Source organism: Haloferax elongans ATCC BAA-1513, from assembly GCF_000336755.1.
Taxonomy (GTDB): domain Archaea; phylum Halobacteriota; class Halobacteria; order Halobacteriales; family Haloferacaceae; genus Haloferax; species Haloferax elongans.
Map to the genome: position 1 here is coordinate 393,079 of NZ_AOLK01000015.1, position 53,274 is coordinate 446,352.

Sequence of the window (53,274 nt, forward strand, 5' to 3'; positions counted from 1 at the left end):
TTCGCAAGCGACGGAGTGCCGTGGCGTTGTCTCCGAGACGCGCCCAGTACGCTCGCTCGGGGAGCGAGACGACCGTCACCTCGTCACCCGCCTCGCGGAACCGACGGACGAGTTCGAGGTCGTAGCGGTAGCCACCGGAGCGGTCGTCGAGCGGGCCGTAGACGACGAATCCGAGATGCACGTTAGAGGTCCGTCTCGTAGGTCGCGCTCGCGACGTCGTCTTCCCAGATTCGGACCGAGAGATGTGTCGGCTGTGTCAACTCCGCGGCATCGACGAACCGTCCGCACACCTCACGAGCGAATCGCTCGATACTCGGATTCTTCCCTTCGAACTCGGGGAGGTCGTTCATCGTCTCGTCGCGGTAGCGAGCGAGGGTCGCATCCAGCGCCGATTTCACGTCGTCGATGTCGACGAGATAGCCGTATTCGTCGAGTTCTGGACCGGTGAGTTCCACTTCGACAGTAAAGGCGTGTGAATGGCGCTCACCTTCTGGCCCAGGGTCAGGGACCGTCAGGTAGTGCTGCGCGATAATATCTTGGCGAACCGACACGCGATACATACCACCTCAACCGTCCCCGTACGTAAAGAGGATTTGGACGGCGTCGTCGGGTTCGTCTTCCAGTAGCTCGTAGGCGCGGGCGGCATCGCCGACGTCGAGACGGTGCGTGACGAGCGATTCGAGAGGGATGTCTTCGAGGAAGTCCCACGCGAGCGAGAACCGTCGTTCCGTGTCCCAGCGACCGCTGAGGTCCGGGTCGATGGTACTCACCTGACTGCTCTCGACGCTGATTCGAGAGCGGTGGAACCGCCCACCGAGGTCGAGCGAGGCGCGTTTGGTGCCGTACCACGAGCCGACGACGACCCGGCCGTCGTAGCGCGTCACGTCGAGCGCGTCGTCGAGCGCGTCGGGGTCCCCGGACAGTTCGAACGTCAGGTCGGCACCGTCGGCGGGATGGTCGAGCGACTCGGGAGAAACCGCAGCGTCGGCACCGAGGTCGAGTGCGAGTTGTCGCCGTTCAGGCACGCAATCGACGGCCGTGAGACTCCCGAGCGGGAATTTGTCGAGGAGCCACGTCGTGACGAGACCGACGATTCCCTGCCCAAAGACGACGACGTGTTCGCCGACGAGCGGGCGGCCGTCCATCACGAAGTTGAGCGCCGTCTCCATCGTCGGCAAGAGGGCGGCCCGGCCGTCACTCACGCCGTCTGGAATCGTCCTGAGTTCCGACGGGCGGGTGAGAAAACAGCTCTCGTGGGGATGGAAGGAAAAGACACGCTCTCCGAGGAGCGACGCATCGACAGCATCGCCGACTGCTTCGACCTCGCCGACAGCGGCGTAGCCGTACGTGAGCGGAAACGAGAGGTCGCCTTCGAGAGCGGCGATAGATTCGTCTGCGGGGAGGTTCGTGGGTGCCTCACCGCGATAGACGAGACGTTCAGTTCCCGAGCTCACAGCAGAGAGGCGGGTTCGAACGCGCACTTGGGTTCGATCGGGGGCGGGAACGTCGTGGTCGCGAACCTCGACTTCCTTCGGACCGACGAAGTAGACCGCGCGTCCGTGCATCGGTCAGTCGTCTGCGGCGAGTGGCGCGTCGGCGAACTCGACTATCGTGCCGCGGTGGCGGCAGTCTTCGAGGGCGTGCTTGGCAGCGAAGCCCGCTTCGTGGGCGTTCGAGGCCGTCCCGACGCCGACTTTGAGTTCGACGCCCGCTTCGCCCTCGACGTGGTCGATGGCCGCGCGGTACTGACTCGCAGTGAGGTCGGGTGTAATCGAGATGATGTTGTCGCCGCCGACGAAGAACGACAGCGCGCCGTGTTCTTCTCTGAGGTGGCGCATGAGCGAGGCGTAGCCCTGCTCAATCTGGATGAACGTATCGAACTCGTTGAGGCGGTCTGTGTACTTGCCAGTCGCGTCGTTCACGTCGAAGTGAGCGATTTGCACGTCCGAGTCGGCGCGGTCTTCCATCGGGAGCGTCTCCCCGGAGAGAACTTCGCGTCGCTCGTGGTCCTGTGCACTGCCAGCACGTTGGACGACGTCTGTGGCGCGTTCGAGTGCGACCGCGGGGTTGCGGTCGACGCCGATGCCGAGACTGAGCGTCACCGGATAGCGGTTGGCGATAGACTCCTGGAGGAGTTCGTGGTCGTCACGGTCCAGGCCGTTGGTGACGGCGACCATGTTGTCGAATCGGGTAAAGAAGACGTACCCGTCGCGAGAGCCGACGAACTGGGCCAGGTCGGCAAAGAGCCGCGACTGGAGGGTCTGGAGATCCATCTCCCGTCGAGGCTCGGGCGTTACGGTCCACGGCCCGTAGTTGTCGATTTGGACGAGTGTCAGCTGCGTATTCGTCACAGTAGACGAGTCGGGCGAAGCGCATATCGTTCTTTGGTTCTGCGACGGGTCTGCCGAGACTCTGTCTCCGAGGATATCGAAGGTTGAAAGCAGAAGACTGCGGGACGACCCAGTTTCTATGCCGCGTCTTCACTGAGGAGGTAACTCGCCGTGATGTCGAGAATAGCCCACATCACGACCCAAACGGTGAGTCCGACGACGACGATAACTGTCGACGACAACAGCGGTACGGTGAACGCGAGCGTCGCGACGGCCGTGTAGGTCAAAAAGAGCGCGACCATCGCCGTCACCAACCCGTAGACACCCATGGCGCTATTTCCTGTCGCTGGACCGCGTAACCACCCGACGACTCGCTCGGAGGACACACCCATACTGAGATGTACGATACCAAATGACATAATAGTTCTCTCGGGAGAACGTTCAATCAGTCGGCCTCCGAAGGGCCAGTGATGGAATACCGAGGAGTGGTCCTCGACGTCGACGGCACAGTCGTCCGCGGTGACGAAGCGATACCGGGCGCGCTCGACGGCTTGGCAGCTATCGAAGCGGCCGGGCTCGACCGCCTGTTCGTCTCGAACAATCCCACGAAGAAACCGCCAGCCTACGAAGAACGACTTCGCGGTGCTGGTATCGACGCCACGGCCGACGAAATCGTCACGTCGGGGACGACCACGACGTCGTACGTCGCCGAGCAACATCCGGGTGCGAAGACCTTCTGTATCGGCGAAGAAGGACTGCACGACCAGCTTCGAGAGGCCGGATTAGAACTCGTTTCTGCGTCGGACGACACCGAAGTCGTCGTAGTCGGTATCGACCGGGAGTTCCACTACGACGACTTGCGCGACGCGTACGTCGCCTTGCGTGACGGTGCGACATTCTACGGCACCGACCCTGACATCGTCATCCCGTCTGCCGGTGGCGATATCCCCGGGTCAGGTGCGATTATCCACGCCGTCTCCGGGGTCGCCGGGCGTGAACCTGATGCGATTCTCGGGAAGCCCTCGCCGGTCGCACGGGATATCGTCCTCGACAGACTCGGTCTCGACCCCGAAGAAGTCCTCGTCGTCGGCGACAGACTCGATACGGACATCGCGATGGGGACATCTGCTGGGATGGGGGCCGCAGTCGTCCGCACCGGTGTGACCGACGACGCAGCACTCGCGGCCAGTGACCACGAACCGGACTACGTCCTCGACAGTCTCGGCGATATCGAGTCGGTTCTGTCGGAGTAGCTTCTCCACCACCTGTCCGAGTTTCCGACAGTCACCTGTCCCTGCACAATCATTATTGTTCTGACGTAACAACTTCTGCGCGAGGAAACTCCATGACTGGAAAGAAAATTCTGCTCATCGCAGGCGACTTCGTCGAAGATTACGAGATTATGGTCCCGTTCCAGGCACTCCAGATGGTCGGCCACGAGGTCCACGCGGTGTGCCCCGAGAGAGAAGACGGCGACGTGTGTAAGACGGCCGTCCACGACTTCCGCGGCGACCAGACGTATCTGGAGACCCGCGGGCACGACTTCGCACTGAACGCGACCTTCGCCGACATCGAGCCAGCGGACTACGACGCGCTCGTCGTCCCCGGTGGGCGCGCGCCCGAGTATCTCCGTGGCTACGACGAGGTACTCGACACAGTCCGGCACTTCTTCGAGGAGAAAAAGCCGGTCGCAGCTATCTGCCACGGACCACAGATTCTCGCCGCTGCAGGCGTCCTCGACGGCTACGAGATGACGTCGTATCCCGCTGTCCGCGCGGAAGTCGAGAACGCCGGTTGCTCGTGGGTCGATGGCGTCGTCGTCGACGACAACCTCGTTACGGGACAGGCGTGGCCGGACCACCCTGAGTGGCTGTCGGCGTTCCTCGACGTCCTCGGGACCGAAATCAGCCACACGCCGACTGCACAGGCCGCGGGCGACGACTAGTCAGGATTCTCACACCGTGAATACCACGAGTGAGAATGTCTGACAAAGGTTTTTAAGTGGTGCAGCGTAGGGTCTCGTATGGAAGAGCCGAACAGCCCATACTTCCGCGAACAGGTCGACGATGCCGTCGAGACGAACCCACAAGAGGGGGAGGTCGTAATCGTGGAGGGTCAAGCGATGAGCCTTCGAGCCTACAAGAAGCGTCACGACTAATCTGTCGGGACACCCGTAGGTCTCGGTGTTGTGGTGTGGTGTTCGGTCACGCGACCGTTTTTGTGGGGGGACACAGCCAGAGCGGAGCGTATCCGCTTTCTCAGCGTCACCCCCCGCGCACCAGGTCCCGTAGCTGTTAGAATGCCCCGCCGTAGACGTTCACGTCCGCGTGCAGGCCGTCACGGAGCGCCGTGTGGACGTGGCAGATATCTTCGGCGAGGTCCGTTATCTCGGCCACCTCCTCGTCTGAGAGGGCCGCTTCGACGTAGACGTCGAAACTGACGCTCGTGAGGTCGTCGTCGCCGTCGACCGTCGCGTCCGCGTCGATTTGAATCTTCCCGAGGTCGTCGAAGCCCGTCTTCTGGCCGCCGACGCGGAAGGCCGGAAGGAAACAGGAGGCGTACGTCGCCACGAGTGTCTCGTTCGGGGACGGTCCAGTCTCGTTGAGCGCGTCGATTTGAAGGTCGAAGTCGCCGACGCGGCTCGTGCTCGAAAATCCATCTTCGCTGACGGTTGAGGTCTGAATATCGGACATCTACTCGATTCGAGGGACTGTCTTCACCTAACGGTTGGTCGGTCGGGTGAGCCGATACACAATACCCAAAAAATCAAACAGCGCGGTCTATTCGAGCGTGAACGACTCGTCGCCGTCGAGGACGTGGACTTCGGCGTGACTGCCGGCCGCCTTCACTTCGCGCTCGAAGTCGTCAACGTCGATTTCGATGGGCGGGAACGTGTCGTAGTGCATCGGGAAGACGTGGTCGACGTCCAGCCAATCGGTTGCGACGGCCGCCTGCCACGGCCCCATCGTGAAGTGGTCGCCGACCGGGAGCGCGGCGGCGTCGGGTTCGTAGTACGGCCCGAAGATTTCGCGCATGTCGGTCATCAGACCAGTGTCGCCCGCGTGGTAGAATGTCGTCGCCTCGGCGTCGGACTGCTGTGTCGGCACCGAGTCGCTAATCACGTACCCGCCAGGGACACCCGCGTCGTATTCGTATCCCGTGTTGATGCCGTTCGTGTGGTCTGCGCGGACCATCGAGACGTACGCGTCTCCCAGTTCGACGGTGCCACCGATGTTCATTCCGATGGTCTCGTCGACGCCCATCTCGGCTTCGACGTAGCCGGTGAGTTCGGGTGTGGCGACGACCGTCGCGCCGTCGAACTCGCCTGCGTGGGCGATGTGGTCGGCGTGGCCGTGCGTCAGAAGGACGTAGTCCGGTGTCTCTACGTCGCTCGGCTCCAGCGACGTAAACGGATTGTCGAAGAACGGGTCGATGAGAATCGAAGTGCTTCCGACCGTGACGTGCCACGTCGAGTGGCCGTGCCAGATGAGCTCCATAGCACCTCGAAGTTACTCGTGAAATACACAAAAAGGTATTCGGAGGCACCGCACACTTCTTGGTACCTGTCTAGCGAATGAATGTATGAACACCCAAGCAGACATCTTCGTCGTCGGTGCGAACGGCTACGTCGGGTCCGCGGTCGCCGACAGACTCGCCGCAGACGGCGCATCTGTCACCGGGACGTACCACTCGACCCCGGGGCGATGGGGACACAGGCAGTTCGATTTCTGGTCGGACGACCCGAGCCGACTCGCTGCCGGCGACTGTCTCGTCTTCGCGTCGACCGTCGAGCGCGACGACCGACCGCTCGACGAATTCGAGGCGCGAGTGGGCGCACTGACCGACGCCTGCTCGGGGCTCCGCTTCGTGTACGTCTCCACTGACTCAGTCTTCGGTGGCGAGTCAGGGTGGTACTCCGAAGACGAGCCGACAGCACCGAGAAGTCACTACGGACGACGAAGCGCCCGGTTCGAGACGCTTGTCGAAGAGAACTGTACAGACTACTGTATCGTCCGTCCGAGCTATGTCTACGGGTATTCTGGTGGCGAACTCGACAGCCGGTTAGCGCAGACGTTTCGGTCCCTCAGGTCCGGCGAGGTGGTTCGCTACTACGACGACTATTTCAAGAGCCCGGTCGAGGTCAATCAGCTCGCAGCGATTCTTTCCCGCGTGTGCACGGGTGGGTTCCAAGGGACGCTCCACGTGGGAGGCCCTCGAATGAGCGTCTTCGAATTCCATCGGCGTGCTGCCAGCGCATTCGGGGTGTCTCCTGACCGAGTCGAGCCAGCGTCGATGCCCGCGGAGAGTTCGCTCCCAACGGACACCTCACTCGATTCGAGCCGGGTTGCCCGGGAATTCGGTCTTCGACCGGCCCCCGTCGTCGAAAGCCTCACGTGTTCCTCAGTCGACGACGTGCTCGCTACCAAATCAGAGTGAGCAGTTCTTCGCTCGACACTGGCGACCGTGGGCCGAACCCCAAGCAGACTCAGTCTCAGTCGTGCGGCGTGGCAACTGTGGGGCAAAATACTATGGTAAGTCGTGATATCATTCGGACATGGCCACGAAGATGGCACGTCGTCTCAAGCAGTTCTTCGAAGAGCGGACGGCTGGCGGCCTGCGGAGTATCGTCGTGTACGAGGAAGACGAATTCGAGGTGAGCTATCTTCGGGACGACGTCGCAGCGGAATACACAGAACGTGAGGTCGCCGCGGCCGTCGACGACGCGAGAACGGAGTCGTTGATGGCTCCCGTCTACGGCGACCTCTACACCGACGACCACGACGACCTGATTTGTACCATCAAGGTGTTTCCCTCGGTCGTCGAGATGAACTTCGTCCGTTCGAGCGCCGAAGGCGTCGCAGTCGCCCTCGATGCGGGCGTCCTCGAAGCGTCAGATGGGTTGGTCACCGAGGCCCGAGCAGTCGCGGCTGACGACCAGATATAACACACCAATAATACATTCGAGCCTGTGAGGTGAGCTATGGTCGAGAAACAGGAGCGCGACCTCCGCCGAGACGGGCTGTTATTTCTCGTCGGGGTGACCGGTCTCGCTGTCCTCGAACTGGGAACACAACCGACGTCGGCGCGCGAGTTCGTGATACTACGCGAGTTTCTCTTCGGTAGTGCGCTTGGTATCTTACTCTCGGGCGTGTTCCGCGCGACTGACAAACAAGCCCTCGTCTCGACGCTTTGCCTTGCTGTCGGCTTCGCCGTCGGCGGCGTCATCAACGTCTTCTGAGGTGCCGACAAACAGAGCGTCCCCGCACAGAAACCGGCCGAACACGTGGTGAGTGTAAAGACCTATCACGCCCCACACAGACTCGTCGCGCATGCATCACGTTCGATTCCGCGACCCGGCTGGCGCGGTCCGACAGGGTAAGTGGCACGGTGATTCGGTCTCCTTTGGCGGCGAGACGTACGACCTTGACGAGGTCGACGTGCTCCCACCGTGTGAGCCGACGAAAATCGTCTGTATCGGCCGCAACTACGCCAAGCACGCCGAGGAGCGCGACGTGGACGTTCCGGACCGGCCACTGCTGTTTCTCAAGCCCCCGAACGCGGTTGCGAGCCACGGCGACACCGTCACGCTCCCAGCAGGAAAAGAGAACGTCGAACACGAGGCCGAACTGGCCGTCGTCATCGGCGAGCAGTGCCGAAACGTCGCGGTTGACGAGGCCGAGGACGTGATTGCCGGCTACACCGTGATGAACGACGTGTCCAACCGCGACGACCAGGACGTCGAGACCAACTGGGTTCGCGGGAAGGCGTTCGACGGTGCGGCACCACTCGGCCCGGTCCTCGCCGACCCCGACCACCTCCCGGAAGACGCGAGCATCTCCCTGCGGGTAAACGGCGAGACCCGACAGGACTCCAGTATCGAACATCTCATCTTCTCGGTCCCAGAACTCGTCGCCGAGATTACGACGTATCTGACGCTCGAACCGGGCGACGTGATTTCGACCGGTACGCCCGAGGGCGTCGGTCCACTCGAAGACGGCGACCACGTCGAAGTCGAAGTCGAGGGCGTCGGCGTCCTCGAACACGACGTGCGACAGGACTGAGAGATGCGCGTCCATCGGATGACATTCCTCGGCGGCGCAATCTTCGCCGTCACCGCGCTCGCGAGCCTCGCCCTCCTGCCGCTGCTTCCCTCCGAGGTTGCGATTCACTTCGGTGTCGGCGGCGAACCTGATTCGTTCGTCGCAGCCCCGGCAGGCGTTCTCTTGCTTCCGGGTATCGGTCTGGCCACGCTCATCTTCACCAGAGTCGCTGGCTCGGTCGGTCTCGGAACCAGCGCACCGCCGGTGTTCGACCCGCTTCTCGCCACGTTCCTCGGGTACGTCCAGGCGCTCGTTCTCGCGTACAACCTCGGCGTGCGAATCAACGTGGCAACGGCGCTCGCGCCCGCACTCGTCGCGTTTGTCGCTGTCGTGTTCGTTATCCAACGCTAGAGCCGACAGAGGGCAAGCCATATGTTTAGGCTCGCCTAATCCCCGCCGAATGCGACTGACTCGACGCGACGCGATTGCAGTCCTCGCCGGTCTCGGCGTGGTGGGAGGGGGCGCTGTCGCGGTCGACCAGTTCGACCCGCCGACCGCAGAGTCGGGAGAGATGGGAGAGACGGGAGACAGCGGCGGCGATGGGTCGGTGTCGACGACCGTCACCGCCACGATGACCGCCGCGGCAGAAGTCGTCTACCCGAGTCAGACCGAAGGCGTCTCCGACTTCGTCGAGACGTACGTCGTCGGCCGCGCGAGAGACGAGTCGCGTCGGGACGCCATGCGCGACGCAGCGCTCGAACTCGACGACATCGCCCGCGACTGGTACGGCGACGACTTCGCCGACCTCTCTGCGGACGACCGAGACTCGTTGCTTCGCGAACTCGGCGTCGCCGCCGCCGACCCGGTAGCCGACGGGAACGTCTCCGAGCGAATCCGGTTCCACGTCGTGAACGAACTACTCTACGCCTTCTACGCATCGCCGACAGGGGGTAGACTCGTCGGTATCGAGAACCCAATCGGCCACGCTGGCGGCACAGCAAGCTACCAGCGGGCGACGATGTCCAAAGACGATGTCGAACGTGTCGGGCATGTCGAGCGCGTCGAACGCGCAGGCGATTCCGAGGACGTTGACGGGAGTGTGACCGATGAGTAACCCCGCCCAGACGGACCGTACGCCGGTCGAAGACGCCGACGTATGTATCGTCGGGGCAGGTCCGGCAGGGGGGATCGTCGCCCATCGTCTCGCAGAATCGGGCGCGACTGTGGCGGTTCTCGAAGCGGGACCGCGGTTCGACGGCGACAGACAGGACCAACTGGAACAACACCTTCGCCCCGGACTCGACGACCCGTGGGACATGGGCGGCCCGCGCGACGAGTTCACGTCGTCTGGCGACTCGTTCTACCCACTGAACGCCGCCCGCGTGAAGGGTGTCGGTGGCTCGACGCTCCACTGGCAGGGGATGGTGATGCGCCTCCACGAGCGCGACTTCGAACTCGACTCACGACACGGCGTGGGCGCTGACTGGCCCATCTCGTACGACGACCTACGCCCGTTCTACGCCGAGGCAGAGCGCGAACTCGGCGTCGCGGGCGCGATGGACAACCCGTACGCCCCACCTCGTGAGGAACCCCATCCGCTTCCGGCGTTCCCGCCGTCGCACTCAGATTCCATCTTCGCGGAGGCGTGTGAACGACTCGGAATCGACATGCACTCGGTTCCGAACGCCCGCAACTCCGAACCCTACGACGGCCGCAGTCCGTGTGTCGGCTACGGGACGTGCAAACCGGTCTGTCCGTCAGGTGCGAAGTACACCGCCGAGTCGCACATCGAGAAGGCCGAGTCAGCGGGGGCGCGAGTCATCGACCGCGCTCGCGTGCGCCGACTCGAACACGACTCGACAGGCGAGCGCGTCGTCGCCGCAACCTACACGACACCCGATGGAGAAACCCACCGCCAGACTGCGGACCAGTTCGTCCTCGGTTGTGGCGGCGTCGAGAACGTCCGTCTGCTCTTGCTCTCGGAGTCCGGGCAGTACCCAGACGGCCTCGCGAACTCCTCGGGACTCGTCGGTCGGTACTTCATGGACCACCTGTTTGCCGGGATGGGCGGTCGCCTCGACAGACCGACCAGACAGAACCACGTCGGCTTCAACACCAGCGAGACACACCAGTTCTACGACGACGCGGAGCCAGTCAACGGTCTCAAACTGGAGTTTCTCAACTACGCCGGACCGTCGCCCGTCATCGACGCGCTCCACGCCGACACGTGGGGAGATGACCTTCTGGCGCAGTTGAAGGCGAACTACGGAACCCACGTCGCCATGGGCGCGCTGGTCGAGCAACTCCCTGACGAGGACAACTACGTCACCATCGACCCCGAGACCACAGACGACCTCGGCGACCCCGTTCCGGCGGTCCACTGGTCAATCGGCGACCAGACGAAGGCGGCACTCGAACGTGCAAACGAGATTCAACGGACGGTTCTGGAGGAACTCGGTGCCGATGTGGAGTGGGCAGTCGGCCCGGACAACACCGGCCCGGCGTTCCACCACATGGGTACGACTCGAATGGGTGACGACCCCGAATCGAGCGTCGTGAACGCGGAGTGCCGGACCCACGACCTAGAAAACCTCTGGATAGCCGGGTCGAGTGTCTTCCCCACCGGCGGCGCGATGAACCCGACACTCACCATCGCCGCGCTCGCGGTCCGGCTTGCGCAGTCGGTCAAACAGCGAGTGCGAAACTGAATCCGATTCCATAACTTTGGGAACGACACCGGTACTGTTTATCCCAGGGCTCGCAAACCACGGTCTATGAGGAGGCGGCGCTACGTCCACGCAGTGGGTGCACTCGGTCTCGCCGGTGTCGCAGGGTGTCTCGGCGGAGACGAGAACCGCCCAACCACCGGCGCGGCGGAAAGCGCCGAGGCAGACATCGGCGAGGCATCTGGCAGCGACGACAGCGACAACAGCGACATCGTTCTCGCGACAGCGACGACCGCCTACGACACGGGACTGCTCGACGCGCTCCACGAGGAGTTCACCGCACGATTCGGTATCCGGGTCAAGACGCTCGTACAGGGGACCGGAGCAGCCCTCAGAACCGCCGCAGACGGCGACGCAGATGTCGTCATCGCGCACGCTCGCGAGGCCGAAGACGAGTTCCTCCGGGCGGGACACGGCATCAACAGACGGGATTTGATGCACAACGACTTCCTCGTCGTCGGTCCCGAGTCGGACCCGGCAGGAGTCGATTCCGTCGGGAACGACCCGCTCGCTGCGTTCCAAACAATCGCCGAGAGCGAGTCGCTGTTTCTCTCCCGCGGCGACGACTCCGGGACCCACCGCCGGGAACAATCGCTGTGGGAACGCTCGGCGGCGACCCCCTCGGGACGATGGTATCAGGCCACCGGTGATGGAATGGGCGATACGCTCAGACAGGCCAGCAGACGCGGCGCGTACACCCTCGTCGACCGGGGGACGTTCCACGTCTACGGCGACTCGATTTCACTCGACTCCTTCGTCGAAGGCCCACTCGGTGGCGGTCCCGAACTCCTCCGAAACGACTACGGAATCATCCCGACGAACCCCGCCCGACACGACGTTGACTACCCGTCGGCGATGGCCTACGTCGGGTTCTTGACGGGGCGTACGGGGCAGAAAATCATTCGGACGTTCGGCGAGTCGACGCTATTCGTTCCCGACGCGCTGGACGACGACCCGGCGGTCGACCAGTACGGACCGGCCAGCGACAGGTCCTGAGCACGCCTCGTTCTCGAAACCGGCGATTCGCAGCAGTATCGACCGCGAGTACGCACCCTTAAGAACCGCGACCCGCATCTTTCGACCATGCAACCACGGGACCTCTCCGCGCACACTCCCTACGTTCCCGGCCGCGGAACAGAGGAGGTCGCCCGCGAACTCGGGGTGGACCCCGAGGACCTGACGAAACTCTCCTCGAACGAGAATCCTCACGGTCCAAGTCAACAGGCCGTCGCGGCCATTCAAGACGCCGCGCCGACGGTGAGCGTCTACCCGAAGACGGCCCACACCGACCTGACAGAGAAACTGGCCGACAAGTGGGACCTCACGTCCGAGCAAGTGTGGGTTTCACCCGGTGCTGACGGCGCAATCGACTACCTGACGCGAGCGATGCTCGAACCCGACGACCGCGTCCTCGAACCGTCGCCTGGCTTCACCTACTACTCGATGAGCGCTCGCTACCACCACGGCGACGCCGTCCAGTACGAGGTGTCGAAAGACGACGACTTCGAACAGACCGCCGAGTTGGTTCTCGATGCCTACGACGGCGAGCGCATGGTCTACCTGACGACGCCGCACAATCCGTCGGGGGCGACTTTCGCTATCGACGAGATTCGAACCCTCGCCGAATCGGTCGAAGACCACACGCTCCTCGTCGTCGACGAAGCCTACGGCGAGTTCTCCGACGAACCGTCGGCCATCGACTTGCTCTCGGAGTACGACAACATCGCGGTGCTGCGCACGTTCTCGAAGGCCTACGGCCTCGCCGGACTTCGAATCGGCTACGCCTGCGTTCCCGAGTCGTGGGCGGACGCCTACGCCCGCGTGAACACGCCGTTCGCAGCGAGCGAACTCGCCTGCCGCGCCGCACTCGCCGCCCTCGACGACGAGGACCACGTCGAGAAGACGGTCGAGTCGGTCGAGTGGTCCCGCGACTACCTCCGCGCCGAACTCGACGTGCCGACGTGGGAGAGCGCCGGGAACTTCGTCCTCGCACAGGTTGGTGACGCCACCGCCGTCTCGGAAGCCTCCCAGCGCGAGGGCGTCATCGTCCGCGACTGCACCAGTTTCGGCCTGCCGGAGTGCATCCGCATCTCCTGTGGCACGAAAGCGCAGACGAAACGCGCCGTCGAAGTGCTCAACCGAATCGTCTCGGAGGTGCCGCCCGCGTGAGAGTCGCCATCACCGGAACCCCCGGAACCGGGAAAACGACGGCGACCGACGCCGTTGCCGACACACTCGACCTCGACGTGGTCCACCTCAACCAACTCGTCAAAGACGAGGGACTGTGGACCGAGCGCGACGAAGACCGCGACACGCTCGTCGTCGACCTCGACGCCGTCCGCGACCACCTCGGCGACTGGGACGGTATCGTCGAGAGCCACCTCGCACACCACCTCGACGCCGACCGAGTCGTCGTCCTTCGCTGCCGCCCGGACATCCTCGAACAGCGCCTGCTCGACCGCGGCGAACCCGAGGCAAAAGCCCGCGAGAACCGGGAGTCAGAAGCCCTCGACGTTGTTCTCGGCGAAGCCGTCGAGTTCCACGGGGAGGAGTCGGTCTACGAAATCGACACGACCGACCGCGACCCCGAGGCTGTCGCCGACGACATCGAAGCCGTCGTCGCGGGTGAGCGCGAACCGTCCGCCGGAACCGTCGACTTCATCGAATACCTATGACGCTCGACCAGTATCGCGACACCGCCGACAAACTCCTCGTTCCGTTCGTCTCGGCCGCCGATACCGCGGGACTCACCCCGAACGGCGTGAGCGTCATCGCCTTCGGATTCGCCATCGCCGCGGGCGTCGCCTTCGGCCTCGCCGACCCGTTGTGGTACGGGGCTGGAGCCGTGTTCGTCTTCCTCAACGGTTGGCTCGACCTCGTCGACGGCGCACTCGCACGCGAACAGGGCGTCTCCTCGGAGGCCGGTGACCTGCTCGACCACGTGTTGGACCGCTACGCAGACATCGTCGTGCTCGTCGGTCTCGCGGCCGGAATCGAGTCGTATGCGCTTGGCCTCGCCGCGGTCACGGGCGTCCTCATGACCTCCTACCTCGGGACACAGATACAGGCAGTCGGCCTCGGCCGCGCCTACGGCGGCCTCGTCGGCCGCGCCGACCGACTGGCACTCATCGGCCTCGTCGGCGTCGCGTCGGCGGTCTACACCGACACGCTCGCCGGGTTCACGCTCGTCGGGTGGCTGCTGGTGTTCTTCGCCATTATCGGTCACTTCACCGCGTTCCAGCGGTTCTGGGGCGCGTGGGGCGACCTAACGTAAGAAATTAGTTTTTCGACACTTTCGGTCGGAGTGTGTCTTCCGTCGTTCCGTCACTCGGTCAGGCTGGTTCGGTTGCGCTTCTCGGGACTCTCGTCGTCGCCGAGTCAGTCTGGCTCTCCGAGAACGCGGCGGCTCGCGGCCACGGATTTCCGAACCTCCTCGGCGCACTCCTCGCCGTGATTCCTATTGGCGCACTCGCGTATCTCGTCGCGTACTGTCCAGCGCATCCACGGACGCACTCTCCGAGCGCGGCGGAGCGAGTCGCACTGACTGTGTTTTTCGCGGCTGCTGGGTCGTTCGCCGTCGTTGGCTCCTTTCCGGTGTCACCCCCGGGGCTCCGCGAACTGCTGTATCCGCTTGGCTTGGTCGTGTTCCTTCCGTTTTCGCACCTCGTGGTGTATCGGCGTGGCTATCGCGTGGTGACCAGTCCGGCCGGTCGTCAGGTGGCGGTATTTCGCCGCCGCCAAGAATAGCTGGATGAACTGGGAGACGCGGCCGTGCTCACAAGTCGCACCGCGTGACCGGTGGCGTGTCTTTTATACGCGGCCGGGGGGTACGTGAGTGTATGCCTCAGTGCGAGATGTGCGGCTCCAACCAAGCCTCTCTGAAGAAAGTGAAGGTCGAAGGCGCAGAGCTACAACTGTGCGACGACTGCGCCGAGTTCGGCACGGAGGTCCGCACCGAGTCGACGTCCTCCAGCGCGAGCACGAAGTACTCTACCTCCTCGTCGAGTTCGAAGGCGTCTCGCTCTTCGGGGTCGTCTTCGTCGTCGTCGAACACCCGCCGTCGTCGAGACATGTTCGACGACATGGACGAGATTGCAGCCGACTACGACGCTCGCATCCGCGACGCACGCGAGTCCCGCGGCATGAGCCAAGAGGACCTCGCGCAGTCGCTCAACGAGAAGGCGAGCCTCATCCGCAAACTCGAACGCGGCGACATCCTGCCACCAGACTCCGTCCGTGAGAAACTCGAACGCAACCTCGACATCTCACTCGTCGAGGGCGAAAGCGACGACGAGTCGGAGTGGTCCGGCGGCAGCGACACGACCACGACTCTCGGCGACGTCGTCAAGCGCAAAGACTGACGACTTCGATTCGGTTTCGGACGCTCGTTTCCTCACGATTTTCAACGATAGAGACGCCGTCTCGTGGCAACGACGGCCCCGAAAACCAATTTATTAGTCTCGCCGCACCCCACCTCCGGTGTGTTCATCCTAGTCAATCTCAAGGCGTACCCGTGTGACCCCATCGAAGTAGCAACCGCCGCGCGCGACGTCGCCGAAGAGTCCGGCGTCCGAATCGCTGTCTCGCCACAGGCAGCAGACATCTCCCGCGTCGCCGACACAGGCGTCGAGACGTGGGCGCAGCACGTCGACCCCAACGACTACGGGAGCCACACCGGCAGCACCCTCGCAGAAGCAGTCGCAGAAGCGGGGGCGGTCGGAACGCTCATCAACCACTCCGAGAACCGCCTGAAACTCGCCGACATCGACGGGTCGATTCAGGCGGCCGAACGCGCCGGTCTGGAGACCTGTGTCTGCGGCAACAACCCCGGACAAATCGGTGCTGTCGCCGCGCTCGGTCCTGACTCGGTTGCAGTCGAACCGCCGGAACTCATCGGCGGCGACGTGTCCGTCGCGACTGCCGACCCCGGTATCGTCACCGACGCCGTCGACTCCGCGGCAAACGTGGACGAAGACGTTGACGTGTACTGCGGCGCTGGCATCTCCACCGGCGACGACGTTGTCACGGCCGAAGAACTCGGCGCGTCCGGTATCCTCCTCGCGTCCGGCGTCGCCAAGGCCGACGACCCGCGTGCAGCGCTCGAAGACCTCGTCTCGGGCCTGTAGAAACGACTCGAAGAATCTGTTTTCTGACGACGCTACTCGTCGCTTTCAGTGGTGCTGCTGGACAGCAGTTCGGCCTCGTCAGCAGTACTGTCAGCAGCGTCAGGGTCGTCGGCGGCGTCAGAGTCGTCCGGTTCGTCGGTCTCGTCGAGGAACGCTGCTTCGATAGCCGCGACCGTCTCGGCCAACTCGTCGGGGTCGAGGAGGTCGTCGTACTCGTCGCGGACGAGGTCCGGCAGGGCGTACTCGTAGATGCCGCGTCCGGCATGTCGGATGAACCCTGCCCGTCGAAGTGGCCTGTTTCGCCCGTATGCGAGGTGCTGGTCGGCTGTCTCACCCGCTGCGACGTGCGCCGTGACGGGGTCGGAGACGTGTCGCTCGCGATAGTGCTGGAGCATTCCGTGGTGAACGTCGCTCAGTGCGCTCACGACGGCCGTCATCCGGTCGACCACGTCGCGTCGGTCCTGTGCACCCGGTGCCGGTTGCAGGTCCGCCGGTTCGAAGTCACCCATCTCGCTCTCGAAGTCGAACTCGTTGTCGGACCCGGATGCCGTGGTATCTTCGAGATGGCCGAACCCGTGGGTCGGCCACGGCGGTCCGTCGGGAGCTTCCAGTAGTGGTCTGGGAGGCGTGTCAGATGCGGCTTGCAGTTCGCTCGCATCATCGGCAGCCTCGGTGTCTGCGTTCGCTGTCGCCTCGGCAACGTCTTCGTCACTCGGTTCGCCAGCGTTCTGATTGTACTCTCCGAGCGCGGCTTGCTTCTCTTCGGGGCGATTCAGGTTTCTCCCCGAGCCACCGCGATAGGGCGCTTCCGCCTTCTGGAACATCGCCTGTGCGAACTGGTCTGCCATCCGCGAGAGGTCGCGGGCTTCCTCTAGCTCGCGTTCGAGTTGTCGGATTTTGGCCTCCTTCTTTTCGAGTTCCTGTCGCAGGTCGGCGATTTCGCTCTCACGGCGGGCTTTCTCGTCGGATATCTCTTTGAGGTCCGAAACGAGGTCGCCGTCGACAGACTTCAGGTCGGGGCGTTCGAAGTCGTCGAGTCCGGGCGTCGCACCCGCGTCGAACGTCTGTTTCTTGTGGAACTGGACGCGCCGAATCGACTCCGACCAGTCGGTGACGAGGAATCCCTCGCCGTTGCCCATATCCTCGATGGCGTCGGCGTACTCCGACCCGAGGATGCGACCGACGACCTTGGTGTCGTTGCGCCAGGTGAGGCGGTGCCAGACGAGCCAGTCACACTGGGTGATGAAGTCCTTCTTGACGTCCGCGGGGCGCTGTGAGATACCGACGACGCCGAGGCCGTGTTTTCGCCCGCGCTTGCCGATTTTGATGAGCATCTTGCCCGCTTCGTCCATCCCGCCTTTTTCGGGGATGTACTCGTGGCACTCCTCGATGAGCATCAAAAACGGTTTCTTCAGCTTCTTCTCCTTGGCGAAGAGGTGCTTTGCGACCTCGGTCACTAACTCGTCGGCCGCGGCGTCGTCGAGGTAGCCGGACACGTCGAGGATAATCGGCACGTTCTGTTCGAGTGCAAGTGTCGCGAGTCGCTCTGCGTGTTCGGGACTCACCTGAATGTCGCACTCGTCGTCCGCGCCCGCGTGAAGCAGTTCGAACTCCTGTTTGAGTCCGTAGTACTCGCCGTCGGTATCAACGATGAGCACTGGGAAGTTCGACGACAACAGGTTCTCAATCATGACCGAAGCCGTGTTCGACTTCCCGGACCCGGATTTGCCCGTGATGAACCCTCGGCCAGTCAAGATATCGACGACCGGTAATTCGACCGTCGTACCCGGGTCTTCGGTGCCCACTCCCCCTGGACCGTCGCTAATCTCGGCTACCGAGATGGTTTCCGTGTCCGAATCCGTCATCCGGTTTTTTCGACTCTTTCGGGGGTCATAGTTCCTCCCCTCCGGACGAGTCAAGTTTTATCACGAATCACGTCAAGTTCCGGTCGATGATAGACGGGGGCGGAGACGACATCTCCATTCTTCACGTCGATGACGACCCGATGTTCTCTGAACTCGTTTCTCACAACCTCACGCGGCGCATCGACGGAGTGCACATCGACACGTGCGAGCGACCAGATGTTGTACTCGACCGGGTCGAGTCCGACGCGGTCGACTGCATCGTCTCGGACTACCAGATGCCGGGCATGAATGGCGTCGAACTGCTCGAAGCAGTTCGCGAATCGAGTGATGTCCCGTTCATTCTCTTTACGGGTCACGGCTCTGAGGCGGTCGCGAGCGACGCGATCGCCGCCGGCGTCACCGACTACGTCCAGAAAGACCCCGGAGGCGACCAGTGGGTCCTACTCGCCAACCGCGTTCGGCGGGCGATTTCCGAATACCGAGCAGTAGAAGCTCAAAAAGAGTCGAACCGTCGATTCTCGACGCTCATCCGGGCGATGCCCGGCGTCGCGTATCGTTCGCCAATCGACTCGGCGTGGCCCATGGACTTCGTCTCCGAAGGCTGTCGAGAACTCACCGGCTACGACCCTGCGGAACTCGAATCCGGCGAGGTCATGTGGGGTGCAGATATCGTCCACCCTGAACATCGAGGTGACGGCTGGGACGAAATCCTCGCCGCGGTCGAAGCGGGCGACCGATTCGACCGAACCTACCGGATTCGAACCCGCGACGGCGAGACGAAGTGGGTTCGAGAACAGGGCCTCGGCGTGATGGAAGACGGCGAGGCCGTCGCCATCGAAGGCTACATCTTCGACGTGACTGACGAACACCGCCGCGGTATCGAGTTACGACAAAAGGAGACGCTTCTCGATTCGCTGTTCGAAAACGTCCCCGTGCACCTCTTCGTGAAGGATGACGAGGCCAGACACGTCCGCGTAAGCTCCGCTCTCGTCGACGACCCCGAATCGTTCGTCGGAAAGACCGACCTCGAAGCGTGTGTCGCCTCGGAGATACAGCACCGCCGCCGCGCCTACGAAGACGACCGCCACGTCCTCGAAACCGGCGAGCCGATATTGGACAAAGAAGAGTACGTGTCCAACCTCGACCGGTGGAACCTCACCTCGAAGGTTCCGTGGACCGACGACGATGGGAACGTCGTCGGAATCATCGGCGTCTCTCAGGACACCACGGAGCGAAAGCGACGAAAACAGGTCCTCTCTCGGCAGAACGAACGGCTCGCGGAGTTCGCGAACATCGTCAGCCACGACCTTCGAAATCCGCTGAGCGTCGCCCACGGCAACCTCGAACTCCTTCAAGACGACATCGACGACGAGCGACTCGAGACAGTCGCCGACACGCTCGACCGCATCGACGACATCGTCGAGGACGTCCTCTCGATGGCACGTGAGGGTCGGAACGTCCTCGACAGAGAGCGCGTCAGTCTCGCTGACGCCGTCGAGGAAGCGTGGCAGACCGTTCACGCGGAAGGTGCGACACTGGAACTGCCCGAATCGCTCGGGACGATTCATTGCGACCGAGCGCGACTCGTTCGCCTCCTCGAAAACCTGCTTCGGAACGCCACAGAACACGCCTTCACGGACGACCGAACGACACCAGAGATAACTGTCCAACGGCTCGAAGACGAGGTCGGTTTCGCCGTGATAGACGACGGGCCGGGCATCCCGGACGCCGAACGAGAGTCAGTCTTCGAACGCGGATACACGACCGACGAAGACGGGACCGGCTACGGTCTCGCCATCGTCGCCGAAATCGCCGACGCACACGACTGGGACGTCCGAATCCGAGACGCGGCCGGCGGTGGCGCACGAATCGAAGTCCGAACCGGACAAGGACTCGCTCCCGAGGCTGACGCTCAGTCGAACTCGACGAGCGAGGACTGACCTCGCGGCTTCGAATTCGGCGCGCGGTCGTCGTGGGTACTGTCGTCGTGGACGCTGTCCTTTTGTCGGGAACCCCGGCTGTCTTTTGGCTGGGCACTCTGGCTGTCTTCTCGTTGAGAACTCCGGCTGCGTTCTTGTTCGTCGTCACGTTCACTGCTGTTGCTTTTCTCGCCCGCTGCGGACTCCCAGCCGTCGAGGCTCGACTGGTCTGCCGACGAAAACGAGAGGTTAGAGACGCGAACACCGAGCTTTCGAACCGTTTCGGTTTCGAACTCGGTGTCTAACAGGTCGAGTGCGACGTCGGTCACGAGGTCGGGTTCGTCCACCGGACCGGGCAGTGACCGCGCCCGCGTGTTGATGTCGAACGGCGGGACGACCACCTTGATTCCAATCGTTCGGTACATCGCTCCGCGAGAGCGAGCGCGGTCTGCGACGTCGGCAGCGAGCGTGCGAACCACGTCGCGTTTGGCCTCGGGGTCGTCGGTCGGGTCGGTGAACGCTGATTCTCTAGAGAGGCTCTTTGGCCGCCCCGTGGGCGTGACTGCACGGTCGTCGTCGCCGTTTGCCCGCTCGGCGAGTTCGCGCCCTCGCGACCCAAAGCGCGACTCAAGCGTGCTCACGTCGGCCTCTGCGAGGTCGCCCGCAGTTTCGATGTCGAGCGACCGAAGTTCGCGGGCCGTGACCGGGCCGACGCCGTGAATCTCGTCGACCGGGATGGGAGCGAGAAACGACCGCACCTCGCCGGGCGGAACGACGACCAGCCCGTCCGGTTTGTCGAAGTCCGACGCGATTTTCGCGGTCGACATGTTGGGTGCGACGCCAATCGACGCGGTGACGCCAACTTCGCGCTCGATGCGCTGTTTCACGTATCGTGCGAAACCTTCCGCGAGCGTCCGGTCCCCAGACGGGGCGTAGTCCCACGCCGTGCGCTCGGTCACGTCCAGATACGCTTCGTCGATGCTCACCTCGCGGACGACATCGGCGCAGTCGTGGAGTATCTCCTTGACGTCGGCGGCGACGTCCTTGTAGAAGTCGAGGTCGACCGGGCGATAGTAGCCTGCTGCGTCGGGGTCGTCGTCGGGACCGAGGTCCTCGGTTCGCGGGAGTCTGTCGAGCGCCGCCGAAATCGGCTGGGCGCTCTCGACGCCAAACGTTCGGGCTTCGTAGCTTGCCGTGGCGACCGCACCGTGTCCTTCACCCGCTTCGTAGCCCATGCCGACGACGAGCGGTTCGCCGCGCAGTTCGGGTTCTCGAAGGCGCTCGCAAGCGGCGTAGAAACAGTCCATATCCACGTGGAGGACGATGCTGTCGGAGCGGTCGTCGGTCTCCGTTCCGGGCAGCGTCTCCCCCGCCATAGTCGTGGGTTAGAGATGGACGTACCTGAAGCTTCAGATAGCGCGGTGAAAATAAAGCACCGGACGGGTTCCTGAGGGGTGCCGACGAAACAGTACCGATTACTTCAGTCGCTCCTGCAAGAACGAAGGGTGCGCAGCGGTGACGCCGTCGATAGAGAGAATTTCGTCGGAGATAACGCCGCCGAGCGCGTCGCCGTCCGAGGCTCGGACCTCGGCCATCAACATGTGGTCGCCGGACGATGTGTACAGCGATTCGACCGATTCGAGAGCTTTCAACGCTCGGGTGACTTCGACGTAGCGCTCGCTTGCGACCTCGATGCCGACCATGGCGATAGACTGTCCGGTGAGCTTCTTCGGGTCGATGTCAGCCGAATAGCCGATGATGACGCCGTCGTCTTCGAGCTTGTTGATGTACTTTCGAACCGTCGGCTTCGACACGCCCGCCCGGTCCGCTATCTCGGCGTACGACGCTTTCGCGTCGTCCTCCAAGACGGCGAGGATGCGTCCCTCCGTGGACGTGGATTCCATGGCTTCAGGTTTTCCAAGGGGAGAAAAATATCTTGCGAATCCGAAAAGGGTTCTCCGTCACGCCGAAGCCGTTGACGACGGACGGTGAAACGCCGTTATTTGTGCTTGTCGAGGAACTTGTCGTAGGACCGTTCCCACTCGTAGGAGTCGTCGAAGTAGCGCTCGGCGAGCGGTTCTTCGGGCATCTCGCCGATTTGCTTTTTCTCCTGCTGGTAGGACGGACGGTCCGATTCGACGTAGTACCGGCCGGTGAGGACGGTACCCTCGTGGAGTGCGTTCTCGGTCTCGAACATCATCTCGGAGGCCTCCGCACGGTTCGTGTTGTCGAACTCGTAGTCGTCGGACTCGTTGATGTCGATGTACGGGACGTACTGACGGGCGTCCTTGTTCCACGTCGGACACTGCGTGAGGAAGTCGACGTGGGAGAAGCCGTCGTGCTCGATGGCTTCCACGATGATTTCCTTGGCCTGGTTCGGGTTGACAGCGGCCGTGCGTGCGATGTAGGACGCACCGGCGTTCAGCGACAGCGAGAGCGGGCGCAGCGGCGTCTTGGCCGAGCCGTGAGGCTGGGTCTTCGACTTGTGGCCCTTCGGCGACGTCGGGGACGTCTGTCCCTTCGTCAGGCCGAAAATCTCGTTGTTGAACACGATGTACGTGATGTCGTGGTTCTCACGGGCGGTGTGCATGAAGTGGTTGCCACCGATACCGTAGCCGTCACCGTCACCACCGGCAGCCACGACCGTGAGGCCGGGGTTGGCCAGCTTCGCGGCGCGGGCGATGGGCAGCGAGCGGCCGTGGATGGTGTGGAAGCCGTAGCTGTTGAAGTAGCTGTTGAGCTTCCCGGAACAGCCGATACCCGTCATGACCATCATCTCGTCGGGCGAGAGGCCGAGTTCGGCCGCCGCACCCTTCAGAGCCTTCAGGACACCGAAGTCACCACAGCCAGGACACCACGTCGGCTGGGGTTCGAGTCCAGGGGTGAACTCGTTTTGGTCTTTCTCCGTTTCTTCACCGATTGCGCTGAATGCACTCATGATTATTCACCCACCTTGGGGACGAACTTCGTACGGTTGTCCGGGAGCGCCTCGCCTTCGAGGAGCGCCGTCTCGAACCCTTCGACGATGTCGAGCGGTTCGAACGGATTCCCGTTGTATTTGAGGAGACTCGACATCTTGTCGCCGTAGCCGCCGAGTTCCTTCTGGACGAGTCCGCGGAACTGCGCGGACGCCGTCATCTCCACGACGAGCGCCTCGTCGACGCTGTCGAGGAACGATTTGACCTGCTCTTTCGGGAACGGCATCAGTTCGGAGACACCGAGGACCTTGACCGAGTGGCCCTTCTCGTTGAGTTCGGCTGCCGCCTCTTCGACGGTACCCTGCTGGCTACCGAACGTGACGAGACCGTAGTCGGCGTCTTCCGGACCGTAGACCGTGTTGAACTCGCCGTCTTCGTCGAGTTCCTCGCGGATGGACTCGACCTTCTGCATGCGGCGGTTCATCTGGGCGATACGGTTGTCGGGGTCCTCCGAGATGTGACCCGCGGGCATGTGTTCGTTACCCGTGGCGAGGTAGCGACCGCCCTTCTGACCGGGCAGCGAGCGCGGCGAGACACCGTTTTCGGTGTCGTGCTGGTAGCGCTGGTACTTGCCCGAATCGTCGTGCGGTGCCTCTTCGAGTTCGGCTTCCGAGAGGACAGAGCCGAGGTCCGCGTTCGGCTCTTCGTCGAAGACCGACGCCGGGACGTTCGAGAGTTCGCCACCGAGCTTCTGGTCGTAGAGGACGATAGACGGAATCTGGTACTCGTAGGCGATTTGGAACGCCTTGCGCGTCTGGTCGTACGCTTCGGCAGCCGTGCCGGGTGCGAAGACGATGCGGTGGGAGTCACCCTGCGAGGTGTACAGGACGTGCTCCATGTCGGACTGCTCGGGCTTCGTCGGCATACCCGTCGACGGACCGGCGCGCATGGCCTCGACGAGGACGAGCGGCGTCTCGGTAATCTCGGCGAGACCGAGCGGCTCGGACATCAGCGAGAAACCGCCACCGGACGACCCGGACATGGCCTTCACACCGGCGTGGGACGCACCCATCGCCAGCGCGGCGGCCGCAATCTCGTCTTCGACCTGCTCGGAGATACCGCCGAGTTCAGGGAGATTCTGCGACATGATGACGAAGACTTCCGTCCACGGGGTCATCGGGTAACCCGAGATGAAACGGCAACCTTCGTCGATAGCGGCGTAGGCAATCGCGTCAGAACCGGAGATGAGAACCTGCTCTTCGTCGTGTTCGCCTGTCGGTGCCGACACGTCGGGGGTGTCGACATCGTACTCGGACTGGACAGTTTCGTAGGCGTCGTCGAAGACTTCGAGGTTCGGTTCGAGAATCTTGTCCGGCATCGCGTCGGACATCAGGCTCTTGATGACGTCCGGCTCGATGTCGGCGATGGCGCACGTGACAGCGACACCGGCGGTGTTACGCATGACTTCGCGACCGTGCTCGCGAGCCATACTGCGAAGGTCGATGTCGTAGACGTGCCAGTTGTTCTCTTCGACGCGCTCGTCGAAGTTCTCGATTTCGGAGGCGTCGAGCAGACCGGAGTCGTAGACGATGACGCCGCCTTCGGCAAGTTCGTCGAGATTCTCGGAGAGCGGTTTAATCTCCTCGTTGCCGTAGTAAGCACCCTCGCTCGGGTTTCGAGCGAAGGAGTCACCGAGCGCGAGGAGGAAGTTGTACCCGTCACCACGCGACTGAATCGGGTCCGCACTCACACGGACCTCGGTGTACGTGTGGCCACCGCGGATGCGCGATGGATAGTGGCGATGCGTGAAAACGTGTAGCCCCGCTCGCATCAGGGCTTTGGCGAAGTTCTGGCTGGTCGAGGCGATACCGTCACCGGAACCCCCTGCGATGCGCCAGATAAGTTCGTGGTCAGTCATATTTGAGCTCACGGCCCCGCTGGGGCGCTATCTGATGACTTGGTGGGGGTTCGATTAAAGACTTTGCTATGGATTAACAAGAAAAGATAATGAAGGACTTAATATTCCTAAATTGGTGGTCAGATGCCTCCCGAAAAGTGGACAAACGGATATTCAGAAATTGCCGCAACCCGATAAACGATAACTCGGAATGGAGTTATCTACTGGTTTTCGGGACTCGACGGGTGATAGGTTGTGTCGTATTCACCGACCTGTCCGTCGAGTCGGTCCGGGTTGATGTGGCCTGACAGGAGCATGAAGTCGAGAATCGTCGCGTAGAGCATCGCCTCGACGACGGGCACACCCCGTGGCGGCAACACCGGGTCGTGGCGGCCGACGACCTGAATCTCCTTTTCCTCGCCCGTCTCCCAGTCGACCGTGTGCTGTTTCTTCGGAATCGATGTCGGCGCGTGAAGCGTCATCTCCCCGAAGATTGGCTGTCCCGTCGTGATGCCGCCCTGGATGCCACCGTGTTTGTTGCCGACGGGAAGCGGGTCGCCGTTCTCGTCGAACTCCCAGTCTTCGTTGCGATCGGAGCCGGTCCACTCGCGGGCCTCGCGGCCGAGACCGAATTCGAAGGCCGTCGCGGCGGGGACAGCCATCATCGCCTGCCCGAGTCGCGCGGAGAACGAGTCGAATCGCGGTGCGCCGAGGCCGCGGGGGACGCCCTGCGCTTCGAAGTAGATAGAACCGCCGATAGAGTCGCCTTCCGTCTGGTACTGTTCGATGACGTCCATCATCTTCTCGGCCGTCTCGGGGTGGGCACACCGCACGTCGTTTTCTTCGGTGTGTTCGAGCATCTCCTCGAACGTGACCGGCGGTGCTTCCACGTCGCCGATTTGGTTCACGTGCGCCTTGACCTCGATGTCGTACTCGCTCTGTTCGAGGACCTGCTTCGCCACGGCACCCGCGGCGACCCAGTTTACTGTCTCGCGCGCAGACGAGCGCCCGCCGCCGCCCCAGTTGCGCGTGCCGAACTTCGCCGAGTAGGTGAAGTCGCCGTGCGACGGACGCGGAGCGGTCACATAGGATTCGTACTTGCCCGAGCGGGCGTCCTTGTTCTGGACGACCATCCCAATGGGCGTGCCCGTCGTGTACCCGTCGAGCGTCCCCGAGTTGATGACCACGGCGTCCGGTTCGCCACGACTCGTCGTAATCATCGACTGGCCCGGTTTTCGTCGGTCGAGTTCCTTCTGTACGTCTTCGACGGAGAGTTCCACGCCCGCAGGGCACCCCGAGATAGTGACGCCCATGGCGTCGCCGTGACTCTCGCCGTATGTGGTCACCCGAAAGAGGCGACCGAATTCGTTCCCGTTCATTACCGGACCCTCGGGGGGCCGCCCATTTAGTGTTTGTAGATAGGTGCAATCGTCGTTCGGAACGGTGCAATCGCTGAAGTGTCTCGGCTCACGGAGGTTCATAACCGATGGCGGGCAACGCACTACTATGGTATCGACAACCGACGGGAGCCTCCGCGACCGTCTCGAAGCGACGTTCTGGGAGCGCCACGCCAACCCGTGGAGCGCTGGAACGAGAATCCTCGTGTATCCGGTGTTTATGTACGCCATTTACCGACGCGACGCGAAACTCTTCGCCGCGACGCTGGCATTCATCGCCGTCAACCCAGTGTTGTTCTCGCGCCCGGAACGCACCGACAACTACCTCAGTCGCATCGTCCTCGCCGAACGTGAGTGGTTAGACGAAGGGAGAGGTACGATGGGACTGGACTACCCGAACGTCCTCAACGTCCTCAACATCCCGGTCACCTTCTACGCGTTCGCGTCCGCGATTCGCCGTAAGCCAGTCGGAACCGTGCTCGGGACGCTCGGCGTGATGGTGCTCAAACTCTGGTGGACCGACGCAATTGTGAAGAAGACGGGCGTGACCGGTTCGGGGCCGGGAGATGCGGATTCTGACGACTCAGTCGGCCAGTGAGTCGAGCGTCGCCGTCGCAAAGGGAATCAGCATCTCGTCGGGGTGTAGGCCACCGTGCATGCCGATGTAGTCGAGTTTGTCTCGGGCTTCGTCCCCGTACCAGACGCTGAGGTCGCGGTGGACGACGACGAGGTCGCCGAGTCGTCGCTCGAACACTGAAGACGGATTCGACCCGAAGAGGTCGGCGTCGAGCACTTCCTGCTTTCGGAGTACTTTCGCATCGAGTTCGGCTGTGAGCGTGTCGTACACGTCGTCGATTCGGTCCGGTCGGAGGTGGAGGTGGGCGTTCCGGGCGCTGCCCGAGAATCGAATCGGCGTCCCGTCGGAGAGCGCCTTCAGGTCCGAAACGAGGTCGAACGGCGGTGCCGAAAGGTCGACGTTACGCTCGGGGTCGGTGTCGATGAGTCCGTGGTCGGCGGTGAGACAGACGAGTGTCTCGCCGTGGTCGTCGGTCTCCTCGGCGAGTGTGTCGATGGCCGCGGCGACCCGGTCGAACGTCTCCGCAGTTATCTTTCGGTATGCCTCGGAATCGACGCCTTCGGCGTGGGCGGTGGCGTCGGTCTGCGGGAGGTACGCGAAGATGTACGACGGGTCCGACGCTTCCGCGGCCGCCTCATCGAAGGCGTCCGAAAACGTCGAGAGGTCTTCCGCGTCGTAGGTGTGCGGAACCGTGGATTCCGACGGGAAGGGCGTCACGTGGTGCGTCTCGACGCCCGCGGCTTCGAGTTCGGGATAGATTGGGTCAGCATTGGCTACGTCTTCGATGTCGATGCGCTCGGGTTCGGTACCGTCCTTTCGGAGGAACGGAAGCGCCTCGAACATCTCGTCGGCGTCCGGTTCGTAGACGTTCCAGCCGACGACGCCGTGTTCGGCAGGGAGGGTCGCGGAGTGGAACGTGTTCATCGCGGCGGCCGTCTCCGAGGGGAAGATGGTGGTCAACGGTTGTACCGCCCCGGCGCGTTCGAAGTCGCGTAAGAACGGAATTCGTTCGCGCTCGCCGTCCCACTGCGCGAGACCGAAGCCATCGACGAGGAAGACGACGACACGGGAGATATCGTCGTACTTGTCGGTCGCCGCTTCGGGGAGTCGCGGTCCAACGTCGGCACCGAGCAGGTCGGCGACGGTGCCCGGAATCCGGGAGAAGCACCAGTCCTCGTACGCCGGGAGAAGATACTCGCCGTCTTGCTGGCGCTCCTGCAGTGCCGACGGGTCCGATAACTGCATGACGAATTCGCCGGACGGTGTCGGGAAAAAGGTTCTGTCGTGGAAGCTCAGTCTTCGCGTACGTCAGCGCCGAGGTCGCGCATCGTCTCGAAGAAGTTCGGGAACGACACGTCGACGTGTTCCGACCCGGCGACGGTCGTCTCGCCGTCGGCCACGAGGCCAGCAATGGCCAGCGACATGACGATACGGTGGTCGTGGCGACCGTCGACGTCGGCACCGACGAGGTCGGTCTGGCCGCCGTGGATGGTGAGGCGGTCCTGCTCTTCTGTGACGTGGGCGTTCATCTTGGACAGTTCTTCGGCCATCGCGCTGACGCGGTCTGTCTCCTTGTACCGGACGTGTTCGCAGTTCTCGATGACCGTGTCGCCGTTGGCAATCGCACCGAGGACCGCAATCGTCGGCAGGAGGTCGGGCGTGTCGCCGACATCGACGGTAATCCCCGAGAGCGGGGCAGGTGAGACGGTCAGTTCACCGGCTTCTTCGTCCCAATCAACTTCTGCGCCCATGTCGCGGACGATATCGACGATAGCGCTGTCTCCCTGCGCGGAGGGGCGTGCACCTTCGATGACGACAGAGTCGCCCTCGGCACCGGCAACTGCACCCGCTGCAAGGAGGTACGACATCGACGAGAAGTCGCCGGGGACGCTGTACTCGCCGCCAGTCGGGCGGTACGACTGCCCGCCGGGGACCGAGAATCCCTCGTCGGTTCGCTCGGCTTCGATGCCGAAGTCAGCCAGCACTTCCAGCGTGATATCGACGTACGGGGCAGACTTGAGTTCAGTCGTCAGTTCGACGTCGATACCCTCGTCGGTGACGGCCCCGGCCATCAGGAGCGCCGTGATGTACTGCGAGGAGACGTCGCCGGGGATTTCGACTGTGCCGCCGGTCATTCCGTCACCGACGACCAGTGGAGCCAGTCCGTTTCGTCGTGTGCTCTCCGCACGGCCGTCGAGGTCGGAGACGGCTTCGAGAAGCGGACCTTGTGGGCGCGAGCGGAGGGATTCGTCGCCGGTGAGGACAGTTAGGTTCTCGCCCAGTCCGGCACAGGCCGTGACGAGTCGCATCGTCGTCCCCGAGTTGGCGCAGTCGATGACGTCTGCTGGCGTCTCGGGTCGGCCGTCGAAGCCCGTCACCTCGACCGTCTGTCCCTCGCGGTCGACACTGCCGCCGAAGCCCTCGACAGCGCGCATTGTCGCCTTCGTGTCGGCGCTGACGAGCGCGTCGCGAACGACCGCGCCGTCGCTGTATCCGGCGGCAAGAATGGCTCTGTGCGTGTAGCTCTTCGACGGAGGTGCTCGTGTTCGACCCCGAACGCGAGACTGCGAGATGTGGGCGTCCATACCCGGGCGTCGTCAGGGGATAGTATCAGGGTACCGGACGCGGCGACGTTCTCATATGGTTAGAATAACGACCATTACCTTAGGCTACGAACGTCAACGTGCGTCAGGGGTGCTTCGAAGCGCACAGTCCGGGACGATGGTTGGATACTGTTCGTCCAGTGCTGACGGGGCGTCTCGGCGGTTCCGGCGGCTATCACACGGGGAGTCCTTGCCCGAGTAGACTCCCCGCGTGGCCGAAACCGGAAACCGCCGTACCAGACGCGAGGCCTTTACTACCACCCCAGACAACCCCGGAGTATGGAACCCGACTTCTCTCGACTCACCGAGTTCCTCGGCGACGACTTCGACGGCTATCTCATCTCCGCCGATGGCAGCGACTCGAATCAGTTGTACCTCTCGGGATTCGACGCGCCGGACCCGTACGTGACGCTCTTCACTCCGGACGAAACTGCCCTCCTCGTCTCCGCGCTCGAATACGGACGCGCGAAGAAAGAGAGCCGCGCCGACACCGTTTCTCGACTCGCCGACTACGACTACCGCCAGAAGTACACCGAATATGGCCCAACTGTCGGGAAAGCGAAGGCGATTGCCGAGTTCCTCGCCGACCACGGCGTCGAGACACTCGCGACGCCCGCCGACTTCCCGCTCGGCCTCGCTGACAGCCTCCGCGACGAGGGTGTCGCGGTCGACGCAGAAACCGACGACGTGCTGACAAAAATCCGCGCAGTCAAGTCCGACGAGGAAGTCGAACACATCCACGCGGCACAGAAAGCGAACGAGGCGTCGATGCAGGCGGCAGAAGACCTCATCCGCGCCGCCGACGTGGCCGACGACGGCACGCTCCACTACGAGGGCGAACCGCTGACGAGCGAGCGAGTCAAAGAGGAAATCGAGATTACGCTGCTCCGACACGGCTGTGCCCTCGACGAGACTATCGTCGCCTGTGGTGCCGATGCCGCCGACCCCCACGACCGTGGAAGCGGCCCGCTCTCTGCTGACGAAGCCATTATCGTCGATATCTTCCCGCGAGACAAGGAGACGAAGTACAACGGCGACATGACCCGGACGTTCGTCAAAGGCGAGCCGACCGAAGCGGTCCGCGAATGGTTCGACCTCACCGAAGAAGCCTTCCACGCGGCACTCGACGCCATCGAACCGGGTGCGACCGGCGAAGACGTCCACGACGCCGTCTGCGACGTGTACGAAGCGGCTGGCGAGAACACACTTCGCGCGAATCCGACTGCTGAAACCGGATTCATCCACAGCACCGGCCACGGCGTCGGACTCGACGTTCACGAACTCCCGTCTGTGAGCCAAGCCGGCGAGGAACTCGAACCCGGACACGTCATCACTATCGAGCCTGGCCTCTACGACCCTGAAATCGGCGGAGTCAGAATCGAGGACCTCGTGGTCGTCACCGAAGACGGCTACGAGAACCTGACCGACTATCCGGTCGAACTGGTCGTCGAATAACACCGCTGCTCACCCGTCGAATACTTCGAAAACTCAGTCGGTCGGTCTTAACTGTCGAGGGCGTTGTCACCCGCCTGTTCGGGCGACGCGGTCGCATCGAGCCAGTCGGAATTGGCTTCGCGCCACTCTTGTAACAGGGCTTCGAGTGCGTCGGCGGTCTTCGGCGTGATGACGCCCGCGGCCTGCCTAACGACTGTTCCGTCTTCGATAAGCAGCGCATAGATGTTCCCCTCGCCGAGGAGACCGAGACGGCGCTGGAGTGCCGTCTTGTCGACCCGCGCCATGAGCGCGTTATCGTGCCGCTTGTTCCGCGCGGCACCAGGGGACATCCCGCCGCCACCGCCGAACGACGGCATCATCCCGCTTCGGCCACCGAGAACCATCAGTTCGTAGTACTCGAAGTGGTCGTAGGTCTCGGAGAGTTCTTCTGCGAACCCGCGCCACGACCCGACAAGCGACTGCTGTCGACGGTCGAAACTGATGAGCAAGAGCGTCTGCTCACCGTCCAGATCGTCCGGTAAGACGACCTTTTGACCGCTCGTATCTTGTGAGGGGAGGCGCGGGAAGTCCACGAATTATTCGAACCTCTATGGCTATATAAGTCTAATTGCCGATTCGGCAAATTGTTCCATCACTCTGAACGTTTTCCTGAACTTGAGAGTGGTGGGACTCATTATCGGTGGTGGGTCGTTCAAATACATAAATCTACGGCTCTGAGTCTCAGCGGAGATAATTAGCTTCAGGACGGGGAGGCTGTTACCGTTCGTACTCGGTGTCGAACAGTTGGGCCGACATCGGTCCCGGGTTGCTCCCCTCGACGACGTTGTACGCCGAGAAGTCTTCGACACCAGCCTCGCTCAGCAGTTCCTCGTCGTAGAAGGTGTTCCCCGTACAGGCCGTCGGCTCACGAGAGAACAGTTCAGTCACTGCGTCGCACATGATTTGCGGCTTTCGCCAGTCTTCGGGCGTTCCCATCCCGAAGTGGCGGGTCGCTTCGGACTCGATTGCGGCCACCGGCCACAGTGCGTTTACTGCGATATCGTCGCTCGCGAGTTCCTGTGCGAGTGACTCGGCGATGAACGTCATGCCGTACTTCGAGAGCGCGTACGCGACCTTTCCGGGTGCGGGTTCTGCGGGGCGCGGTGGGGAAAACGTCACCACGTGCGCGTGGTCGCTCTCGCGGAGGTGCGGGAGCGCGGCGTGCGTCGTCGCGTACGTCCCGCGAGCGTTCACATCCATGAGGAGGTCGAATCGATTCGGCGGCGTGTTCTCGAAGTTCGCGATGTGAATCGCGCCCGCGTTGTTGACGACGAAGTCGATGCCACCGAACTCGTCGACCGTCTCGTCGATAGCGTTCTGGATGGACTCGTCGTCACGAACGTCGAGTTGGCACCAGATAGCGTTGCCACCTCGCTCGCGAATCTCCTCGGCTGTCTCGACGATGGTCCCCGGCAGGTCGTCGCGCTCTTCGACGGTCTTGCCGGTCGAGACGACGTTCGCCCCGCGGTCGGCGAGTTCCAGCGCGATTTGCTTGCCGATTCCGCGACTGGTTCCCGTGATGAAGGCCGTTCGGCCCTCGAAATCTACATCATCAAACGCCATAGAGACTCATTGTCAATCGGCCACTTGACGTTTCGCACACGGCAACTCCGTTCAACCGGGTTTGTCGTATTGCGGTCGGTCCGGCGTGAACTCACGACGACATCCGCCAGCACCGATTGCCTTTTGGGCGGCCCGCGTCCACACGATACCGATGGACTTGCTCGTCGTCGGTGCTGGTGCCATGGGCCGGTGGTTCGGCCGGACAGTGGATGCCGAACCCGCGTTTGCAGACGTCGACCTCGATGTCGCCGAGAGCGCGGCCGACGAAGTCGGCGGGCGCGTCGTCCCCTTCGACGGAGACGAGCAATTCGACCTCGTCTGCCTCGCTGTTCCCATGGGCCTCGCCGAAGAGGCCATCGCGGAACACGCCCACCGGGCGACCGGTGGCATGTGCGACGTGACGGGTGCGATGGGCGGCCCGGTTAGCGCGATGCGCGAGCACCTGCCGGACCGCGAGCGATTCAGCCTCCACCCACTGTTTGCCCCGCAGAACGCCCCCGGAAACGTCGCTGTCGTCAGCGACACCACGGGACCGCTTGCAGACGCCGTCTGTGCCGACCTCTCGACTGCGGGGAACCACGTCTTCGAGACGACACCCGACGAACACGACGCCGCGATGGAGACCGTGCAGGCCGCGGCCCACGCCGCCGTCCTCGCGTTCGGACTCGCTGCGGACGACGTTCGCGACGAGTTTGCGACGCCCATTTCAGCCGCCCTCGACGAACTCGTCACGGCGGTTTCCGGCGGCACGCCTCGCGTGTACACCGACATTCAATCGCAGTTCGGTGCCGGGACAGACCGCGTTGCGGACGCGGCACGCGCCCTTGCGATGGCCGACGACGAGACGTTTGCCGACCTCTACCGGGCAGTCGCTTCGACAGGCGCTGTGTCGCTCGACGACGTCAGCGACGCCGACACCTGACCGCGACTCGCCCCCGTTTCGACGACTACCCGACCGATAGATAGACCGATGATACCTGACCTGCTGTTCCGACGATGATAGATAGAGACGCCGTCCGCGACAACGCGAAGTACCTCCGAAACGTTCGCCCGATAGACCCCGACGAGATTGCCGAATACATCGAAGGCGCACCGCACCCTGCGGTGGTCAAACAGACGCTCCGCGAGGAAGCCTACGACCTCGGCCTGTTCGAGCAAGACGACGGGACGTTCGTCCCCGCCAACGACGACCCGGTTCCGCTTCCCGGGTGGTCGCCCGAAGCGTTCCCCAGTGACTACTCGTTCGCGGTCGAAGACTTGCTCATCCAGCGCTACGGAGCGAACTGGCACGTCGGCGACTCCGGCGACCGACTCCGAGAACGCATTCGCCAACTGAAGGCAGACTACTTCGAGGGCAACCCCGTCGAGTACGACGAAGACGCTGCTCTCGGGTACGCTATCTACCACCTCCCGGACTACTACGCGACCGTCGGCTACGTCCTCGACGACCTCACAGAACGTGGGTTGCTGCCGCGACAACTCCGCGTCCTCGACGTTGGTGCGGGAACTGGCGGCCCGGCACTCGGACTCCACGACTACCTGCCTGACGACGCGCTCGTGGACTACCACGCGCTCGAACCCAGTGCCTCCGCCGACGTGCTCGAACGGATGCTCTCTGAGACGCGCCGCAACTTCCGGACGAGTATCCACCGCGAGACGGCCGAAGCGTTCGACCCCGACGGCGAGTACGACATCGTCCTCTTCGGAAACGTCCTGAACGAACTCGACGACCCCGCCGAAGTCGTCCAGAAGTACCTCGACGTCGTCGCCGACGACGGCGCTATCGTCGCCATCGAACCCGCCGACAGAAACACGAGTATCGGTCTCCGCGAGGTCGAACGCGAGGTCGCTCCCGTGAACGGCGACGTGACTATCTACTCGCCTACGCTTCGCCTGTGGGACGGATACGCGCCCTCTGACCGCGGATGGTCGTTCGACGTGCAACCGGACTTCGACGTTCCCGCGTTCCAGTCTCGACTGGACGACGGGCGCGACGCCGGCGAGGACGAAGGCACCTTCGTCAACGTGGACGTGCAGTACTCCTACAGTATCCTCCGAACCGACGGTGAGCGCCGGTTCGGAATCCGGGCCAACCCCGAGCGCTTCGCCAAGATGGCCGAGATGGAACGCCACGTCACGAACCGCATCGACCTCCTCGCCGTCAAACTGAGCCACGACCTCTCAGAGAGCCGAAATCAACTGTTCAAAATCGGTGACGGCAGCGAGGAGACTGACCACTACGCAGTCAGGACGAAGCCGACCATCCTGAACGCCGACCTCGAGGAGGCCGACTACGGCGACATCCTCGTCTTCGAAAACGTCCTGGTCCTCTGGAACGACGACGAAGAAGCCTACAACCTCGTCGTGGACGACGAGACCATCGTCGACCGCGCGGTCTGACCTGACTTCGACGGGCCACCGAAGCGAGGGAGTGTGGTCGGCACGTCGACAGCCGCGAGGCGTGGATTTTTGCGCGCTCCGGCCGGAGTCGAAGCCATGAGTGAACGCTCCATCCTCCTGACGAACGACGACGGTATCGAGAGCGTCGGGTTTCGGGCCCTCTACGACGCCCTCTCGGAGTTCGCGGACGTGACTGCTGTCGCGCCGAAGACGGACCAAAGCGCCGTCGGGCGGAAGATGTCGTCCGACGCCATCGTCGCCGAACACGAACTCGGCTACGCACTTGAGGGGACGCCCGCCGACTGCACTGTAGCCGGTCTCGAAGCGCTCTGTCCCGACGTAGACATGGTGGTCTCCGGCATCAACAAAGGCGCGAACATCGGGGCGTACGTCCTCGGCCGGTCCGGGACCGTCAGCGCGGCCGTCGAAGCCGCGTTCTTCGACGTGCCCGCAATCGCCGTCTCGATGTACATCCCCAACGACGGCGACGTTCCGTGGCACGAACTGGCGACCGACCCGCGGGACTACCGCGAGGCGACGCACGCGGCTTCGTACCTCGCCAAACACGCTGTCGGTGCGGGCGTGTTCAAGCAGTGCGACTACCTGAACGTCAACGCGCCGATGCGCTCGACTGGCACCCCGGCCGACATGGAGGTGACACATCCCTCGGAGATGTACGACATGACCGCCGAGTTCGAGAACGGCTCCGTCAGACTCCACGACCGAATCTGGGAGCGCATGCGCAGCGGCGACATCCCCGACCCGGACGGAACCGACCGCCGTGCCGTCATCGACGGTAAGGTGTCCGTCTCGCCACTGACGGCACCACACACGACGCAGCACCACGAGGCGCTCGACGCGCTCGCAGAGACATACATCGAGTAAGTCCCGGGCCGGAACGCTGATTCAGTCTCGTTCTCAGTCTGTTCGCGTCTCGCGGAGTAGTTTGTACGCGATACCGACGAGTCCAGCGAACGTTGCGAGGACGCCAGCGAGGAAAGCGACAACGCCGACGAACGACATTACTCCGACAGTGAGCCGGTTGAAGGCGAATTCGGCGACGAACAGGAGGAGCCACCCACCAGAGACGACGACGTAGAGTTTCACCATCTCATCTTCTGTGGCGTAGCGGAGGGCGTCGCGGGCGGAGACTTCGGCCATAGTATTCGCAACACGGGAGGACGGATTGAGTTTTTTGCCCGCATTCGAGAGGGAGACAAACGAACCTTGAAGCGTTGGCCACGTGAGACGAGAGTCATGACGGAAGCAGACGCCATCGAGCGAGTCGACGAGCCAGTCACGGTCTCGTCGCTCGTCTCCGACCTCCGCGAACTCGGCATCGGTGCCGGCGATACCCTTCTCGTTCACGCCTCGATGAGTTCGCTCGGATGGGTCGCTGTCGACCCGACGGCCGTCGTCGACGCTCTCCAGACAGTGCTGACTGAGGACGGGACGCTCGTAATGCAGACCCACAGCGGCCAGTACTCCGACCCAGCGGTCTGGGAGAATCCCCTGGTCCCTGACGACTGGGTGCAGACGGTCCGTGACGAACGACCACCGTACCGCCCCGAGGTCACACCGACTCGCGGGATGGGTGCGATTCCGGAGTGTTTCCGAAACTATCCCGGCGTCGTCCGAAGCGACCACCCGGTGTACTCCGCCGCCGCGTGGGGCGCCGAGGCTGAGGAAATCGTCGCCAACCACAGCATCGACCACGGACTCGGTGAAGACTCGCCACTTGCCCGTGCCTACGACCGAGACGCTGACGTGCTCCATCTCGGGACGGGATACGACACGAACACGTCGATTCACCTCGCCGAGTACCGCGCCGACTTCGACAAAGAGTACATCACAGCGTCGGCACCGATTCTCCGCGACGGCGAGCGCGTCGTCGTCAAGTACGACGACCTTGAAATCAGCACCGACGACTTCGAGGAACTCGGAGCAGACTTCGAAGCTGAAGTCGGCGTCACGGAGGGAGTCGTCGGCGCAGCGACGTGCAAACTGATGGACCAACCCGAACTCGTCGATTTCGCCGTCGAGTGGTTCGGGGCGAATCGGTGAGTCGCGGGAGTCGCCGACACTCGGCCGACTGAGGCGGCGGTCAGAACACTCCAACGATGAAGCCGATTCCCATGACGATGAGCACGGCTGCCGAGAAAACTGGGAGATACGGCGTGTACTTCTCCACTTCGGATTCAAACGACTGGTAGCCCGCGATGAGGACCATCGTCAGGGCGACGATGCCGAAAATGACCGTGAGCGCATAGGTGCTCATCAGTTCGAGACAGTAGTTCGACCCGGCGCACATAGCGATTATCTCGAACTCCTCTTCGTGTGCGAACCCGAGGACGAACGCGAACCACGCGATACCGAGGAGTCCGCGGTCTGTGGCTTCGTCGAGGCCCTGGTTGTGGTCGTGGCCGTGGTCGTGATGGCCGTGCGAGTGCCCGCCAGTGAACGGGAGGGAGTTCCAAAGACGGGAGAAGAGTCCAGTGTGGTCGTCGTGGTTGTGGTGGTTGTGGTGGCTGTCGTGGTTGTGGTGGCTGTCGTGGCTGTCGTGGCTGTCGTGGCTGTCGTGGCTGTCGTGGTTGTAGTGAGTGTGTCCGTCGCGGGCGAGTGTCTGCTGGGCGTCGAGGGTGCCCCGAATGCGATGCGTCTGGGACTGGCTGGCGGCGGCGTGGTCGTGGTTGTCGTCGTCGTAGATGTGGCCGCCGTGGCTGTGGTCGCTGTGGTCGTGAGAATTCTCCACCCCGTGACTGTGTGAGTGCCCGCCGCCGCGATACTCTCGAATACCGAGTGCGATGAGGAGCACACCGGCAACGAGACTCACCGGCCCGCCGATTTGGACGCCGCCGAGTATCGTCAGCGGTTCGTTGACCTGCGTGGGTTCGAAGTACGACTTCGCGTAGAAGAACACCGCGACCATCGCGAGACTGCTCACGAGATGTCCGACACCGAGGATGAAACTCGCGGCGAACCCGTAGAGCCATTCGTTCGCCTGGTCGAGGGCGTAGGAGGCGGCCACGGGCCAGCCGTGGCCCGGCTCGATACCGTGGACGACGCCGAGCGCGACAGCCCCCGCGAACAACCCAATCGTGTCGGTTCCGAACATCGCTTCGGAAGCCCCTCCGCCGCCGTCCTGTATAGCGGTTGTTAATACCGGAACCCGGTGGTCGTAATACAGACTCTCTTAGTGCTGGCCGAGGCACGTCCGTACATGCGAACGAGTTTCAACATCCCCGACGAGGTCGTCGCCGAATTCGACCGGGTGTGGAACGAACAGGGGATGGAAAACCGCTCACGAGCGGTCAGAGAGGCGATGCAAGAGTACATCGAGTCCCACACGCGACTGGAAGACACCGATGGGACCGTCGTCGCGCTGGTCGGCTTCGACTATCGACACCACGAGGTCATCGGCGAACTCCATTCGGTGCAACACGACTACCAGGACGTCATTCTGAACACGAGTCACACCCACCAAGGCGAGTGGTGTCTCGAATCGCTGTTCTGCCGCGGGCCGAGTGAACGCGTCCGACAACTGACCTACCGCCTCCGCGACTTCGACGGCGTCCGCCGGGTGAAGGTGATGATGATTCGAGACGGGGAGTGAGTCGAGGGAGCGCCGCGTTCGGTTTTTGTTCTGCGGAAGCCCGGCCAAAAGATTCACAATCGACTGAGCGGTGCTCTGGAGTACGTGTGGCAGTCAGGAGTCGCGCGCCCCTCTCGACGACCACACGTTTTGTGACGGTCGTGTCTGGCAGACCGTCCGCCACAGTTCTCCGCAGAAACACCCGTAGCCACGTGCGTCAGCACCGCGGAAAATAGTCTGTCCGGAGACCGTGCTTAGCTCACAAGCGACGCGTCGAGCGTAATCTCAGGCCCGGCGAGGGCTTTCGAAACCGGGCACCCCTCTTTCGCGCGCTGTGCCAGTTCCTTGAACGTCTCGTCGTCGATTTCGGGAATGTCTGCCTCCAGCGTCAGGTCGATGCGTGGAATCTCGAATCCACCGTCGTCGGCCCGTTCGAGATGCACGTCCGCGGCCGTGTGAAGGCTGTTTGGAGTGTAGCCTTCGGCGTCGAGGAACGCGGTCAGCTGCATCGAAAAGCAGCCGGAGTGCGCCGCGCCGATAAGCTCCTCCGGGTTCGTTCCGGGGTCGTCCTCGAACCGGGTCGGGAACTTGAACGTCCCAGAAACGTCGCCACTCTCGGTCTCGAAGTCACCGTGACCGTCTTTGCCACCCTGCCACGTCGTTTCGGCTTGCTTTGTGGGCATTCCAGAAGCACATACACACTCCACCGGCATGGTAATGTCGGCGAACATATTATTTTGGACGGCGCAGTAGATACACTCTCGCGGGTGTCGGACGTGTCATAGTGGGCGAGATGTTATCTCTCTTGGCGTGCTATGTGCTAGCTGTGAGCACGAATGGAATACTCGACAGTACCAACTGAAACAGCGGTCGAAACGGAGTGGCACCACATCACGCGTGCGCTCGTCGGTGGACTCGCGGCAGCAAGCGCGATGTTTCTTCACATTTCAGTCGTCCAGACTCCCGGGTTAAACCCGCCGCCACAGACAGCCGCACTGTTCCTCGTCGCCGCGACCGGGGGCGTGATAAGCTACCTCTTGCTCACCCGGGAAACCGTGGTTGCGTACGCGATGGCTGCACTGACTAGCGTATTCGTCCTCATCGCGGTGGGAGTGACCGTCCTCGGTGTGTACGGACCCGCCGGACCCGAGACGAACCCGGTCGGTCCGATTGCATACGTCCTGCTCGCGGTACTCGTCATCGTCACGTCCGGGTTGTCGTGGCGGAGTCGTGAAACGAGAGAACTCGGTCCCGAACCAACGACGACGCCGTAGAAAAATCGCCTGACCGGAAGTCAGACGGTGTCCCAGTTTTTCAGTCGTCGGCGTTTAGTTGTTCTTCGAGGTGTTCGGCCATCCGTTCGAATTCGTCTTCGAACGTGTCCATGTCGTAGTCCATCCCGTGGATGATGGCGCTGTAGCGAGCGGTCCAACTGGCAAGGAATGCAACCTCGTTGAGTTCCTCTTCGGTCGCACCGTGCATCTTGGCTGCCGATTTGTGGAAGTACTGGCAGTACGGACACTTGATGTTCGCCGCGATAGCCAACCCGATTAGCTCCTTGTATTTGGGCGGAATCGCCGTCTCTTCGAACGCGTGCCGTTTGAAGTTCGGCCATTCGTTGACGAGGTCTGCGTCGTTCAGCTCCCAGAACCCCGGCACGAACCCGAGCGTCTCTTCGATGTCTGCCCGCACCGCGCCGACATCGCCTCTCCCTGCTGTCGTTGCCATATCTTGTCTCTCCTGTGATTCTAGCGCTCACGTCCCACGTTCCGGTTCGAACTCCATCCCACCGTGTGCGTCAGAACCACGTACCTGTTGGTGTGCAAATCTAATAAAAATATATAAATATTGTTATATTTGTTACTGTGTAGTCGCACAGGAAGTCCCAGAATCAGACGCAAACGAGCCTTACACTCTCGTATTCGCTGCTCGTTGCTCACTCGGTTGGTCCGAGCACCCACGAGGACCCTGAAGTGGCGGAAGTTTGAATTATTCACCGACAGTATATGTGCTAATGGTTAGCATCGACGACGACCCAATCGAACTCGTGCCGTCGAAGTACGAACGGTGGTGTGACGAATTCGTCGCCGAGCGAAACCGAATTTTGGCCACACTGACGACGAGCGGGCTTGAACCGGCGATCGAGCGAATTGACCACGTTGGGTCGACCGCTGTCCCTGACTTGGCGGCGAAAGACGTCGTCGACCTCGATATCGTCGTCGCCGACGACGTTGTCAGCGACGTCTCGCAAGTGCTCGAAGCAACACTCGGTGGTGAACGGGCCAAGAACTCTGAGTGGTGGCACCCCGTATTTCGACGACAGGACGGCCAGCGATTCAACGACCACGTGTTTGGAGCGTCAAGCGACAAGTGGAAAGCACGCGTCGTCACGCGCGACGTGCTTCGGACACACCCGGACCTGTGTGCCGAATACGAGCAATTAAAACGAGAACTGATCGTGGAACACGACGACGTAACTGCCTATTCGGAGGGCAAACGCGTGTTCATGGAGCGTGTGCTCGGCGTCGCACGAGCGGACCGAAATATCCAATACGAGTTTGCACTCCCTGCCGAGTTATAGGTCGAACCGAATTCTGCGACACGCGACTGGGTGCCCTGTGGGTATCGAGTTACCACTGGGAAACGGGTATCTCGAGCCACCGCTGGGAAACGAGTATATGGTTAGAGAATCAACACGAAATATGGTGCGTTCGTATTCCAAAGTCGACGTGCTACGGGGTGCGTCGGTCACAGCAGTCGCGATTACGACGGTCGTCCTGCTGGTGTTACTCCCGCGACCGGGGTTCAGAACGTCGCGTCTCGTCCTGTTCGCTGCCGTCGTCGCCCTCGGATGGATTGGGGCGTTCGGCGCGGTTCGAAAACAGTTCTGGCCGACGGTAGTTGGCGGCCTCGGTCTCTTCCTCCTCGGATTCTGGCAGTTCACTATCGGACTGGTGATGCTGCCCACGTCGGCGATGCTCCTGCTGACCGCGCTTTTCGTCCGTGGGAGTGCGGCGGGGTCGAACGGAGGACTTTCCAGAATCGCGCGGAGTTAGGACTCGGACGTTCTCGAACGTGGCCGTCGAGAAGCGACTTCACACGTCAGATTTCGACGCTGGATAGGGCCTCGTCGCCACTTCGTCGTAGAGTACTGACGATGGTGAGCGCTCGAACCACCCGACTTCGGCGATTTCGCCCGGACGGGCGCGTGGGTCACCGCCTGTGTACACGCCGTCGAATATCACGATTGCCTCGAAAACCGATGGGTGGTCGGCCTCGCTACACCGATTTTCGATGACGTGGACCTCGCGCACCCCCGTGAGTTCGCACTCGACACCCGCTTCTTCCCGCGTCTCTCGCCGTGCAGCCACCTCGTAGGACTCCCCGGGTTCGACTTTGCCACCGGGGTCGCACCAGCCGTCGTCACCCTCGTTGCGAACCAAGAGAACCTCTCCGGCATCATTGGTCAGCCAAACACCCGCCCCACCGAGTCCACCGTTTTCAGCCCGTTCGAGAACGGTTTCATACTGCGACGGCGAGTGCGTCCACGTCTTTTCGACGACTTCGAACGCGCCGTATTCGCGTCGTAACTTGTTCCGCAGTGCTTCGACCGCTTGGATGGTTTGCGTAGTGAGTGACATGGGTGAAATGAGAGCTGTGTGATTCAGTGAGGTGGGGTGGCAATGAGAGCGATGCGGGTCAGAGAGGGTTACGACGACACGTTACCCCATGATGGCGCCTTCGCTCCGCCCGCGAAGAACCACGTCGCCATCTTCGGTTTCACAGACGAACGAGACTTCGAGATACGTGCAGTCGTCCTGTTTCTCGACCGATTCGTACGTGGCCTCGCACGTTATCTCGACGCCAGTATACGCAGGACGGGGGAACTCGAACTCCATCGTTCGAGCGAGGTAGTTGAGGTCGCCCCCGAGTTTCGTCGGCATCGTCGCCGTCAGCAGGCCGTGCAACACGACTTGTCCGTCCTCGTCCGCGACGAGGTGGTGGTATCCCGTATCGTTCGATAGCTCTGCAAACTGCTGGACTTCCTCGTTCGTGAACGTTCGCGTGTACGTCTTCGAATCACCCTCTCGAATCCTGTCATGTGTTGTCATTGGGTGTGAAATCGTATCGACACAGTCGCGGGTAAAGCTTCTCGAATAGTCATAAACAAAACACGAATTTACACTCGGCGAACGCCGGTGTCAGCCCATCGCCGGGTCGTCATTCTTCCGGCGATGTCGTTGAGTGGACGCCAACCCAGTCAGTGCTCGGCTTTAGCGACGTCCTGCTGGAGATGAGATTCGAGCATCGTGTTCATGGCACGACGGAGTCGCTCTGACATCGCCTGTGACCCGATATCGAACTCCTTGCTCAGTTGTTCGAGTGACGTTCCTTTCGGGACCCCGAAGTATCCATTCTCGTAGGCAGCCACCAGCGCATCGTACTGGTCGTCCGTGAGGCGGTCCATCGAAGGACACCCGAAGTTAGTCTCATCCGGTGGGTTCGTTTCGGAATAGAGCGTGTTCAACTGGGTGGTGTTCCCCTCACGACGACACTCCGATAGGACGTCGGCGAGGTTCTTCCGGCTCGGACTGCGGACCCGAAGTTGCCAGTTCGAATCGCCCGATGGACTCGTCGCTTCGAGAATTTGGATGTTCTGGCTGGCGAGATGTTCCGAGACGAGCGTGGGTACGTCACCGGCGGTAATGTTGTAGACGCGCACGTCCGAAAAGTCGGAGACGTGCTCGTACGAGCCGATAGACGGGTCTGTTTCGACCTTCGACTCGAATTCGTCGAAGTCGCACTCGCGAACGACGAGCCCCGCTTTCTCGGAAGAGCCCTGGTATTGTATCCTGATTTCAGCCTCTGGAAGCTCTTGTAAGGTATGTTCCGTTAAAACGGCACTCGGCCCAGAAACGCGGATATCTGCGATGACTGAAACCATGCCTTTTCCACCTTATGCTAGCGTACCACACCAGCACGGATAAGTGGAACTTTTCATTCAAAACGCACAAATGCACCAAGGTGTGGCCTGGGTCTTTACGAAACCACTGGAACCGGCGCACCGTCATTGAGACGTACAGCGGGAAATCTGGAGCCCCCGAGAGAATTCAGCCCAAAGAACGTACGTGACTGGATTGCCATCGAGGCATATTCTGAACATAGGTCTCGTCTAGAGTCGATTTTATCACATCTTGGCCACATTATAGAGGTATGAACGCCGATATCCAAACCTCCAGCAAACGTCTGTTCGGTGGCTGTATCGGCGAGTCAACCACACCTCTTCCTCAGTAGGAGTGTTCCCCCCAATGTCACAAACGAACCTCACCAGCCACGTACTCGTCCCCGTCGCAAACGAAGACGACGCTCGCGTCACTGCGAAGGCCCTCGAACCGTACTCCGTCGACCGCGTCACAGTCGTACACGTCGTCGAGAAAGGCGAAGGAGTGCCGGACAAAACGCCGGTCGAACAGTCCGAGTCGCTCGCTGCCGAGTCGTTCGCTGCGTTCCGCGACACCTTCCCCGACGCTGAGTCGGAGATAACGTATCGACGCGATGTCGTCGAGGGTATCGTCGACGTCGCCAACGACATCGACGCGAGTGCGGTCGCGTTCCACCCGAGACAAAGCGGTCGTATCATCAAATTGCTCTCTGGCGACCGAACACTCCAATTAGTCACGGGTGCTCCACTCCCCATCATCGCGCTCCCACACCCAGAATAAGGATGGCCCCCAGCGACGAGGAACTCGCGAAAGACCTATCGCAAAGCAACACGGCGAATCGTCGACGCCATCCACATCGTGAGTCGAGCAACTGTTTGGCTAACACCGAAGCGACCGAGAGAGCGCCTATCACTCGGGATTCTTCAATTATCTAACTCACATATTTATCAAGACTGTCCAAAGAGTAGCACATATGGTCGCGCAGCGAGCATCGGCTCTTTTCCTGTCTTCTAGCCGGAGTGGGGCGGATTCGAGACGTCGCCTCAGGTGTCATTCGAGGGTGGCGGGGAGATGAGCGAGGATTTGAGACGAGAACTCGAGAGAACGGAGCGCTTCCTGAATCTTGTTCTCGAAACCGGAGAGATGAACGGTTCGAAGGTCGATACCAACCTCCGCCACACGTGGGTTCACAACTCGTCTCCCGAACCGCCAGAAGAAGAGATTCTCGGGCAGACAGACGAAGAACTGTTCCCTGGTGAGCTTTCGCGGCCGACGACAGAACTGAAGCGTGACGCAATCGAGACGAAGTCGCGTGTCGAACGCGAGTTTACGTTCGTCAAGCCGTGGGGACAAAACCGCTACCGGGCTGCTGCCGAGCCGCTATACGATACCGGTGGCGACGTCGAAGGAGCCATGTTCGCGGCCATCAACCTCTCAGACCGGTATCGGTTCCTTGAACGAACGACTGATGCGGTCTTCACCGTCGACTCCGAGTGGGTCGTCACGTTTTGGAACGAACGGATGGCCGACCGAACCAGGATTGATGCGAACGAAATCGTCGGGGAAAACTACTGGGACGTGGTTGGTGAGGACGTTCCGTCGAAACTCGAAGCGGAGTACCGAGACGTGATGGAGACCGGCGGGTCGAGGGAGTTTGAACACTACTTCCCGGAGCCGATGGATATGTGGGTCGAGATTCGAGTGTTCGCCGACGACGATGGGTTCACCGTTTTATCACGCGACATCTCTGAACGAAAGGAGTACGAAAAACGACTGGAGAGACAGCGCAACACGCTCGAAATACTCAATCAGGTGCTTCGCCACGATATCCGAAACGACCTCCAGTTGGTCATCGCCTACGCCGAGTTCGTCTCTGACAAATTGGACGACGAAGGGAAGGCACACTTAGAGACCGTCCGCGCGAGAGCGAATCACGCAGTCGAACTGACGAAGACTGCAGGCGACATCTCGAAAGTTCTGTTTTCGGAGGCTTCCGCGTCCGAGCCTGTGAACTTCCGAAGCGTTCTGGAACGCGAACTCGAAGATGCTCGGTCGTCGTTCCCCGAATCGGTGATTATCTCCGAGGGGCCACTCCCGAGCGTCACTGTCCGAGGCGACGACATGTTGGAGTCCGTCTTCCGCAATCTGTTGAAGAACGCGAACCAGCACAACGACAAGGAGATTCCGAATATAACCGTCTCCGCGGAGGAACGCGACGAAGACGTCGTGGTTCACATCGCAGACAACGGCCCCGGGATTCCAGACGGCCACAAGGAGAACATCTTCGGAAAAGGTGAGAAAGGCCTCGGGAGCAACGGCACCGGCATGGGTCTGTATCTCGTCCAGTCTCTCGTCGACACCTACGGCGGAGACATCCGCGTCGAAGACAACGACCCCGAAGGGTCCGTGTTCTCGGTCACGCTCCCGAAGGTGACTCGGTCGACTGCGTAAGTACCGGCTATCGATTCTGCCGCTTTCGAAGACGACAGTCAACCGTCGTCAGAACACCGCGTACGAGAGGAATCGAGAACAAGCTAACTGCAAGTATCTCTGCCGCGATAGCTGGAAGGGCGCGCCAGAATGGCCCGTAACCGAAGCCCGACGAAGGAGTCAACACTGCGTCGACGTACCCAAACCGACGAATCGTAAACCAGAGCAGTGCGACTGCTCCGAACACTCCGACGATGGCGGTGAAGCTCCGTACTCGACCCTGTGGACTCTCCCGCGTTCGGAGACGCCAGACCGTCGCCACGACGAGCACCGTCCCCGAGAGAACGAAATCGAGCGTCGTGGTGGGTGGGAACACACGATGTCAGAGCAGCAGCACCGTCATCACCTTTCTGGGGAGAACTGACCGATAGCTGGAGATTCCGCTCTATCCGGTCGATATCGAGGTCAAAAACCGCCGTCTTCGACTACCGACTCTCGCGCTGTTCTGCTTTGTTTATCTCGATGAGCAACCGGAAGATGGCCTTCACGAGATTCGAATCGACGCCGAAGTGGTCGGCGTTCTCGCCCGCCCGCTGCATGACGCGTTCTTCCTGCGATTCGTCGGTCGTCGGCAGGTCCTTTTCGGCTTTAACTTGCGCGACAGCGTCGGCGACGTAGGTTCTGCGGGCGATGAGTTCGACGAGTTCGTGGTCGATGTCCGCGATTTCCGCACGGAGTTCGTCGAGTGTCATGTCTTGAATCGATTCGGCGGCATCGACGCTGTCTGCAGTGTCTGCGGTGTTTTCTGTCATAAGATTCGTGCTCCATCAGTTCGCGTGGTGGTCAGTCGTGTCTCGCCGTCGCGGGCGTCCCACAAGTCGCGGACGACTTCGAGGTCGTCTCGGTCGCCGACCGCGACGACGCTTGGTCCAGTCCCGGACAGCGAGACTCCATCCGCGATTGGCATCGCTTCGACGGCGGGGTCAGTCGGGAAGTCGAGCGCGGCAGAGAACGCCAGCCCGTTGACGGTCATCGCCTCGGCGTACCGGCCTTCGAGTGCGAGGTCGGCGACGAGGTCGGCCATCGAGGCGACGTTCTCACAGCGGGAGACGTCGGCGTCGGCGCTGTAGGCGCGCTCCGGCGGCGTCCAGACGAGGACGTCCCACTCGACTTCGTCGCGGACGACCAGTTCGTCTGCGCTGTTGTCGGTGACGACGACGCCCCCGAGCATCGAGGCGGTCGCATCGTCGAACGCGCCCGTGACAGTCACGCCAACGTCGCGGGCGGCCTCCACGCCGAGGCGACAGGCGTCGAGACGTGAGATATCGTCGTCCGGGCCGGGACCGACCGACGCGCCGACCGCGTCGAGGGTGGCGAGTACCGTGGCGTTGGCGGCGGCGCTGGAGCTTTTGAGCCCGGCGGCCATCGGCACGTCGCTCTCGGTTTCGACCGTTCCACCCTCACCGTCGCCGAAGCGCTCGACGACGAGTTCGACACAGCGCTCGATGAGTCGGGTGTCGGCGTCCGGGTCTTCCGCAATCGTGCCGGAGACCGCGTTCGAGTCGTCGAGTTCGACCGTCGCGGTCGTCTCGGCGTCGATGGCGAACGCTGACCCAGTGTGTGTGGCGAGTGCGTTCAGTATCGTCCCCGCACCGAGGGCGGCTGCTCGGCCGTGCATATCTGTACCGAAACGAGCGGAGGCAAAGAAGTAGCGGTCCATGCCATATCCACCGCTGTCGCGTGGGTGGGGTCGGCGAGATTTGAACTGACACGGGAGGCGGTGCGTTCGTGTACCGCGTTCCTTTTCACCGCACCGACGTAATCGCGTGGTATGAGCGCCCGAAACGACGTTGCCCCGAGTACACTCGGTGTGGAACTCCTCGACTACGGCGTCGCGGTGGAGTACCTCGACGGTCGGACGACCGTCTATCGGGGCGTCCCCGAGGCGGTCACGGACACGCTGACGACCAAGCCCGGGCGAGAAGTCCACGTCCTCGTCACCGACCCGTCGGAGACGGAAGGCGTGATGATGTACGTCAACGACCTCAAGACACACGACGAGGTGCTCGAATCGAGCGGCGTCGGTCGGGTCATCCTCGCCGAGGGTGAAGAAGAAGAACTCTTCCCCGGCGTCGTCGCCCGCCGCATCTCCGGGCATCGCTTCGAAGTCGACGCAGACCCCGAAGTCGCCCGCGGTCGCGTGTTCGTCTTCGTCGAAGACGACTGGAGCGAAGACGCCTACGAGTTCGTCGCCGAGTGATGCTTCGGAAACGCTGGCAACCGCTGGATAAACCGACCATCGGGAAGGCACCGGAAGCCTACGGTTACTACGAACTCGGCGACGCCGACGGCACCCTCGTCGGTCGCGGTGTCGGTGTCCTCCGTGACGAACTGAAAGAGGCGTTGGCGTACGGTGACGGCGAGCAAGTCCGCTGGGAGCGAGCGACGTCACTCGAACACGCCGAGCGCATCGCCGCCGAACACGACCCTGCGTAGCGTCTACTGCATCACCACCGTCATTTCCATCCCCGTTGGGACTCTCCGTCTCGTCCTCGTTGGCACCACCATTCTCCCCCTCATTGGCACCGTCGCGTTTACTGGAGGTACGACGGACTGTCCGTGTCGCAATACTCCTCGTGAGCCTTGGCGTCTTCTTCGAGGTCGAACAGCATGTCGCACTCTTCACACCGGTACCACGTCGACCCGTCTTTCTGAGTCGTGGCGACCATGTGTAGAGCTATCACATCGTTGGGCAAAACGGTTGTCCCGGGCGAACCCTCAAGAGTCGGGCGGTCTAATCGCACTCCATGGCTGAAAACGGGGTGACACTTGTCGTCCGCGCCGCGGAGAAGCGAGACGCCGGACGTGGTATCGCCCGACTTCCAGAGGATGCACGGAAGGAACTCGGCGTGTTGAGCGGCGAGACGGTCGTTATCGACGGCTCCAGGGAAACTGTCGCAAAGATGTGGCCCGCTCGGCCGGGTGCCGACGCTGGCGAGATACTGGTCGACGCCGACACCCGCGCCAACGCCGGCGTGAAAATCGGTGACTCCGTCAACGTGCGCAAGGTCTCTGTCGAGGACGCGACAGCCGTCACACTTGCCGGGCCTGACGCGCTCGACCGAACCAGTGTCAGTCGCGACACCGTCGAAGAGGTCGTTCGCGCCGAGATTCGAAATCGTCCGCTCCGCTCCGGCGACCGCGTTCGCGTCGAACGCCTCGGCGGCGCGGCTCTCACGGTCAAATCGACGACCCCGGAGGGCATCGTTCGCGTCACCGATTCGACGAAAGTCACTGTGACGGTCGATAGCTCGAAAGGAGCCAGCGAGGCAGTCCGTGACGCCGTCAAGACCGTGACCGGTGGCGAAAAATCCGACGGGAGTCGCGGCCGTGCCACGGGTATCACCTACGAAGATATCGGTGGCCTCGACGACGAACTCGAACTCGTCCGAGAGATGATAGAGCTCCCACTCTCCGAGCCGGAGGTGTTCACGCATCTCGGGACCGAATCGCCGAAAGGCGTCCTCTTACACGGCCCACCGGGAACCGGGAAGACGCTCATCGCCAAAGCCGTCGCGAACGAGGTGAACGCGACGTTCATCACCGTCTCCGGGCCGGAAGTCGTCTCGAAGTACAAAGGCGAATCCGAAGAGAAGCTCCGCGAGGTGTTCCAAGCGGCCCGCGAGGAGTCACCGAGTATCATCTTCTTCGACGAAATCGACTCTATCGCGTCCAAGCGCGACGACGGCGGCGACCTCGAAAGTCGCGTCGTCGGCCAACTCCTCTCGCTTATGGACGGTCTCGACGCCCGTGGCGACGTAATCGTCATCGGCGCGACGAACCGAGTCGACAGTCTCGACCCCGCGCTTCGCCGCGGTGGCCGGTTCGACCGCGAGATAGAGATTGGCGTTCCGAACGAACCCGGTCGCAGAGAGATTCTGGACGTTTACACTCGCCGGATGCCACTCGCCGACGACGTGGACGTGGACCGACTCGCGTCCCGAACCCACGGCTTCGTCGGTGCCGACCTCGAATCGCTGGCGAAGGAAGCCGCCATGACTGCCCTCAGGCGTGCCCGCAGAAATGGTGCCGACTCACCGATTTCGGAGATGACTGTCACCCGCGCCGACTTCGAGGCGGCGATGGCCGCAGTCGAGCCCTCGGCGATGCGCGAGTACGTCGCCGAGCAACCCACGAAAGGATTCGAAGCGGTCGGCGGACTCGACGACGTGAAACAGACGCTCGAACGCGCCGTTACGTGGCCGCTGACCTACGCACCGCTGTTCGAAGCGGCTTCGACCGACCCGCCGACCGGCGTCCTCTTACACGGCCCACCGGGAACCGGAAAGACGCTTCTCGCCCGTGCTATCGCCGCCGAAAGCGGTGTCAACTTCATCCACGTTGCCGGGCCGGAACTTCTCGCCGCGCCAGTTGGCGAGTCCGAGAAGTCTGTCCGCGAGGTGTTCGCCCGCGCCCGACAGGCCGCCCCGAGTATCCTCTTTTTCGACGAAATCGACGCGCTCGCCACCGACCGCGACAGCATGAGCTCGGACTCGGGTGTGGCAGAACGCGTCGTCTCGCAACTCCTGACCGAGATGGACATCGCCGCCGACAACCCGAACCTCGTCGTCCTCGCGGCGACCAACCGCCGCGACGCCCTCGACCCGGCGCTTCTCCGACCGGGACGACTGGAGACACACGTCGAAGTCCCCAATCCGGATATCGAGGCGCGGCGCGCTATCATCGACGTACACGTCCGGAACAAGCCACTCAGCACCGATATCGACCTCGACGACGTCGCCGCTCACATGGACGGCTTCAGCGGTGCTGACGTTGCTGCGGTCTGCCGCGAGGCCGCACTTCGTGCTATCGAAGACGTGGCGAACGCCTACGAAGGAACGGCCGCGAACGACCACGCCGACGAGATTCGCATCACCCGCGAGCACTTCAACGCGGCAATCTCGACCGTCAGGCCGATGCTCGACTGACGGGCGGAGCACGGGGTGCTCTCGGCCCCACGCAGATTATCTTTCTCCCCGGCCAATACTGACGCATGTTCACATGCAACGGTGGTGTGTCGTGAGTGCCGGGTGGCGGCGGAAAGTCCGTCGAGAGTGGGGTGCACTCACGGGCGGGCCGCTCTCTACCGGGTGGTGGCTCACCAAAGCAGGAATCAGAGTGGTGTTCGCGGAAGTCGTCTTCATGGGTCTCGTCCTCTTGAACAGCGAGATGGCGGCCGTCGAGGCGGTCAACAGCGGTGACGCGTCCGTGTTCTCGCTCGTCGCGCTCGTCGTGACGACGACTGACTACCTCGCAATTGCTGGAATCGTCTTCGTCGTCGCCCTGTTGCTCCCGTTTCTGCCGAGACGGAACGAAGCGACGAATCGGTGGGAATGACGAGCAATTCGAGAGCGCTGTGCGGCCGCGACCCGACCGCGACCTCGGCCGCGCCTTCGACCCCGACCGTCAGCGAAGCCGGGCCTTGAAGTAACTCGATTCGGGGGCCGAGTACGACACGTCAGCAACGTCGAGACCGGCGTCGGACGCGACCTCTCGCAGTCGCTCCGGCGAGACGAGGAGGAATTCGAGGTCCGGCCCGCGCAGGTCACCGTATTCGACGTGGAACGTCCGGCGCGCAATCCCGGTACGCGAGTCGGGTCTGTAGCCGAAGAACTCCTCGGAGTCGATTCGAGTCGAGTCGTAGGAGTCGACCACGAGTTCGCCCGTGTCGGTGGTGTACTCAGAGAGCGACGCGAGTAGGTTTGCGAGGTCACCGAGTGACCCTGCGAGACCGATTTGTGTGCCGTTTGCGAGGACCGTCTCGAACCGACCAGATTCGGTCGGTGGGTCGAACATGTCCCCGACCAAAGCCGACTCGACACCTCGCGCTCGGGCCGTGCGAACCGCGTTCGGACTCACGTCGAAGGCGACGACCTCGCCGCGGTCCTGTATCGCGAGTGCGTGCTGTCCCGCGCCGCAACCGACATCTAACACGGGCGGGCGAAGCGACTCGACGAACTCCCACTTCGACTCAGGCCAGCGCTCGGACGGGACGAGATAGTGCTCGTAGATATGCGCGTCGCCAGTGTCTGCGCCGTCGCGGTAGATGCAGGGCGCGCGCAGGCATCCGCGGAACCTATCGAGCATCGCCAGTCCGAGTGCGTCGTCGGGCATGACGAATTAGGAGTCGCACGTTTGTCAGATAAATTTAATCTGTTATTCGGTAACGATAAACAATCTAATCGAGGCGCGCCAAATCACCGTGGAGTTCTCTGTTCATCACGTCCGCGACGAAGAGTCGGATGCGCTTGTGCAGTTCTTCTTCGGTGTCGTACGTCTCGACTCGCAGGTCCCAGCGCGCCCGTGCGGCCCGAATCATTTCGCTCGTGACCGACGCCTCGTGGACGAAGACGATTCTGTCGCCGTGGGTCTCAGAGAGACGTTCGAGAACGGACCCTGCCTCCTCGCCGACGCCGAAGTTGTGGCCGAGAAACGGGAGGACGAACACGGTCGCGTTGCTCGCCTCCGCGAAGGCGAGACTCTGTGTCGCTGCGTCCACGTCGTCGGTATCGATGTCCACGTCCACGGCGAGAAAAGCGTTCACCCCGGGGTCGGCTCGCAGCGACCCCTGAACTCGGCGGAGGAGCGCCAGCGCGTCGTCGATGTCCTCGCGCGCCGAGAACAACTTTCGAATCGGACCGGGGAGTTCTTCGATGTCGATGTTCGCCAGTTCCCGCTCTGAGAGGACGTAGTTCAGATTGAAGGACTTGTAGGGACCCATCACGTAGACGAGAAACCGGTCGTAGGCGGTGGTTCCGAGCGCGTCGTGGATATCATCGCGCGTGATGGCGTCCTGCATGTGACGACGTACTGACCGAAACTACTTATAAAAAACGGCCTTTTCAGCGATGTTTGACTCGAGAACTGTTAAGTCTGTACGCTGCATCTAGCGAACTGAGATGGCGACGAACTCCCCTGCCGACTCGGACGGCCACCCAGAAGACCCGGCCGAGTTGCTGCCACCGACGAGCGTCCTGACGCTGGACGAGTATCTCGACATGCAGGCGGCCATCGGCGACCGGACGCGATTTACGCTCCTCTACCGGTTGGTCCACTTCGGCGAGCGGAGTCCGAAAGAACTGGAGGAGGCACTCGATATTCGAGCGAACAACCTCCACTATCACCTCCGGAAACTCGTCGACGCCGGACTCGTCGAGAAACGAAAACGCTCTCGCGCCGACGAGGACGGTCTGTTCTCCTACTACCGCGCCACGTCGCTCGGGGAGGACATCCTTGAATACGGTGTCGAGGAACTCATTCGCCGCGAGCGCGACTACCGCGAGGCCTACTCGTCGGAGTGAGCCGCGGCGAACACTGACGCCGACTCAAGTCACCCGCCGCCGCGGTACCTGCCGCAGACACCGTCTATTTGTTACTTCGTCGCACACCCACA

Annotated in this window: 65 protein-coding genes (1 of these 65 only partly in view); 35 read left to right on the forward strand and 30 right to left on the reverse strand. The window is 62.3% G+C overall.

Translation table 11 applies throughout. The annotated features are described in order from the left end of the window. The 5 genes from C453_RS08635 to C453_RS08655 all read right to left on the reverse strand — a co-directional run. A protein-coding gene (locus C453_RS08635; RefSeq protein WP_008323908.1) for a glycosyltransferase family 4 protein crosses the window boundary here: on the reverse strand, positions 1-181 show its 5' end (the start). 953 nt of this gene lie to the left of the window's left edge; the window shows 181 of its 1,134 coding nt (coding positions 1-181); it begins with the start codon at positions 179-181; its stop codon lies off the left edge, out of view. A gap of 1 nt (position 182) precedes the next feature. Beyond that, positions 183-560, reverse strand: a complete 378-nt coding sequence (locus tag C453_RS08640; protein ID WP_008323909.1) for a 6-pyruvoyl trahydropterin synthase family protein — start codon at positions 558-560, stop codon at positions 183-185. A 6-nt stretch (positions 561-566) separates the two neighbouring features. Beyond that, positions 567-1,565, reverse strand: a complete 999-nt coding sequence (locus C453_RS08645; protein WP_008323910.1) for a zinc-binding dehydrogenase — start codon at positions 1,563-1,565, stop codon at positions 567-569. 3 nt (positions 1,566-1,568) lie between these two features. Then, positions 1,569-2,351, reverse strand: a complete 783-nt coding sequence (locus tag C453_RS08650) for a GTP cyclohydrolase III (protein ID WP_008323911.1) — start codon at positions 2,349-2,351, stop codon at positions 1,569-1,571. A gap of 116 nt (positions 2,352-2,467) precedes the next feature. Next, positions 2,468-2,722, reverse strand: a complete 255-nt coding sequence (locus tag C453_RS08655; protein ID WP_049907586.1) for a hypothetical protein — start codon at positions 2,720-2,722, stop codon at positions 2,468-2,470. A gap of 78 nt (positions 2,723-2,800) precedes the next feature. On the opposite strand from C453_RS08655, the gene C453_RS08660 reads away from it, so the two are divergent. The 3 genes from C453_RS08660 (at position 2,801) to C453_RS20815 (ending at position 4,488) form a co-directional block, all read left to right on the forward strand. Further along, positions 2,801-3,583: an HAD-IIA family hydrolase gene (locus tag C453_RS08660; RefSeq protein ID WP_008323913.1), complete on the forward strand. Its 783-nt coding sequence runs from the start codon at positions 2,801-2,803 to the stop codon at positions 3,581-3,583. A gap of 92 nt (positions 3,584-3,675) precedes the next feature. Next, complete coding sequence (locus tag C453_RS08665) at positions 3,676-4,275, forward strand: DJ-1/PfpI family protein (RefSeq protein ID WP_008323914.1); 600 nt, start codon at positions 3,676-3,678, stop codon at positions 4,273-4,275. 78 nt (positions 4,276-4,353) lie between these two features. After that, positions 4,354-4,488 carry a hypothetical protein gene (locus tag C453_RS20815; protein ID WP_007539750.1) on the forward strand — a complete coding sequence of 45 codons (135 nt, stop codon included), beginning with the start codon at positions 4,354-4,356 and terminating at the stop codon, positions 4,486-4,488. Between the two features lie 136 nt (positions 4,489-4,624). On the opposite strand, the gene C453_RS08670 is transcribed toward C453_RS20815, so the two are convergent. Continuing rightward, positions 4,625-5,023, reverse strand: a complete 399-nt coding sequence (locus C453_RS08670; protein WP_008323915.1) for an OsmC family protein — start codon at positions 5,021-5,023, stop codon at positions 4,625-4,627. Between the two features lie 87 nt (positions 5,024-5,110). After that, positions 5,111-5,827, reverse strand: a complete 717-nt coding sequence (locus C453_RS08675; protein ID WP_008323918.1) for a metal-dependent hydrolase — start codon at positions 5,825-5,827, stop codon at positions 5,111-5,113. 85 nt (positions 5,828-5,912) lie between these two features. Here C453_RS08675 and C453_RS08680 point away from each other — a divergent pair, with 85 nt between their 5' ends. From C453_RS08680 to tpiA, 14 genes are all read left to right on the forward strand, one after another. Continuing rightward, a complete protein-coding gene (locus tag C453_RS08680) occupies positions 5,913-6,767 on the forward strand; it encodes an SDR family oxidoreductase (protein WP_008323919.1) in 855 nt (284 codons plus the stop codon). Positions 6,768-6,885: 118 nt separating this feature from the next. Continuing rightward, positions 6,886-7,275: a hypothetical protein gene (locus C453_RS08685; RefSeq protein WP_008323920.1), complete on the forward strand. Its 390-nt coding sequence runs from the start codon at positions 6,886-6,888 to the stop codon at positions 7,273-7,275. Between the two features lie 36 nt (positions 7,276-7,311). Continuing rightward, the gene (locus C453_RS08690) at positions 7,312-7,569 is read left to right on the forward strand and encodes a hypothetical protein (protein ID WP_008323922.1); all 258 of its coding nucleotides are present in this window, start codon (positions 7,312-7,314) and stop codon (positions 7,567-7,569) included. 91 nt (positions 7,570-7,660) lie between these two features. Then, positions 7,661-8,392 (forward strand): fumarylacetoacetate hydrolase family protein, encoded by a 732-nt coding sequence (locus C453_RS08695; RefSeq protein ID WP_008323923.1) that lies wholly within the window; start codon positions 7,661-7,663, stop codon positions 8,390-8,392. A 3-nt stretch (positions 8,393-8,395) separates the two neighbouring features. Then, a complete protein-coding gene (locus tag C453_RS08700; RefSeq protein ID WP_008323924.1) occupies positions 8,396-8,782 on the forward strand; it encodes a DUF1648 domain-containing protein in 387 nt (128 codons plus the stop codon). 49 nt (positions 8,783-8,831) lie between these two features. Further along, positions 8,832-9,485 carry a gluconate 2-dehydrogenase subunit 3 family protein gene (locus tag C453_RS08705; RefSeq protein ID WP_008323925.1) on the forward strand — a complete coding sequence of 218 codons (654 nt, stop codon included), beginning with the start codon at positions 8,832-8,834 and terminating at the stop codon, positions 9,483-9,485. Beyond that, complete coding sequence (locus tag C453_RS08710) at positions 9,478-11,079, forward strand: GMC family oxidoreductase (RefSeq protein ID WP_008323926.1); 1,602 nt, start codon at positions 9,478-9,480, stop codon at positions 11,077-11,079. Before C453_RS08705 ends, C453_RS08710 begins: the two co-directional genes overlap by 8 nt. Before the next feature lie 93 nt (positions 11,080-11,172). After that, entirely contained in the window at positions 11,173-12,093 is a 921-nt protein-coding gene (locus C453_RS08715; protein WP_008323927.1) for a substrate-binding domain-containing protein, read from the forward strand. 87 nt (positions 12,094-12,180) lie between these two features. Next, a complete protein-coding gene (gene hisC, locus C453_RS08720; protein ID WP_008323928.1) occupies positions 12,181-13,266 on the forward strand; it encodes a histidinol-phosphate transaminase in 1,086 nt (361 codons plus the stop codon). After that, a complete protein-coding gene (locus C453_RS08725) occupies positions 13,263-13,772 on the forward strand; it encodes an adenylate kinase family protein (protein ID WP_008323929.1) in 510 nt (169 codons plus the stop codon). Before hisC ends, C453_RS08725 begins: the two co-directional genes overlap by 4 nt. Next, positions 13,769-14,371, forward strand: a complete 603-nt coding sequence (locus tag C453_RS08730; protein WP_008323931.1) for a CDP-alcohol phosphatidyltransferase family protein — start codon at positions 13,769-13,771, stop codon at positions 14,369-14,371. Before C453_RS08725 ends, C453_RS08730 begins: the two co-directional genes overlap by 4 nt. Positions 14,372-14,403: 32 nt before the next feature. Further along, on the forward strand, positions 14,404-14,844 hold the full coding sequence (locus C453_RS08735; protein WP_008323934.1) for a hypothetical protein: 441 nt from the start codon (positions 14,404-14,406) through the stop codon (positions 14,842-14,844). 92 nt (positions 14,845-14,936) lie between these two features. After that, positions 14,937-15,458, forward strand: coding sequence for a multiprotein bridging factor aMBF1 (locus C453_RS19560; protein WP_083881585.1), 522 nt, complete (start codon positions 14,937-14,939; stop codon positions 15,456-15,458). Positions 15,459-15,578: 120 nt separating this feature from the next. Then, positions 15,579-16,223 (forward strand): triose-phosphate isomerase, encoded by a 645-nt coding sequence (tpiA, locus tag C453_RS08750; protein WP_008323940.1) that lies wholly within the window; start codon positions 15,579-15,581, stop codon positions 16,221-16,223. A gap of 32 nt (positions 16,224-16,255) precedes the next feature. Here tpiA and C453_RS08755 read toward each other — a convergent pair whose 3' ends face one another. Continuing rightward, positions 16,256-18,088: a helicase HerA domain-containing protein gene (locus C453_RS08755; RefSeq protein ID WP_008323941.1), complete on the reverse strand. Its 1,833-nt coding sequence runs from the start codon at positions 18,086-18,088 to the stop codon at positions 16,256-16,258. An 86-nt stretch (positions 18,089-18,174) separates the two neighbouring features. Between C453_RS08755 and C453_RS08760 the strand changes: the two genes are divergently transcribed. Then, the gene (locus C453_RS08760) at positions 18,175-20,028 is read left to right on the forward strand and encodes a hybrid sensor histidine kinase/response regulator (protein ID WP_008323942.1); all 1,854 of its coding nucleotides are present in this window, start codon (positions 18,175-18,177) and stop codon (positions 20,026-20,028) included. Here C453_RS08760 and dinB read toward each other — a convergent pair. The 5 genes from dinB to aroC all read right to left on the reverse strand — a co-directional run bounded on the left by dinB (position 20,001) and on the right by aroC (position 26,201). Next, positions 20,001-21,383, reverse strand: a complete 1,383-nt coding sequence (gene dinB, locus C453_RS08765; protein ID WP_008323943.1) for a DNA polymerase IV — start codon at positions 21,381-21,383, stop codon at positions 20,001-20,003. The two genes, C453_RS08760 and dinB, sit on opposite strands and share 28 nt — an antisense overlap. Positions 21,384-21,482: 99 nt before the next feature. Then, positions 21,483-21,911 carry an HTH-type transcriptional regulator LrpA1 gene (gene lrpA1 / locus C453_RS08770; protein ID WP_008323944.1) on the reverse strand — a complete coding sequence of 143 codons (429 nt, stop codon included), beginning with the start codon at positions 21,909-21,911 and terminating at the stop codon, positions 21,483-21,485. A 95-nt stretch (positions 21,912-22,006) separates the two neighbouring features. Beyond that, the gene (locus tag C453_RS08775) at positions 22,007-22,945 is read right to left on the reverse strand and encodes a thiamine pyrophosphate-dependent enzyme (protein WP_008323945.1); all 939 of its coding nucleotides are present in this window, start codon (positions 22,943-22,945) and stop codon (positions 22,007-22,009) included. 2 nt (positions 22,946-22,947) lie between these two features. Next, positions 22,948-24,843: a 2-oxoacid:acceptor oxidoreductase subunit alpha gene (locus C453_RS08780; protein WP_008323946.1), complete on the reverse strand. Its 1,896-nt coding sequence runs from the start codon at positions 24,841-24,843 to the stop codon at positions 22,948-22,950. 200 nt (positions 24,844-25,043) lie between these two features. After that, positions 25,044-26,201 (reverse strand): chorismate synthase, encoded by a 1,158-nt coding sequence (gene aroC / locus C453_RS08785; RefSeq protein ID WP_008323947.1) that lies wholly within the window; start codon positions 26,199-26,201, stop codon positions 25,044-25,046. A 127-nt stretch (positions 26,202-26,328) separates the two neighbouring features. Here aroC and C453_RS08790 point away from each other — a divergent pair, with 127 nt between their 5' ends. Then, positions 26,329-26,817: a DUF6653 family protein gene (locus C453_RS08790; protein WP_008323948.1), complete on the forward strand. Its 489-nt coding sequence runs from the start codon at positions 26,329-26,331 to the stop codon at positions 26,815-26,817. Here C453_RS08790 and C453_RS08795 read toward each other — a convergent pair. Both C453_RS08795 and aroA read right to left on the reverse strand, forming a co-directional pair. Beyond that, positions 26,803-28,041 (reverse strand): alkaline phosphatase family protein, encoded by a 1,239-nt coding sequence (locus C453_RS08795; protein ID WP_008323949.1) that lies wholly within the window; start codon positions 28,039-28,041, stop codon positions 26,803-26,805. The two genes, C453_RS08790 and C453_RS08795, sit on opposite strands and share 15 nt — an antisense overlap. A gap of 47 nt (positions 28,042-28,088) precedes the next feature. After that, the gene (gene aroA / locus C453_RS08800) at positions 28,089-29,381 is read right to left on the reverse strand and encodes a 3-phosphoshikimate 1-carboxyvinyltransferase (RefSeq protein WP_008323951.1); all 1,293 of its coding nucleotides are present in this window, start codon (positions 29,379-29,381) and stop codon (positions 28,089-28,091) included. A 297-nt stretch (positions 29,382-29,678) separates the two neighbouring features. Between aroA and C453_RS08805 the strand changes: the two genes are divergently transcribed. Further along, the gene (locus C453_RS08805) at positions 29,679-30,854 is read left to right on the forward strand and encodes a M24 family metallopeptidase (protein WP_008323952.1); all 1,176 of its coding nucleotides are present in this window, start codon (positions 29,679-29,681) and stop codon (positions 30,852-30,854) included. A 47-nt stretch (positions 30,855-30,901) separates the two neighbouring features. On the opposite strand, the gene C453_RS08810 is transcribed toward C453_RS08805, so the two are convergent. Both C453_RS08810 and C453_RS08815 read right to left on the reverse strand, forming a co-directional pair. After that, the gene (locus tag C453_RS08810) at positions 30,902-31,426 is read right to left on the reverse strand and encodes a hypothetical protein (RefSeq protein ID WP_008323953.1); all 525 of its coding nucleotides are present in this window, start codon (positions 31,424-31,426) and stop codon (positions 30,902-30,904) included. Positions 31,427-31,610: 184 nt separating this feature from the next. Further along, the gene (locus C453_RS08815) at positions 31,611-32,456 is read right to left on the reverse strand and encodes an SDR family oxidoreductase (RefSeq protein ID WP_008323954.1); all 846 of its coding nucleotides are present in this window, start codon (positions 32,454-32,456) and stop codon (positions 31,611-31,613) included. A gap of 151 nt (positions 32,457-32,607) precedes the next feature. Between C453_RS08815 and C453_RS08820 the strand changes: the two genes are divergently transcribed. The 3 genes from C453_RS08820 (at position 32,608) to surE (ending at position 35,741) form a co-directional block, all read left to right on the forward strand. Next, entirely contained in the window at positions 32,608-33,378 is a 771-nt protein-coding gene (locus C453_RS08820) for a prephenate dehydrogenase/arogenate dehydrogenase family protein (RefSeq protein ID WP_008323955.1), read from the forward strand. A gap of 74 nt (positions 33,379-33,452) precedes the next feature. Then, the gene (locus C453_RS08825; protein WP_008323957.1) at positions 33,453-34,856 is read left to right on the forward strand and encodes a small ribosomal subunit Rsm22 family protein; all 1,404 of its coding nucleotides are present in this window, start codon (positions 33,453-33,455) and stop codon (positions 34,854-34,856) included. A gap of 96 nt (positions 34,857-34,952) precedes the next feature. Continuing rightward, the gene (gene surE / locus C453_RS08830) at positions 34,953-35,741 is read left to right on the forward strand and encodes a 5'/3'-nucleotidase SurE (RefSeq protein ID WP_008323958.1); all 789 of its coding nucleotides are present in this window, start codon (positions 34,953-34,955) and stop codon (positions 35,739-35,741) included. A gap of 33 nt (positions 35,742-35,774) precedes the next feature. Here the strand turns inward: surE and C453_RS08835 are convergent, their stop codons facing one another. Then, positions 35,775-36,017: a hypothetical protein gene (locus tag C453_RS08835; protein ID WP_008323959.1), complete on the reverse strand. Its 243-nt coding sequence runs from the start codon at positions 36,015-36,017 to the stop codon at positions 35,775-35,777. Between the two features lie 96 nt (positions 36,018-36,113). Between C453_RS08835 and C453_RS08840 the strand changes: the two genes are divergently transcribed. After that, positions 36,114-36,920, forward strand: coding sequence for an aminoglycoside N(3)-acetyltransferase (locus C453_RS08840; RefSeq protein WP_008323960.1), 807 nt, complete (start codon positions 36,114-36,116; stop codon positions 36,918-36,920). Positions 36,921-36,960: 40 nt separating this feature from the next. Here the strand turns inward: C453_RS08840 and C453_RS20410 are convergent, their stop codons facing one another. Continuing rightward, positions 36,961-37,971, reverse strand: a complete 1,011-nt coding sequence (locus C453_RS20410) for a sulfite exporter TauE/SafE family protein (RefSeq protein WP_008323961.1) — start codon at positions 37,969-37,971, stop codon at positions 36,961-36,963. 105 nt (positions 37,972-38,076) lie between these two features. Between C453_RS20410 and C453_RS08850 the strand changes: the two genes are divergently transcribed. Beyond that, on the forward strand, positions 38,077-38,469 hold the full coding sequence (locus C453_RS08850; RefSeq protein WP_008323962.1) for a CopG family ribbon-helix-helix protein: 393 nt from the start codon (positions 38,077-38,079) through the stop codon (positions 38,467-38,469). Positions 38,470-38,702: 233 nt separating this feature from the next. On the opposite strand, the gene C453_RS08855 is transcribed toward C453_RS08850, so the two are convergent. Then, positions 38,703-39,131, reverse strand: a complete 429-nt coding sequence (locus C453_RS08855) for an OsmC family protein (RefSeq protein WP_008323963.1) — start codon at positions 39,129-39,131, stop codon at positions 38,703-38,705. A gap of 153 nt (positions 39,132-39,284) precedes the next feature. On the opposite strand from C453_RS08855, the gene C453_RS08860 reads away from it, so the two are divergent. Then, complete coding sequence (locus tag C453_RS08860) at positions 39,285-39,722, forward strand: hypothetical protein (RefSeq protein ID WP_008323964.1); 438 nt, start codon at positions 39,285-39,287, stop codon at positions 39,720-39,722. Between the two features lie 40 nt (positions 39,723-39,762). On the opposite strand, the gene C453_RS08865 is transcribed toward C453_RS08860, so the two are convergent. Continuing rightward, a complete protein-coding gene (locus tag C453_RS08865) occupies positions 39,763-40,176 on the reverse strand; it encodes a carboxymuconolactone decarboxylase family protein (RefSeq protein WP_008323965.1) in 414 nt (137 codons plus the stop codon). 286 nt (positions 40,177-40,462) lie between these two features. Between C453_RS08865 and C453_RS08870 the strand changes: the two genes are divergently transcribed. Both C453_RS08870 and C453_RS08875 read left to right on the forward strand, forming a co-directional pair. Continuing rightward, a complete protein-coding gene (locus C453_RS08870) occupies positions 40,463-41,029 on the forward strand; it encodes a GrpB family protein (protein ID WP_008323966.1) in 567 nt (188 codons plus the stop codon). 121 nt (positions 41,030-41,150) lie between these two features. After that, positions 41,151-41,504 (forward strand): hypothetical protein, encoded by a 354-nt coding sequence (locus tag C453_RS08875; RefSeq protein WP_008323967.1) that lies wholly within the window; start codon positions 41,151-41,153, stop codon positions 41,502-41,504. A gap of 39 nt (positions 41,505-41,543) precedes the next feature. Here C453_RS08875 and C453_RS08880 read toward each other — a convergent pair whose 3' ends face one another. The 3 genes from C453_RS08880 to C453_RS08890 all read right to left on the reverse strand — a co-directional run bounded on the left by C453_RS08880 (position 41,544) and on the right by C453_RS08890 (position 43,393). Continuing rightward, positions 41,544-42,089, reverse strand: a complete 546-nt coding sequence (locus C453_RS08880; RefSeq protein ID WP_008323968.1) for an NUDIX hydrolase — start codon at positions 42,087-42,089, stop codon at positions 41,544-41,546. An 81-nt stretch (positions 42,090-42,170) separates the two neighbouring features. Next, positions 42,171-42,560 carry an FAS1-like dehydratase domain-containing protein gene (locus tag C453_RS08885; RefSeq protein WP_008323969.1) on the reverse strand — a complete coding sequence of 130 codons (390 nt, stop codon included), beginning with the start codon at positions 42,558-42,560 and terminating at the stop codon, positions 42,171-42,173. 149 nt (positions 42,561-42,709) lie between these two features. Beyond that, positions 42,710-43,393, reverse strand: coding sequence for a helix-turn-helix domain-containing protein (locus C453_RS08890; RefSeq protein ID WP_008323970.1), 684 nt, complete (start codon positions 43,391-43,393; stop codon positions 42,710-42,712). A gap of 364 nt (positions 43,394-43,757) precedes the next feature. Here C453_RS08890 and C453_RS08895 point away from each other — a divergent pair, with 364 nt between their 5' ends. Together C453_RS08895 and C453_RS08900 are read left to right on the forward strand one after the other, a co-directional pair. Continuing rightward, on the forward strand, positions 43,758-44,171 hold the full coding sequence (locus tag C453_RS08895; protein WP_008323971.1) for a universal stress protein: 414 nt from the start codon (positions 43,758-43,760) through the stop codon (positions 44,169-44,171). A 291-nt stretch (positions 44,172-44,462) separates the two neighbouring features. After that, complete coding sequence (locus C453_RS08900; protein WP_008323972.1) at positions 44,463-45,842, forward strand: PAS domain-containing sensor histidine kinase; 1,380 nt, start codon at positions 44,463-44,465, stop codon at positions 45,840-45,842. A 7-nt stretch (positions 45,843-45,849) separates the two neighbouring features. Here C453_RS08900 and C453_RS08905 read toward each other — a convergent pair whose 3' ends face one another. The 3 genes from C453_RS08905 to C453_RS08915 all read right to left on the reverse strand — a co-directional run bounded on the left by C453_RS08905 (position 45,850) and on the right by C453_RS08915 (position 47,499). Next, positions 45,850-46,197 (reverse strand): hypothetical protein, encoded by a 348-nt coding sequence (locus tag C453_RS08905; RefSeq protein WP_008323973.1) that lies wholly within the window; start codon positions 46,195-46,197, stop codon positions 45,850-45,852. Between the two features lie 109 nt (positions 46,198-46,306). Further along, entirely contained in the window at positions 46,307-46,633 is a 327-nt protein-coding gene (locus C453_RS08910) for a chorismate mutase (RefSeq protein WP_008323974.1), read from the reverse strand. Beyond that, positions 46,630-47,499, reverse strand: a complete 870-nt coding sequence (locus tag C453_RS08915) for a shikimate kinase (RefSeq protein ID WP_008323975.1) — start codon at positions 47,497-47,499, stop codon at positions 46,630-46,632. The genes C453_RS08910 and C453_RS08915 overlap by 4 nt, the downstream gene beginning before the upstream one ends. A 153-nt stretch (positions 47,500-47,652) precedes the next feature. Here C453_RS08915 and C453_RS08920 point away from each other — a divergent pair, with 153 nt between their 5' ends. Next, positions 47,653-48,081, forward strand: a complete 429-nt coding sequence (locus tag C453_RS08920; protein ID WP_008323977.1) for a DUF5796 family protein — start codon at positions 47,653-47,655, stop codon at positions 48,079-48,081. Next, positions 48,081-48,317: a DUF7508 domain-containing protein gene (locus C453_RS08925; protein WP_008323979.1), complete on the forward strand. Its 237-nt coding sequence runs from the start codon at positions 48,081-48,083 to the stop codon at positions 48,315-48,317. Before C453_RS08920 ends, C453_RS08925 begins: the two co-directional genes overlap by 1 nt. Before the next feature lie 98 nt (positions 48,318-48,415). Here the strand turns inward: C453_RS08925 and C453_RS20820 are convergent, their stop codons facing one another. Continuing rightward, positions 48,416-48,550 carry a DUF7128 family protein gene (locus C453_RS20820; RefSeq protein ID WP_008323980.1) on the reverse strand — a complete coding sequence of 45 codons (135 nt, stop codon included), beginning with the start codon at positions 48,548-48,550 and terminating at the stop codon, positions 48,416-48,418. A 78-nt stretch (positions 48,551-48,628) separates the two neighbouring features. On the opposite strand from C453_RS20820, the gene C453_RS08935 reads away from it, so the two are divergent. Continuing rightward, a complete protein-coding gene (locus C453_RS08935; protein WP_008323983.1) occupies positions 48,629-50,809 on the forward strand; it encodes an AAA family ATPase in 2,181 nt (726 codons plus the stop codon). 91 nt (positions 50,810-50,900) lie between these two features. Further along, positions 50,901-51,218 (forward strand): hypothetical protein, encoded by a 318-nt coding sequence (locus C453_RS08940; protein ID WP_193788061.1) that lies wholly within the window; start codon positions 50,901-50,903, stop codon positions 51,216-51,218. A 69-nt stretch (positions 51,219-51,287) separates the two neighbouring features. On the opposite strand, the gene C453_RS08945 is transcribed toward C453_RS08940, so the two are convergent. Both C453_RS08945 and C453_RS08950 read right to left on the reverse strand, forming a co-directional pair. Then, positions 51,288-51,995, reverse strand: a complete 708-nt coding sequence (locus tag C453_RS08945; protein ID WP_008323985.1) for a class I SAM-dependent methyltransferase — start codon at positions 51,993-51,995, stop codon at positions 51,288-51,290. A 64-nt stretch (positions 51,996-52,059) separates the two neighbouring features. Next, on the reverse strand, positions 52,060-52,680 hold the full coding sequence (locus tag C453_RS08950) for a DUF7509 family protein (protein WP_008323986.1): 621 nt from the start codon (positions 52,678-52,680) through the stop codon (positions 52,060-52,062). 100 nt (positions 52,681-52,780) lie between these two features. Here C453_RS08950 and C453_RS08955 point away from each other — a divergent pair, with 100 nt between their 5' ends. Further along, positions 52,781-53,182, forward strand: coding sequence for an ArsR/SmtB family transcription factor (locus tag C453_RS08955; RefSeq protein ID WP_008323987.1), 402 nt, complete (start codon positions 52,781-52,783; stop codon positions 53,180-53,182). Positions 53,183-53,274 lie beyond the last annotated feature (92 nt).

Excerpts from the sequence above, each read along its gene's own strand:
- C453_RS08790 (WP_008323948.1), top strand. The coding sequence starts at position 26,329 with ATGGTATCGACAACCGACGGGAGCCTCCGCGACCGTCTCGAAGCGACG.
- aroC (WP_008323947.1), bottom strand. The coding sequence starts at position 26,201 with ATGAACGGGAACGAATTCGGTCGCCTCTTTCGGGTGACCACATACGGC.
- C453_RS19560 (WP_083881585.1), top strand. The coding sequence starts at position 14,937 with ATGCCTCAGTGCGAGATGTGCGGCTCCAACCAAGCCTCTCTGAAGAAA.
- C453_RS08690 (WP_008323922.1), top strand. The coding sequence starts at position 7,312 with ATGGTCGAGAAACAGGAGCGCGACCTCCGCCGAGACGGGCTGTTATTT.
- C453_RS08900 (WP_008323972.1), top strand. The coding sequence starts at position 44,463 with ATGAGCGAGGATTTGAGACGAGAACTCGAGAGAACGGAGCGCTTCCTG.
- C453_RS08880 (WP_008323968.1), bottom strand. The coding sequence starts at position 42,089 with ATGTCACTCACTACGCAAACCATCCAAGCGGTCGAAGCACTGCGGAAC.
- C453_RS08825 (WP_008323957.1), top strand. The coding sequence starts at position 33,453 with ATGATAGATAGAGACGCCGTCCGCGACAACGCGAAGTACCTCCGAAAC.
- C453_RS20820 (WP_008323980.1), bottom strand. The coding sequence starts at position 48,550 with ATGGTCGCCACGACTCAGAAAGACGGGTCGACGTGGTACCGGTGTGAA.
- C453_RS08760 (WP_008323942.1), top strand. The coding sequence starts at position 18,175 with ATGATAGACGGGGGCGGAGACGACATCTCCATTCTTCACGTCGATGAC.
- C453_RS08895 (WP_008323971.1), top strand. The coding sequence starts at position 43,758 with ATGTCACAAACGAACCTCACCAGCCACGTACTCGTCCCCGTCGCAAAC.
- C453_RS08910 (WP_008323974.1), bottom strand. The coding sequence starts at position 46,633 with ATGACAGAAAACACCGCAGACACTGCAGACAGCGTCGATGCCGCCGAA.
- C453_RS08920 (WP_008323977.1), top strand. The coding sequence starts at position 47,653 with ATGAGCGCCCGAAACGACGTTGCCCCGAGTACACTCGGTGTGGAACTC.
- C453_RS08950 (WP_008323986.1), bottom strand. The coding sequence starts at position 52,680 with ATGCAGGACGCCATCACGCGCGATGATATCCACGACGCGCTCGGAACC.
- C453_RS08640 (WP_008323909.1), bottom strand. The coding sequence starts at position 560 with ATGTATCGCGTGTCGGTTCGCCAAGATATTATCGCGCAGCACTACCTG.
- C453_RS08850 (WP_008323962.1), top strand. The coding sequence starts at position 38,077 with ATGCGAACGAGTTTCAACATCCCCGACGAGGTCGTCGCCGAATTCGAC.
- C453_RS08935 (WP_008323983.1), top strand. The coding sequence starts at position 48,629 with ATGGCTGAAAACGGGGTGACACTTGTCGTCCGCGCCGCGGAGAAGCGA.
- C453_RS08805 (WP_008323952.1), top strand. The coding sequence starts at position 29,679 with ATGGAACCCGACTTCTCTCGACTCACCGAGTTCCTCGGCGACGACTTC.
- C453_RS08870 (WP_008323966.1), top strand. The coding sequence starts at position 40,463 with ATGGTTAGCATCGACGACGACCCAATCGAACTCGTGCCGTCGAAGTAC.
- C453_RS08925 (WP_008323979.1), top strand. The coding sequence starts at position 48,081 with ATGCTTCGGAAACGCTGGCAACCGCTGGATAAACCGACCATCGGGAAG.
- hisC (WP_008323928.1), top strand. The coding sequence starts at position 12,181 with ATGCAACCACGGGACCTCTCCGCGCACACTCCCTACGTTCCCGGCCGC.
- C453_RS20815 (WP_007539750.1), top strand. The coding sequence starts at position 4,354 with ATGGAAGAGCCGAACAGCCCATACTTCCGCGAACAGGTCGACGATGCC.
- C453_RS08865 (WP_008323965.1), bottom strand. The coding sequence starts at position 40,176 with ATGGCAACGACAGCAGGGAGAGGCGATGTCGGCGCGGTGCGGGCAGAC.
- C453_RS08795 (WP_008323949.1), bottom strand. The coding sequence starts at position 28,041 with ATGCAGTTATCGGACCCGTCGGCACTGCAGGAGCGCCAGCAAGACGGC.
- C453_RS08665 (WP_008323914.1), top strand. The coding sequence starts at position 3,676 with ATGACTGGAAAGAAAATTCTGCTCATCGCAGGCGACTTCGTCGAAGAT.
- C453_RS08855 (WP_008323963.1), bottom strand. The coding sequence starts at position 39,131 with ATGCCCACAAAGCAAGCCGAAACGACGTGGCAGGGTGGCAAAGACGGT.
- C453_RS08655 (WP_049907586.1), bottom strand. The coding sequence starts at position 2,722 with ATGGGTGTGTCCTCCGAGCGAGTCGTCGGGTGGTTACGCGGTCCAGCG.
- C453_RS08915 (WP_008323975.1), bottom strand. The coding sequence starts at position 47,499 with ATGCACGGCCGAGCAGCCGCCCTCGGTGCGGGGACGATACTGAACGCA.
- C453_RS08705 (WP_008323925.1), top strand. The coding sequence starts at position 8,832 with ATGCGACTGACTCGACGCGACGCGATTGCAGTCCTCGCCGGTCTCGGC.
- C453_RS08710 (WP_008323926.1), top strand. The coding sequence starts at position 9,478 with ATGAGTAACCCCGCCCAGACGGACCGTACGCCGGTCGAAGACGCCGAC.
- C453_RS08955 (WP_008323987.1), top strand. The coding sequence starts at position 52,781 with ATGGCGACGAACTCCCCTGCCGACTCGGACGGCCACCCAGAAGACCCG.
- C453_RS08730 (WP_008323931.1), top strand. The coding sequence starts at position 13,769 with ATGACGCTCGACCAGTATCGCGACACCGCCGACAAACTCCTCGTTCCG.
- C453_RS08885 (WP_008323969.1), bottom strand. The coding sequence starts at position 42,560 with ATGACAACACATGACAGGATTCGAGAGGGTGATTCGAAGACGTACACG.
- aroA (WP_008323951.1), bottom strand. The coding sequence starts at position 29,381 with ATGGACGCCCACATCTCGCAGTCTCGCGTTCGGGGTCGAACACGAGCA.
- C453_RS08890 (WP_008323970.1), bottom strand. The coding sequence starts at position 43,393 with ATGGTTTCAGTCATCGCAGATATCCGCGTTTCTGGGCCGAGTGCCGTT.
- C453_RS08860 (WP_008323964.1), top strand. The coding sequence starts at position 39,285 with ATGGAATACTCGACAGTACCAACTGAAACAGCGGTCGAAACGGAGTGG.
- C453_RS08945 (WP_008323985.1), bottom strand. The coding sequence starts at position 51,995 with ATGCCCGACGACGCACTCGGACTGGCGATGCTCGATAGGTTCCGCGGA.
- C453_RS08755 (WP_008323941.1), bottom strand. The coding sequence starts at position 18,088 with ATGACGGATTCGGACACGGAAACCATCTCGGTAGCCGAGATTAGCGAC.
- C453_RS08875 (WP_008323967.1), top strand. The coding sequence starts at position 41,151 with ATGGTGCGTTCGTATTCCAAAGTCGACGTGCTACGGGGTGCGTCGGTC.
- C453_RS08645 (WP_008323910.1), bottom strand. The coding sequence starts at position 1,565 with ATGCACGGACGCGCGGTCTACTTCGTCGGTCCGAAGGAAGTCGAGGTT.
- C453_RS08695 (WP_008323923.1), top strand. The coding sequence starts at position 7,661 with ATGCATCACGTTCGATTCCGCGACCCGGCTGGCGCGGTCCGACAGGGT.
- C453_RS08660 (WP_008323913.1), top strand. The coding sequence starts at position 2,801 with ATGGAATACCGAGGAGTGGTCCTCGACGTCGACGGCACAGTCGTCCGC.
- C453_RS08670 (WP_008323915.1), bottom strand. The coding sequence starts at position 5,023 with ATGTCCGATATTCAGACCTCAACCGTCAGCGAAGATGGATTTTCGAGC.
- dinB (WP_008323943.1), bottom strand. The coding sequence starts at position 21,383 with ATGGCGGGGGAGACGCTGCCCGGAACGGAGACCGACGACCGCTCCGAC.
- C453_RS08840 (WP_008323960.1), top strand. The coding sequence starts at position 36,114 with ATGACGGAAGCAGACGCCATCGAGCGAGTCGACGAGCCAGTCACGGTC.
- C453_RS08700 (WP_008323924.1), top strand. The coding sequence starts at position 8,396 with ATGCGCGTCCATCGGATGACATTCCTCGGCGGCGCAATCTTCGCCGTC.
- C453_RS08685 (WP_008323920.1), top strand. The coding sequence starts at position 6,886 with ATGGCCACGAAGATGGCACGTCGTCTCAAGCAGTTCTTCGAAGAGCGG.
- C453_RS08815 (WP_008323954.1), bottom strand. The coding sequence starts at position 32,456 with ATGGCGTTTGATGATGTAGATTTCGAGGGCCGAACGGCCTTCATCACG.
- C453_RS08835 (WP_008323959.1), bottom strand. The coding sequence starts at position 36,017 with ATGGCCGAAGTCTCCGCCCGCGACGCCCTCCGCTACGCCACAGAAGAT.
- lrpA1 (WP_008323944.1), bottom strand. The coding sequence starts at position 21,911 with ATGGAATCCACGTCCACGGAGGGACGCATCCTCGCCGTCTTGGAGGAC.
- C453_RS08820 (WP_008323955.1), top strand. The coding sequence starts at position 32,608 with ATGGACTTGCTCGTCGTCGGTGCTGGTGCCATGGGCCGGTGGTTCGGC.
- C453_RS08675 (WP_008323918.1), bottom strand. The coding sequence starts at position 5,827 with ATGGAGCTCATCTGGCACGGCCACTCGACGTGGCACGTCACGGTCGGA.
- C453_RS08680 (WP_008323919.1), top strand. The coding sequence starts at position 5,913 with ATGAACACCCAAGCAGACATCTTCGTCGTCGGTGCGAACGGCTACGTC.
- surE (WP_008323958.1), top strand. The coding sequence starts at position 34,953 with ATGAGTGAACGCTCCATCCTCCTGACGAACGACGACGGTATCGAGAGC.
- C453_RS20410 (WP_008323961.1), bottom strand. The coding sequence starts at position 37,971 with ATGTTCGGAACCGACACGATTGGGTTGTTCGCGGGGGCTGTCGCGCTC.
- C453_RS08780 (WP_008323946.1), bottom strand. The coding sequence starts at position 24,843 with ATGACTGACCACGAACTTATCTGGCGCATCGCAGGGGGTTCCGGTGAC.
- C453_RS08775 (WP_008323945.1), bottom strand. The coding sequence starts at position 22,945 with ATGAGTGCATTCAGCGCAATCGGTGAAGAAACGGAGAAAGACCAAAAC.